The sequence below is a fragment of the Mesorhizobium shonense genome, from assembly GCF_040545255.1.
Classification (GTDB): domain Bacteria; phylum Pseudomonadota; class Alphaproteobacteria; order Rhizobiales; family Rhizobiaceae; genus Mesorhizobium; species Mesorhizobium shonense.
In genome coordinates, this window is sequence record NZ_JBEPLM010000001.1 from 489,805 (window position 1) to 545,658 (window position 55,854).

Here is a 55,854-nt window from a genome sequence, read left to right on the forward strand (position 1 = left end):
GCCCCAGATCAGCGTCACCAGCGGCTTCCACCACAGGCGCACGACGACGGAGCCGTCATTGCCTTCGTCGCCGAGCGACAGATAAAGCTGGCTCAAACCCAGCGTCCTGATGCCGGACTCAGTCGTCACCATCTGCCGCACCGGATAGAACCGCTTGGCGGAAGTGATCTCGCCGTCAACATTGCCATCCGCGCCTATGAGCAGGAAGCGGCCGCGATCCTCGGTGAAGTTCGGGCCTTTCCGCGGGACGAGCCCTTCGAAGCGCAGCGTGTGGCCCGACAGTTCCACCGTCTCGCCCAGGCGCATGGTGAGGATCTTCTCGGTGCCGAAGGACAGCGTGCCGACGATGCCGAGCAAGGTGAGCCCCAGCCCGAGATGGGCAAGTGCCGTGCCGAAAACCGACCGCGGCAGGCCGGCGAAGCGCCTCAGCATGACGGCCACCGCGACCGAGCCGACACCCGACTTGACGGCAAGGTCGGTGAGCGCGCCGGCGGCCAGCCAGACCGCGAGGCCGACGCCGAGTGCGGCAAAGACCGAAGCGCTGTCGATGAACAGGCCGGTGACCAGCATCGCGGCAAGCGCCAGCGCGAAGGCCGCCATCAGGCGCTGGGAAGCGGCGAACACGTCGCCGCGCTTCCAGGCGAGCAGCGGGCCGAAGGGCACGATGGCGAGCAGCGGCAGCATCAGCGGACCGAAGGTCAGATCGAAGAAGGGCGCGCCGACCGAGATCTTGCCGCCGGTGATGGCTTCGAGCGCCAGCGGGTAAAGCGTGCCGACAAGCACCGTCGCTGTCGCTGTGGTGAGGAAGAGGTTGTTGAGGACCAGCGCGCCCTCGCGCGAGATCGGGTGGAACAGGCCGCCGGCTGCCAGCCGCGACGCACGCAGAGCAAACAGCGCCAGCGAGCCGCCGATGAACAGCGTCAGGATGCAGAGGATGAAGACGCCGCGGGCCGGGTCTGTGGCGAAGGCATGCACGGACGTCAGTACGCCGGAGCGCACCAGGAAGGTGCCGAGCAGCGACAGTGAGAAGGTGAGGATCGCAAGCAGCAGCGTCCAGATCTTCAGCGCCGAGCGCTTTTCCATGACGATCGCAGAGTGGAGCAGCGCGGTGCCGGCGAGCCAGGGCATGAAGGAGGCGTTCTCGACCGGGTCCCAGAACCAGAAGCCGCCCCAGCCGAGCTCGTAATAGGCCCAGTAGGAGCCCATGGCGATGCCGCCGGTGAGGAACATCCAGGCGACCAGCGTCCAGGGCCGCACCCAGCGCGCCCAGGAGGCGTCGATGCGGCCTTCGATGAGGGCCGCGACCGAAAAGGAGAAGCAGATCGAGAAGCCGACATAGCCGAGATAGAGCAGCGGCGGATGGATGGCGAGGCCGAGATCCTGCAGGATCGGGTTGAGGTCGCGGCCTTCGATGGGGGCCGGGTTGAGCCGGATGAAGGGGTTGGACGTCGCCAGGATGAACAGGAAGAAGGCGGCGCCGATCATGCCCTGCACGGCGATCACGTTGGCCTTGAGCGTCGCCGGCAGATTGTTGCCGAAGACGGCGACAAGCGCGCCGAAGAAGGTCAGGATCAGCACCCAGAGCAGCATCGAGCCTTCGTGGTTTCCCCAGGTGCCGGTGATCTTGTAGATCATCGGCTGCAGCGAATGGGAGTTCTCCCAGACGCTCGCCACGGAGAAGTCGGAGCCGGCATAGGCGGTCGCAAGCGCCGCGAAGGAGAGCGCGGTGAGCGCGAAGCCGGTGACCGCCACCGGACCGCCGACCGCCATCAGCCGCTGATTGCCGGTGCGGGCGCCGACGAGCGGCACCAGCATCTGCACCAGCGACAGCGCGAAGGCGAGGACGAGGGCGAAATGTCCGGTCTCAACCATTGGCTACCCGTTTTCTCGCAGGTTCTGATCGCAAAACCGCCTTACACTTTTGCGGAACCTGCGACCTTCCTTTGCCGCAGGTTTCTGGTCGCAAAACCGCGTAGCACTTTTGCGGAACCTGCTCATTGGCTCTTGCTTTCCTGCCAGACGCCCTTGGCCTTCAGGCCGTCGGCGACTTCCTTGGGCATATAGCGCTCATCATGCTTGGCCAAAACGCTATCGGCGACGAAGACGCCGTTCGGGCCGAACGCGCCCTCGGTGATCACGCCCTGCTCCTCTCGAAAGAGATCGGGCAGGATGCCGGTATAGGTGACGTTGACCGACTTCTGCTTGTCGGTGACCGAGAAGGCGACGGTGGCGCCCTGGCCGCGCACGATCGTGCCTTTCTCGACCAAGCCGCCGAGGCGGATGCGCTGGCCGGGCTGGACCGTTGCGGTGGCGAGATCGGCGGGCATGTAGAAGTAGGAGGCCTTCTGGCCGAGAGCGTAGAAGGTGAGGCCCGCCGCGGCGCCGAGGAAGGCCAGCCCCGCCAGGATCACCGACAATCGTTTCTGCTTGCGCGTCATCTCTTACTCCGTCGCCATCACGCCGAGGGAGGCGGCGAAGGCGGTGAATTTCTTGGCTTGCTCGCTATCGGCGCCAAAGACAGCGACGGCGCGGCCGAGCGCGTCGCGCGCCTGGTCGGCCTTGCCGAGCACGACATAGGAACGAATGAGCCGCATCCATCCTTCCTCGTCGCGCGGATTTTGCTTCAGCCTGTCGTCAAGGCCGGCGACCATGGTCTCGATCATCGCCTGCCGGTCCTGCGGCGACATCTGTTGCGCCGCCTCGACAGCTCGAGCATCCGGGCCGTTGGCTGGTGCCGCTGCCGCGACCGAAGGCTCAGTTTCGGCGAGCGCCTGCTGGACGGCGTTGCGCCAGGGCGAATCCGGCGCCAACTGGCCGAGCATCTTTTGCCAGGCGGCGGCCGCTTCGGCCTTCTTGCCTTCCTGGGCGAGCCCCATCGCCAGATAGAAATTCGCCTTGGCGTTGGCGGGATCGAGCTTCAGCGCCGCCTCGAAGGCACCCTGAGCCTCGGCCGACACGATGCCGCCGGCGGCGTTGGCGATCGCCTCACCAAGACCGGCCTGGCGGACGGCGCTGTCGCCGTCGAGGCGGATGGCATTGCGATAGGCCGTTATCGCATCAGGGAAGCGCTGCAGGCGCAGATAGACCGGCGCCAGCACGTCCCAGCCCTTGCCGTCGGATGGATTGGCGGCAAGGTGCGCCTCGGCGCGGGCGACCAGCTCGTCGACCGAGGAATCCGACGGGTTCTTTGCAAGCCGCTCGGCCAGCGGCTGCGACGGCAGGTCGGGCGAGCCGAGCGCGCCGTAAAGCCCCCAGCTCACCAGCGGCACCGCCAGCACGGCGGCGGTGGCAACCAGCCTTGCCGCGCGCGAGGGGCGCGGCGCCTGCGTGCCCGACTGGCTGCTCGAGCCGAGACGCAGGATGCGGCGGCCGATCTCGGCACGCGCTTCCTCGGCCTCGCCCGGCTGGATCAGGCCGCGCGCCATGTCGCGATCGAGCTCCGAAAGCTGGTCGCGATAGACTTCGAGGTCGTGATCGCCGGCTGCAGACGCGCCTTTCGTGCCGCCGGCCAGCGGCAAAAGCACCGCCAGGCTGGCGCCGAGCGTAAGGATTGCGGCTATGACCCAGAACAGCATGGCTATTCCAATAACGGCAGAGCCCTGCCCTGCCAACACGACCTTCGTGCGACGCTTTGACGGCAGATGGGCCGGCCGACCTTGATCGATATCAAAATCGCGCCGGCTGCTGCCTAATCTAGGTCAGCGGCGTCCAGCTGCCGTCGGCATTGCGGCAGGCGGTGCCGCGCGCCGTGACTCCCGCCCCGCTGGTATAAACGGTGTGGGTATACTGGCGGCAATCCTGCGAGCCGACCCGATAGGGCTGGGCCGCGACGACCTCGCCGTAATGGGTCGAGCTGTCGCCCTTCCACGTCACCTTCTGGCCGCTGGCGGTGTATTCCAGCGCCTTGTATTCCGCCTCGAGACCCTTGCGCTTCTCGGCGTCGCTGAGACCCGAGCCGATCGATCCGCCGACCAGCCCGCCATTCATGGCCGCGACGATGCTGGTTCCCACCTTGCCGCCAGCCGGCGGCGTGGCGACAGGCGTGACCGGAGAGGCCGGACCGCCCTTGCCCAGCGTGGTGCAGCCCGAAACAGCCATCAGGGCGGAAACGAGCGCGACGCGAATCTTCATGCCAGCAACCGGTTCTCTTGAGCGGGACGGACTTGAGCGAGATAGATTGGCGGCCGCGCCATCGGGGAGGATGGCGAGCCCATAGTGTTGATATTTGTCGGAAATTTGGCCGCAGGCGACCGCACGATAATCGATAAAAAACATTACTGAAGGCTCCGCAATCTCACCACCGCCCTCAAGCCGCCCATGCCGGACCGGTCCAGCGCCAGGGCGCCTCCATACTCGTTCACGAGGTCGGCGACAATGGCAAGCCCAAGCCCCGTTCCCGGCTTCGTCTCGTCCAGTCTCTTGCCACGCTTCAACACTTCCCGCGCGCTGGCTTCGGGAATGCCGGGCCCGTCATCCTCTATAACGATTTCAAACAGGCCGGCGCTTTCCGGAACGAGCGCAACCGAAACCGCGACGGCGCTCTTCGCCCATTTCATGGCATTGTCGAGCAGATTGCCGAGCAATTCCTCCAGATCCTCGCGCTCGCCGGCAAAGACGATCTCGGCGGGCGGAGGCGACAGCGTCAGCTTCGTCCGCGGGTTGAGTTTTTGCAGCACCCGCACCATGCGTTCGACCAATGGCTTCACCGGCGTGCGGAAAACGACGCTGTCGCGCTGGGCGGCGACGCGGGCGCGCTGCAGATAATGATCGACCTGCTTCTGCATCGAGGCAGCCTGCTCGGCGATGAGCTGGCCCTTGGCGCCGCCGAGCGCGCGGCCCTCGTTGATCAGCACGGCAAGCGGCGTCTTCAGCGAGTGGGCGAGATTGCCGACCTGGGTTCGCGAGCGTTCGACGATGCGCTTGTTGTTCTCGATCAGCGCGTTGGTCTCGCTGGCCAGAGGCTCGATCTCGGCGGGAAAACTTCCGTCGAGCCGCTGCGCCGTGCCCTCGCGCACCATGGCGAGCGCATTGCGCACCCGGCGCAAGGGCTGCAGGCCGAGCAGGATGGCGATGGCGTTGATGGCGATCATGCCGACGCCGAACAGCGACAGATAAGTGAGCAGGCGGCGCTGGAAGCTCGCGATCTCCTGTTCCAGCTCGCTGTGATTGCCCATGACGCGGAAGCGCGCGGCGCGGTTCTTGGCATCGAGCACAAACTCGCTCTCGAAGACTTCGAGCTCCTCTCCCTTGATGCCTTCGGTCGCGTAACTGCGCTGGAAGTTCGCGTTGAAGGGCACCTCGGCGACGCTTGGCGACAGGATCGAGGTCGTCATCGAGGAGGAATGGATTTCGCCGTGAACGCCTTCGGAAGCCGGCTCCACGGACCAGTACCAGCCGGAATTCGGCTCCGAGAAGCGCAGATCGCCAAGGTCGGGCGAACCGGTGAGCGCGCCGTTGTCGGAGATGCCGACGGAACCGATCAGGTTGAACAGATGCGCCGAAAGCAGGCTGTCGAAGCCGCGCTCGCTGGCTTGGCGGTAGAGCGTGGTGATGAGGGTGAAGATGACGACCAGCGTCAGTATCGCCCAGATCGTCGAAAAGGCGATGACGCGGAAGGTCAGCGAGCGCGGCCAGAGCCGCAGCCCTGAAAGCCAAGTTCTCATCGTCGGCTTCAGTGGTTCCGCGTCACGCCTCCGGCTCTCGCATGCGATAGCCCATGCCACGCACTGTTTCGATCATATCGATGCCCATCTTCTTGCGAAGCCGCCCGACGAACACCTCGATGGTGTTGGAATCGCGGTCGAAATCCTGGTCGTAGAGATGCTCTACCAGCTCGGTGCGCGATACCACCTCGCCCATATGGTGCATCAGATAGGCGAGCAAACGGAACTCGTGCGAAGTGAGCTTAAGCGGCACGCCGTTGACATCGGCCTTGGAGGCCTTGGTGTCGAGCCTCAGCGGACCGCAGGTGAGTTCCGAAGAGGCATGGCCGGCGGCGCGGCGGATCAGCGCCCTCACCCTGGCCAGCACCTCCTCGATGTGGAAAGGCTTGGTGACATAGTCGTCGGCGCCGGCGTCGATGCCGGCCACCTTGTCGCTCCAGCGGTCGCGCGCGGTCAGGATCAGCACCGGCATCTTGCGCCCGCCGCGGCGCCAGCGCTCGACGACGCTGATGCCGTCCATCTGCGGCAGGCCGATGTCGAGGACGACAGCGTCGTAGGGCTCGGTGTCGCCGAGGAAATGCCCCTCCTCGCCATCATAGGCGCGGTCGACGACATAGCCGGCGTCGACGAGCGCATCCGCCAATTGGCGGTTGAGATCCTTGTCATCCTCGACGACGAGCACGCGCATGGGTTGAAGCCTGTTGTTGGGTAGACGTATAGGCCGATTCCGCCGGCCAGGGAAACTTAAGCCTGTTAAAGAGAATGAGCGTCAGTTGAGCGGCACCACGATCTCGGAACGACGCGGGCGCTGGCCCTCCTTGCCAGGCACCAGCACGACGATGACGCAGACCTGCTGGCCGCCGCGCGTCGCCTGCGAGGCCTTGGCGAGCGTGCCGCCGTTCTGCGCGGCGACCTGCTGCCCGATCGCGTAGCAATCGCTTGCGGCAAGCACGATCGGCTCATCGACCGACGGCGAGGTGACCGGCATGGCGACCGCCTGCGACGCAAAAGGGCCGGCTGCGGCAAGCGCCAGCATTGCTGCGCGGATATGGGAGCGGAACGTTTTCATGATCACGGTTCTAACGCATCTGTGCTGAACGTGAAATGAACGGTGAACGGCCGAAAATCCATGCCCGCAATGCCCCTTCGTATTTGTTTTGCGCGAGACGAATAAATGCGATCCTGCTTTCCGAGCCCCCATCAAGCTCGGCCTCGGAATCATAGCCGGAATATCACCGGCGCGGCTACGGTTTTCGCGGCCAGGATATGCTCTAGTTTGCGCGATGAAGCTGGGCTGATGATGGGGAGAGTGCCATGAGTGGAGAAGATCTTGCCGACCGCTACAAGGGCTACATCGCCTGCCTCAACGAACAGGACTGGGACAATCTCGGCCGCTTCGTCGGCGAAGAGGTGCAATATAACGGCGAGACGATCGGACTTGCGGGCTATCGCCGGATGCTGGAAGGCGATTTCCAGGCCATTCCGGATCTGCGTTTCAACATCGAGCTTCTGGTTTCAGAGCCGCCGCGCGTGGCGGCCCGCCTACACTTCGACTGCCGACCGAAAGGCATGTTGTTCGGCCTGCCGGTGAACGGCAAGCGCGTCTCCTTCGCCGAGAACGTCTTCTACGAATTCCAGGACGGGCGGATACGCGAGGTCTGGTCGGTCATCGACAAGGCCGCGATCCAGGCCCAACTTTAGGGGGAATTGGTCCGCTCAGGCACTATTCTGCGTCAGCGCGCGAAAGCGCAGCAGCCCGTGATAGACCGCCAGGTCCTCGTCATAGCGCGCCTCGGCGAATTCCAGCGACAGGCGTGTCTGGCCGCGCGGGCCGATGGAGAGCGCCGCGCCGTCGAGCCGTGCCCTGATGCTGTCCATGATGAGCCGCGTCTCCGCCTCGCCTTGCGCTTTCGACCAGACATGCAGCGTGATGAGCTGATCATTGTCGTTGTCGGCGCCGGTTTCGAGATCGAAGGCGCTGGTGCGGCCGTAGGTCACGTTGGGAAAGGCAGCCTTGTCGCTTGCCTGCTCGAGCAGCCCTGCTCCGCCGAGCAGCGCCGACAGGGACGCGTCGGTCTTCAGCCGCAGGAACAAGGCCTGCATCAAATCGCCAGGCGCCGTCATTTACCGTCCATCACAAAACAGCCTTCGGTTCGTTGCTAACCTGATCGGCAACGTAACCACGCTCGCGATCCGATACCAGATCGCGAATCGTTTTGACTGCAGCGTGAACGGCGAAGGTCTCGAAAATATTACGTTTTCGGACTCACGACACCGGCGCTGCGCCGCCCTCCTCGCTGCGTCGCGCGATGAACTCGTCGAGCACGCCGGCGGTGGCAGCGGCGGATTGCGGCGGCTGGAAGTCGGAAAGGATCCGCTTCCAGATGCCGGTGGCGCGCTCGGTGGCGGTCTTGCCGCCGGACTGGGTCCAATTGCCGAAATTCGACCAGTCGGCCACCAGCGGCTCGTAGAAGGCGGTGCGGTAGCGCGTCATGGTGTGGGCGGCCGAGAAGAAATGGCCGCCGGGCTGCACCTCGGCGATGGCCTCGAAGCCGATGGCGTCGGCATCGCCGGGCGTCTTCGCGCAAAGCTCGGCAACCGTCTGCAAGGCCTCGATGTCGGTGATCAGTTTCTCGAAGGAGACGCTCAAGCCGCCCTCCAGCCAGCCGGCGGCATGGATGCAGACGGTCGCGCCGGCAAGCACAGAGCCCCACAGCGCGAACTGTGTTTCGTGCGCAGCCTGCGCGTCCGAAATATTGGCGGCGCTGCCGCCGCCGGAGCGCCACGGCAGGCCGGTGAAGCGCGCGAGCTGGCCTGCGCCTAGCGTCGCCTTTATGTGTTCGGGCGTGCCGAAGGCCGGCGCGCCCGACTTCATGTCGACATTGGAGGAAAAGGAGCCATAGACCACCGGCGCGCCGGGGCGTGCGAGCTGGGCGAGGGTTAAGCCGGCCATCGCCTCGGCATGCTGCAGCGTCAGCGCGCCGGCGACCGTGATCGGCGCCATGGCGCCGGCCAGGCAGAAGGGCGTGATGATCGATATCTGGCCGGCCTTGGCGAAGTCGATGATGCCTTGCGCCATCGGGATATCGAGCTGGCGCGGCGAATTGGTGTTGATGACGGTGTAGCAATAGGCGCCGGCGCGGAACTCGCTCTCCGAGAGCCCGCGCGCCAGCCGCACCATCTCGAAGCTATCCTCGACCTGCGGCGTGCCGCGCGCGAAGACGAAGGGCAATTTGTCGGAGAGCGTCAGCTGCGCCCGGCCGGTGGCATAGTGGCGGAAGCGGGTATCGACATCCTGTGGCTCGATGCAGGGTCCAAGCATGTGCAGCACATCGAAATGCTGCAGCAGCTTCATGAATTCCTCGAATGCGGCGAGCGTGCCCGGCCGACGGCCGCGCTCGAGATCGGTGACGTTGGGTGCGCCGGAGCCGGCGAGGAACGTCATCGACCCGAGCTCGAGCGCAAGATCGCGGGAGCGGTCGCCGCCATGGGCCGGAATCGAGCGCGGCGCCGAGGCAAGGGCTGCCTCGACCATGTCGCGGCCGATCCTCACCATCTGGCTGTCCTCGTCGACCAGGGCGCCAGCCTCCGCAAGAATGGCGCGCGCTTCCGGCAGCAGCACCTTGATGCCGAGTTCTTCCAGGACGCGCAGCGCCGTGTCGTGGATCGCGGCGACCTGGTCGTCGGAAAGCACCGGCTGCGGCAGGAACGGGTTCTTCAGCGAACGGTAGTTCGGGCGGCGGCTCGATTCGCTGCCCGGCTCACCGTTGCGTCCACGCCGGCGTTCGCGCCTCAGATCGCGTGCGGCCTCGTCAATCATGCACGTTCCTCCCTATTGCCGCATTGCCTCGCCTTTGGGGTCATAAGGCGAGGCCGCGATGACGCGTGCCGGCCGTTCGACACCGACAATGTGGACGGAAAGCGCTGTCCCCTCCCCGGCGAAATCGTCATCCAGCAACGCCAGGGCGACGCTCTTGCGAACCGTGTAGCCGTAGCCGCCGGAGGTGACGAAACCGACGCGCCGGCCCTTGTGCCAGACCGGCTCGAAGCCGCTGGCGTCGGCGTCGACCGCATCGACTTCCAGCGTCACGATCCGCCGCGCGACGCGCGCCTTCTGTTCCTTAAGAGCTGCTTCGCGGCCGATGAAATCGCCCTTGTCGAAAGCGATGAAGCGGTCGAGCCCTGTCTGTCCTGGCGTGTAGCCTTGCGTGAACTCATGCGACCAGATGCCGAAGCTTTTTTCCAGCCGCAGCGCATTGAGCGCGTAGTAGCCGATCTCGGCAAGGCCGAGATCCTCGCCGGCGGCGAGCAGCGTCTCGCGCAAGGTCCCATGCAGGGTGGCTGGACAGTTGATCTCGAAGCCGAGCTCGCCGGCGATCGACAGCCGCGCGACGCGGGCGCGTACCATGCCGATGTCGAACTCGCCGCAGGCCATGAAGGGCAAGGCTTTGGCGGAAATGTCCTGATACGTCGTGCACTCGACGATCTTGCGCGCGTTCGGCCCGGTGATGAGAAAGCCGGACATCGCGTCCGAGATGTCGGTGACCGAGACGCCGTCGGTCAGATGCGCCTCGAACCAGCGCATGTGGAACTCGCGCAAATAGTAGGAGCCCATGATCCAGTACTCGCCGCCCCAGTTGAGCACGGTGAGATCGCCCTTCAGCCTGCCGTCGGACCCAAGCATCGGCGCGAGCTTCGCGCGGCCGGGCTTCGGCAGCCTGCAGGCGAGCAGCCGGTCGAGCCAGGCCTCGGCGCCGGGTCCCGACACTGCGTAGCGCGAGAAGGCCGTGGTATCGACGAGGCCGGCGGCGCGGCGGACCTGCAGCACCTCGTCGCCGACGATTTCGAAGGCGTTGGAACGCTTCAGCGTCGTCTCCTCGCGAAAACCTATCGGCGCGAAATAGGCCGGGATCTCCAAACCCCATGAGGCCGTCCACTCGGCGCCTGCGGCGCTCATGCCGTCATAGGCGCCCGGACGCTTCAGCGGCCGGCCGGCAGGCAGGCGCTCGTTCGGGAAGGTCATGACGAAGCGGCGGGCGTAGAACTGGCCCGTCGTCTGCTTGAGATATTCGCGGTTGGCGGCGAAGGCGCCGTAACGGGCGATGTCCATGCCGAAGATGTCGGCCTGCGGCTCTCCGTAGATCATCCATTCGGCCAGCGACTTGCCGACGCCGCCGCCCTGGCTGAAGCCGGCCATGACGCCGCAGGCGACCCAGTAGTTGCTGAGGCGCCTGACCGGACCGACCAGCGGGTTACCGTCCGGTGTGAAGGTGAAGGCGCCATTCACCCATTTGCGGATGCCGGCCTTCGCCAGGCAGGGAAAGCGCTGATAGGCCTTGGAAAGCTCAGGGCTGATGCGGTCGATATCCTCCGGGATCAGCTCGATGCCGTAGTCCCACGGAGCGCCGTCCATGTTCCAGTGTTTCGGGTTCTGCTCGTAGACGCCGAGCAGCACGCCCTTCCGCTCCTGCCGCAGATAGGAGAAGCCATCGAGGTCGACGGCAAGGCCGAGCTCCTTGTCGAGCGCGGCGACTTCCGGAATGTCCTCGGTGACGAAATAGTGATGCTCCATCGGCGTCACCGGCAGGTCGACGCCGGCCATCAGTCCGACCTGCTTGGCCCAGAGGCCGCCCGCGTTGACGACATGCTCGGCGACAATCGTGCCATTCTCGGTGACGACGTCCCAGCCGCGGTCGGCGCGCTGCTTCAGATCAACGACGCGGTTGCGCAGGATCACATCGGCGCCGCGCTTTTTCGCGGCGCCGGCATAGGCGTGCGTCGTGCCGTAGGGGTCGAGATGGCCCTCGTTGGAATCATAGAGGCCGCCCAGCACGTCGCTGACATCAACGATCGGGCAGATTTCCTTGATCTCCTCGGGCGTCACCAGCCGAGCCGTCTCGATGCCGACGGACTGGAACACAGCCCAGGCCGACTTCAGCCATTCCCAGCGCTGCGGGTCGCTCGCCATGTTGACGCCGCCGGTCATGTGCAGCCCGGCATTCTGGCCGGACTCGGCCTCGATCTCGCGATAGAGTTTGATCGTGTAATCCTGCAGCGCCGCGACGTTGGGATCGGCGTTGAGAGCGTGGAAGCCGGCGGCCGCATGCCAGGTCGAGCCCGCCGTCAGCTCGGCGCGCTCGATGAGCGCCACATCGCTCCAGCCGAAGCGTGTCAGGTGATAGAGCACCGAGGCGCCGACCACGCCTCCCCCGATGACGACTGCCCGGTAATGCGACTTCACGAGCTCTCTCCCTCTCGTTGAAGGCTCCAAGATATATGGCCTGGACATATATGTCTAGACACTACTGTCCAGAGCTTGCGAAGAGTTTGATGCCGTGCCTATTGTGCGGCCATGATCATGACCGCTCCCCAGGCCGAACCGACGCCCGGCAACATAAAGGTTACGCGCTCGGACTGGATCAATCTGGCGCTTGAAACGCTGATCTCGGACGGCGTCGGGAACGTGCGCGTGCTTACGCTCGGCCAGAAGCTCGGTGTGTCGCGCTCGAGCTTCTACTGGTATTTCGACAGCCGGCAGGACCTGCTCGACCAGTTGCTCAAGCATTGGCACGACACCAACACCACGGCGATCGTCGAGCGTGCCCGGCGGCCGGCCGAAACCATCATCATGGGCGTGATGAACGTCTTCGAATGCTGGGCCGACGAGCGCCTGTTCGACCCGAGGCTCGATTTCGCCGTGCGCGAATGGGCGAGGCGCGCGACCGATGTGCGGCGCATGATCGACCAGGCCGACGACGAGCGCCTCAGCGCCATCCGCGACATGTATCGCCGGCATGGCTACGACGACGAGGACGCCTTCATCCGGGCGCGGGTGCTCTACTACATGCAGATCGGTTACTACGTGCTCGACCTCAAGGAACCGGTCGAGGCCCGGGTCAGCCACCTTGCCGCCTATCTGCGCTCCTTCACCGGCCAGGAGCCGACCGATGCGGATGTGGCGCATTTCATGCGCTTCATCGCGGCGCGGTGATATCGCTGCGAGGATTTGGTTCTTACGCAATTCCGGCCGGAAAACCGTTACACACTTTTCCTGGAATTGCTCGACGCACAATCAGCCTCGGGTGTGGCTTCGCTGCCCTTGTGAGCGGTGCTAGAATGGTCGATTAGTCTTGCAGGGGTGGCGCCCGAAACCGACCGTGCGGTTTCGGGCGAAAGCGCGTTGGGGCGGAAGTCTGGAATGGCAAGTCCTTCGAAACCACGCAAGAGAAGAGGCCGGATCGCGTCTGCGGCTCTTGCCGTCGACGCGTGGCTCGATTCCTCCCTCTACGAGATCAGCTTCAAGGCGCGCGAATTCTGGGAAGCGGCAACCATCTTTTGCCGCCGATTCCGCCTTCACGGATGGCGGCGCGCCATCATCGAGGTGCTGAGCGAAGGCTTCACCATGGGCGCCGGCGGCATCGTGGTGCTGTTGGCGCTGGCGATGCCGGCCTTCGAGATCACCGGCGGCGACTGGCGCAACCAGGGCGACTTCGCCGTCACCTTCCTCGACCGCTACGGCAACGAGATCGGCCAGCGCGGCATCATCCAGCGCGATTCCGTGCCGGTCGACGAGATGCCCGACATCGTCATCAAGGCGGTGCTGGCGACCGAGGACCGGCGCTTCTTCGATCATTACGGCATCGACGTTCTCGGCCTGTCGCGCGCGATCTTCGAGAACGTGCGCGCCAATTCGGTCGTCCAAGGGGGCTCCAGCATCACGCAGCAGCTCGCCAAGAACCTGTTCCTGTCCAACGAGCGCACCCTGGAGCGCAAGATCAAGGAAGCTTTTCTCTCACTATGGCTGGAGGCGAACCTGTCCAAGAAGGAGATCCTGCAGCTCTATCTCGACCGCGCCTATATGGGCGGCGGCACGTTCGGCATCGAGGCGGCGGCGGATTTCTATTTCGGCAAGAGCGTCAAGGACCTGAACCTCGCCGAGGCGGCAATGCTCGCCGGCCTGTTCAAGGCGCCGACCAAATACGCCCCGCACATCAACCTGCCGGCCGCCCGCGCCCGCGCCAATGTGGTGCTTTCCAATCTCGTCGACGCGGGCTTCATGACCGAGGGTCAGGTGCTGCAGGCCAGGCTGCATCCGGCCGACGTCGTCGACCGCGGCGAGCAGAAGAGCCCCGACTATTTCCTCGACTGGGCCTTCGACGAGGTCAAGAAGATCGCCAAGCCCGGCCAGCACTCGCTGGTCGCCCATACCACTTTCGACGCCAACATCCAGAAGGCGGCGGAAGAGTCGGTCGAGTTCCACCTTCGCCAGTTCGGCAAGGAATACAACGTCACCGAGGGCGCGGTGGTGGTGATCGAGACCAATGGCGCGGTGCGCGCCATCGTCGGCGGCCGCGACTACGGCGCCAGCCAGTTCAATCGCGCCACCAAGGCGCTGCGCCAGACCGGGTCATCGTTCAAGCCTTATGTCTACGCCACCGCGATGGAGCATGGCTTCACGCCGGACTCGGTGGTTTCCGGCGGCGCGATCAGCTGGGGCAGCTGGTCGCCGCACAACTACAATGGCGGCTCGGCCGGCAAAGTCACGCTGATCACCGCGATCGCCAAGTCGATCAACACCGTGCCGGTGCGGCTCGCCAAGGAATATCTCGGCATCGGCCCGATCAAGGCGATGGCGGAATCGATGGGCGTCGAGTCGCCGCTGGAATCGCACAAGACCATGGTGCTGGGCACCTCCCTCATGACGGTGATGGACCAGGCGACGGGCTACAGCGTGTTTGCGCAGAACGGCTTCGTCGGCTCAAGGCACGGCATCACCCAGCTCGTCACCCGCACCGGCGACGTGGTCTATGACTGGACCAAGGACGCGCCGCCGCCGCACCGCGTGCTGTCGGAAAAAGCGCTGCATTATATGAACACGATGCTGGCGGCGGTGCCGGTGATCGGCACGGCCAGGCGCGCCCAGCTTCCCAACATCGTCGTCGCCGGCAAGACCGGCACCACCCAATCCTACCGCGACGCCTGGTTCGTCGGCTTCACCGGCAATTACGCGGCCGCCGTCTGGCTCGGCAATGACGACTTCACGCCGACCAACAAGATGACCGGCGGTTCGCTGCCGGCGATGGTGTGGCAGCGGCTGATGGTCTATGCGCATCAGAACATCGACCTGAAGCCGATCCCGGGCATCGATCATCCCTGGGTCGACCCCGAGGTCGCGGCCAAGGCCGAGGAAGCGGCGAAGAAGGAGGCCGCGGATGCCGAGTCGCAGGCCGAGGCCGAGCGCCCGCCGGTGCTGTCCAGCCGCACCACGCAGACGCTGAGGGACATGACCAAGGTGTTCCAGTCGGCGCCCGTGCTCGATGCGCCCACCCTGCCGGAGACGCTGTCGGCGCTTTAAGCCTTTGTTTTGATGCATGTCGTTTTCCCAAAACCGCTGCACACTTTTGGGCGACATGCATCAGGGTTTGATCCTGCGCATATCTTTGTCCCGAAACCGCTTCCCCTTTCGCGAGACATGCTTTTGGTGGAGGCATGCCTTAGTGGAGACTGGGCAATCTGAGACGGGCCCATTCGCCGGGTGGGATCTCAGCGCCGACACGGAAGCTGAACGACAGGACCCTCGTCGCATCGGCATCGACCTCGCACCGGAAGCCCAGGCGGTACCATGTGGTTGTCGTGCTGAAGGCGGCCTCCGGAGGGCTAAGAACATTGCCCACCTTCAGCGGAATGGATGGCAGCCATTTGGGAGAATAAGAGGCGTCCTGCAATTCCTGGTTCAAAACGCTGCCGCAAAGGTTGGCAACCCGCTGATCGCGAGGCACGCCGCTCATGGAGCTTGTGGCCAGCGCATCGCCGGTGGCGCCCTGCGAGTAAAGCTTTCGAACCCCCGGAAGGCCCGAATAGATCGGCGATCCAGCAACGGCGGCATTGGTGGAACCTGGCGTCCCAGCGCTCCTGCTTCGGGACTTCGAGCCCTTTGCAGGCCTGAACTTCAGCGTATTTACGGGTTTGGGCTTTGGTTTTTCGACCGCGGCCGGAAGCTCGACTTTACCGTCGCTCTCAGCGCCTGACGGCGTTGGCGCCACGGTTGTTTGCTTTTCGGCGGTTTGCGCTCCTGCCTCTTGTTTGTCTGCCTGCTGTTGATCCGTGTCCTGGGCTGCCTGCTTTTCCTCATTCTGCGTGGGCTTGGCGTCCGTCGCGGCGGTTACCGGCTTCTCGTCAGCCTTGCTTTGATCCGCCGGCTGATCGGCGTCTGCCGGCGCTGCAGATTGGTTCTCTGCAGGCTTCGGCACGGCAGGCGGCTTCGAATCATTATCCTTGGCCGGCGACGGCGTGTCGTCTCGATCGCCGCCTCCATCCAGGGATTTCCTCGGGCCGGTATCCTTGTCGCCGTACCGAAAAACGGGTTTTAGCACCGCGATTGGCTTCGGCGGCTGCTTTTCCGGCAAAGGCGGCTTTTCAACTTTCTGCTCGGGCGGTTTTTCAGTTTTAGGTTCCGGCGGCCTTTCGGCCTTGGGTTCCTTTGGCTGCGTTGTGGGCGGCTTCGGTTTCGGCTGCTCGGGCGGAGGCACTAGCGCGACATTGACCGGCTGTTCCTGATCGAGCTGTTGGGCAGGCCTCGGCAGGCTGTAGACCAGAAACGCTGCGATGAGCGCATGCAGGATCAGCGATGCGGGCAAGGCCCACGCTAAATTCCAGCGTCGTTCTTCTATCTCGGCCTTCATCCCGATCGATGTGGAACGAAATGGCGGCGGCTTCAAGCACAGGCATCGGATCGGTGCGGACTAGTACCTTTTTCACAGTGATAAAGACGCGGGCCGCCTTGTGCGACGCTAGCTTCTGACGGCCTCGTCAATGACCGCTATCGCGTCGATCTCTATGAGGTAGCCTGGGGACATTATCGCTACCCCGACCACCACATTCGCTGGCTTGTGATCTCCAAACAGCGAAATCTGCGCTTCTTCGATGATCGGAACGTGTTCATCGCGGTTGTAATCGACAATGTAGATTGTGATCTTGCAAACTTGCTCAGGCCGTGCACCTGCCGCACTGAGCGCCCGGCCGAGATTGCCGAATGCCAGGCGCGCTTGCGCCGCAAAATCACCATACCCAACGAGCTTGCCGTGTATGTCTTCGGGCTGCTGACCTGAGACGAATACCAGCTTGGATCCCGTCGCGACGACAACCTGTGTGTACATCTCTGGAACTGGCAGATCATCTGGGTTGATGAGTTCGAGCGCCATTGAATAATCTCCTGCTTCGTTCGACTGAAATCGACATTGGTGATCACCGCGTCGCTGGCACACGGGACGATGGCAAAGCATCGGCGCTGGTTCGTGGCGGTCCAGCAGCCTGCAGCGCCGCATGAGGCATCGATGATCAGGGGGTCGCAGGACGGAATCTCGTCCATGACAAGCCGGTCGTCAACACCGGGAATGCGGCGCTGCTTGTTCGATAGAAAGAGTTCATGGGTAGTGTGCCATGTGCATGAGCGCCGAAGCGCAGGACGGCGCCATTTGCAGGCCGCATCACCTGAATATCGCCACGCCTTGGAGCAAGCCGGCTTGCCACGAGGCCCCGCGCCGCGATATCCCGAACAACCTCCTCAGTTCCGGCCCTTCATGCTCAGAAACGCATTCCTCACGCTGCTTTCGCTTGCCATGGCCATCGGCCTGGGCGGCGGCAGCGTCTGGTACGCGCTCAACGCGCAGGACGGCGTCGGCGCGATCCGCATCGGCCAATGGACCGCGTTCCCCGAAATCGGTACCCAGGCGGCCGACCCCTATTCGAAGGCCCGTGTGGCGCGCGAGGGCGTGCTGGCGCTCGGCCGGGCGGAGGGGCTCTCCTTCGTCGCCGAGCGCGACGAGGCCGGCGAGCCGCTGAAACGGGAATGCGCCTATACGATCGAGGGCGGCTATCCGACGGCTCGGTTCTGGACGCTCTATGCCGCCGACCACTCGCTCGGCGTCATCGGCACCGGCAAGGCGAGACAGGCGGCGCTGCAATCCTACGAGGTGCTGCGCCAGCCGGACAATTCGGTCGTCATCTCCGTCGGCGACCGCCCTGCCCCCGGCAACTGGCTACTCACCAACGGCTTCGGCAAGATGTATTTCGTGCTGACCTTCTACGACACGCCGATCGCGTCGAGCACCGGGCTTTCCGACGTGACGCTGCCGCGCATCCTGAAGGCGGGCTGCCATGCGTAGCCTGCCGCACGCGCTCATCCTCGGCCTGCTCGGCGCCGGCATCGTGCATATCGTTGTGCTGTTCCTGGTGCCGGAATTTTCCGAGCGCGACGCCTGGTCGCGACTGGCGATGACCTCCGACCTCTACAAGATGACGCGGCTGGACGCGGAGGCCGGCGTCGCGCCGGTCGTGAAGTCGGTCGACCCGATGTTCTACGCCGCCGCCTGCCGCTTCGATCTCGCCGACGGGCTGGTGCGAATCCGGGCGCCGGGCGACGTGCCGTTCTGGTCGGCTTCGGTCTATGACCGCAACGGCCACAACATCTATTCCTTCAACGACCACAATGCGAACGGCGAGAAGCTCGATGCTGTAGTGCTCACACCGGCGCAGATGATCGACGTGCGGCGCGATCTTCCGGAGGAGCTTCAGGGCGCGATCTTCGTCGAGGCGCCGATCGAGGAAGGCATCCTCGTCGTCCGCGCCTTCGTTCCGGACGACAGCTGGAAGCCGATCGTTTCACGCTTCCTCGAGCAGAGCGCCTGCGAGCTGCAGGACTACTGAGAGGCAAAACGGATCAGTGGTGCGGGATGGTGGGTCGCGGCGAGCCTGGCTTGTCGGGACCGTCCGGGCGCACCGCTCCGACCTGCGGCTGCTGCTCGTAGCGGACGCCGGGGAAGATGATGACAGCTGCCGTATCGGTAGCGTGATTTACTCGATTGACCGGTGCCGTTCTCGGCACAAAAGACAGGACCATGCCCATGGTTCGCGCATTCCTCTCGGTTTGACCGGAGCACAACGCAACGCCTCCAAAGTTGATTAAGACGGGCAGAGGGTTAACGGAGCGCTAACGGATCGCGGCTAATTTGACCTTTGTTCCCTGGAGATGCGAAACCGGCCCGGCCGGATTGCGCAGGGCCGGGTCTGTGTCGAGTATCGGGCGTATCCTCCGTGTCATCTTCGGATTTCAGGCAAATCGCTATCCGGACCGAAGCTGGGAAAGCCGAAAGGCTGTTCCGCGCCGCCGTATCGGCCTTCTGCTCGCTGACACGTCCCTCTCGCCGCGAGATCGCCCAGCTCGAGGATCTGACGCTGCCGCTGTTCGACGAGGTGTCGGTCGAATCGCGCCGCTATGTCGCCGCCGCCCTTTCCGAATGCGAGTATGCGCCGGCCGCGCTGGTGCGGCGGCTGGCCGAAGAACCGGTCGAGATCGCGGCGCCGCTGCTTACCCGCTCGAACGCGCTGAGCGACATCGACCTCATCGCGCTGATCGGCCGCCATGGCCTGCCGCACGCGCGCGCGATCGCCCGCCGCAAGGCGCTCAATGCGACCATCGCCCAGCTGATCCGCGCGCTGGAGAGGCCGACGCTGGTCAAGACGCGGCCGCCGGAGACGGTCACCAAGCTCGCGTCGGTGAAGCCGGTGCCCGCCGACACCGCGGAAGACAAACAACCGGTTCCCGGCAAAGCCGAGGAGGATGCGCGGCGCCGCTTGCGCTCGATGATGCGGCCCACCGGCGACGGCGTCGCCGTCAACCTGTTCCTCGGCCAGCCAACCTATGTGAAGCTGCGCGAGACGGCGCTAACCGGCAATGCCGCCTTCTTCCAGACAGCGCTTGCCGATGCGCTCGACGTCGATTTCACAACGGCCCGCTCGGTGACCGAGCAGTCGAGCTACGCCGCGCTGCTTGCGGCGCTCAAGGCGCTCGACCTCAGCGAGGACAGGGCCTTCCTGATCGCGGTCGCCGTCTATCCGGCGGAGTTCCCGCATCCGCAGGCGATCCGGCTGTTCCTCGACCGCTACCGGCTGCTGCATCGGGAGGCGGCGCTCGACAAGGTGCGGGCCTGGAAGGCCGAGACACTGTCGCGGGCGATCCGCGGTAACGCCGCCGAGACGGCAGACGCCGAGCGCCAGGCGTCGAACAGCGACGGTTTAGCCACCAACCTCAAGGCGTCCTAGAGCGATTCGGCGCCCGGAAGAATCACCGGTCAGCTCGCGCGAAGCGAAGGTCCCAAATAAGCCGTGGGTGCTCGACGGTCCTGCGATATCTCACCGTTCTTCTCGCTTTTTGGGAATAGAGGGAGGCAGGGCTGCGTTGAGGACAATGAAGGGGTCATGACCCTTTCACTAAACGCGCCGCCCTTGCCCCTGCTGAAGCCTTCCGACCACCTCAAGGTTGGGCGTTGGGCGCGACGTTGAACATCCTCACAATGATTGGAGAACCCAATGATGCGAACACTTGTGTTCTTTGCGACGCTTTCGTTGCTTGCCGGCCCCGCGTCGGCATCCGATCATCTCTTCACTGCCGTAGGAGCAGGTGGCTTGACGACAGCGAGCCAACCCTTCCAGAACGGCACAGACAACCCTGGCCGACCGGGCACGTCCGTCGCTGGCGAGGGCAGTCCACTATCGGGAGACGAGCATACGGTACCTGCGACGGAAACGGCGACGGGCGCCACGTCCAAGACCCCACCGTCAGCTGATCAGGGCAAGACGGCGCCGTCGGGCCGCGCGCGCTGACAGCCGCGTCGCATTCCCAAATACTCCAGGGCAGCTCAGCGCTCGGTAGAATCGTTGAGCTGCTCCAAACATTTGTTTTCTGCAGCGATATCCCAAAGCAGGCCGGACCTATTCCGCTTTGACGGACAGAAGTTCGTCGACAGGAGCGGTTCCCGCCTCGATTTCGATCACCCAGATATCCGGATCGAACCTCTTTTCCTTTTCCAGCCGCGCATCGAATGCCGCGGCGTCGTCGCCGGAATCGAGCAAGGTGAAGAAGCGCTCGTCGGGCTTGGCGGAATCGTAACTCGTCTGCGGCGCCGGCCCATAGAGAGCGACCTCGCCCAGCCGCCCACGCGACAGCACGAAGACGGCGCCCGCCTCGGTCGCGCCGCGCTTGACCACGGCGGCAAAACCGCCGGCGCCGAACACGCGACGCACAAGGGCCGACACCCACAGATCGGTGGTCACGCGCATGGCAAGGTTCCGGATGGCATGCGACTGTTTAGCGAGTTTCCGGCGTGGCCGCGAGCGGGGGAGAGCAGCAAGCTTCGTTAAGTGCACAGGACAATGCTATATGGCGGCATGAAAACTGCGATCCGGCCCCTAACCGACCATCAACTGAACCAGCTCAAGCGCGCCTATGATGAAGGCATGGCCCGCGGTGAAGGCCAAAGCGTGGACCGCGATGCTTTCTTACGCGCTCTAAAGGCTGAGCGCGCGGCCCGAAACTAGATAAGATTGCGGACGGCTCAGTTCGTCAGGCCGATCTCGCGCATCTTGGCGTAGACCGCTTCGTCCGGCTCGCCGGTTTCGGGCAGGCCGAACAGCGCCTGGAACTCCTTGATCGCGGCCTTGGTGCGGGCGCCGACCTTGCCGTCGAGCTGCATATCGTTGTTGCCGAATGCCTTGAGGCCAGCCTGGATCTTGACGATGCGGGCGTCGGGCGTCTGGGTCGCACCATCGGCGGGTGCCGAGGCCAGGATCGGAGCCGGCACCGGTGCGGCCGCTGGAGCCGTGCCTGCCGGACGTGGCGCCGGATGCGGAATGGCCGACGTCGTCTGCCTGGCGCCGAGCTGATCGAGCAGCGCGCCGTCGATCTCGCCCGATCCGGGCAGCCCGACCTTCAACTGATAGGCCTGGATGGCCTTGCGCGTGGCGGGTCCCGTGAGGCCGTCGACCGTGCCATCGTAGAAATTGAGGTCCTTCAAGATGCCCTGCACCTGCTGGACGACCGGATCGGGCTTGGGAGCCGACTGCGCCGGCGCCTGCCGCACGATGTTGATTGTCGTCTCCGGCTCGTCGGAGACGGCGTGCGGGAAATTCTCGATGCTCCTGGTGGCGAAGAAGGCGCCTGTGTGCGGAAAAGGCTGGTACCAGAGCGCATTGGCCGAAACGTAGAAGAGCGTCACCAGGAAGGCGGTCGAACCCCCGACCAGAACCGGATTGCGCGAGATCATCTGGCCAACCGCGACCGCGCCCTCGGCAAGGACGCCGCGCTCGGGTTCGACCACCTTAGGCCGTCTTGCGGAGCGAGCCATTGCTGTCCCCATCTGCATCCCCCTTCGGCTTTGCAACCGGCATCGGCAGCACGCCGGCCGGCGTGCCCGAGCGCCGCTTCGGTCCGTTCACCGGCAGGCTGACCGTCACCGTCGTGCCCTCACCCGGGGCGCTCTCGATCGACATCGTGCCCTCATGCAGCGCCACAAGGCCCTTGACCAGCGACAGGCCGAGCCCGGTTCCCTCGAAACGGCGCGTATAGTCGTTCTGGATTTGCATGAACGGCTTGCCGAGATTGGCCATATCCTCCTCAGCGATGCCGATGCCGGTGTCGCTCACCCAGAAATGCAGCCGAGAGCCGACGCGCTTGGCGCCGATCACCACATTGCCGCCGTCGGGCGTGAACTTCACGGCGTTCGAAACGAGATTGATCAGGATCTGCTGCACGGCGCGGCGGTCGGCATTGATCTCGCCGGCGTCCGGCGCGACCTGCGCGGCGAGCGCGATGCTCTTGGCGTCGGCCAGCGGCCGCATCATCGACCGGCACATATCGACCGCCTCGACGAAGCGGAACGGTTCCAGCTCGGTCGCATAGGCGCCGGCTTCGATGCGCGAGACGTCGAGGATCGAGGTGACGACGGATAGGAGATGCTGGCCGGACTCCCTGACCAGGCCGACATATTCCTTCTGGCGAGGATCGCGGAAGGCACCGAACATCTCGTGCAGCAGCATGTCGGAGAAGCCGATGATGGCGTTGAGCGGCGTGCGCAGCTCGTGGCTGACCACCGCCAGGAAACGGCCCTTGGCCACTTCGGCGGCCGCGGCGGCTTCCTTCGCCGAGGCAAGCTCTTCGCGCAGGGAAGCGACGTCATCGTTCTCGCGCAGCACGAGGATGAAGACCTCCGGCTCGAGCCCGCCGGGCATCAATTCCAGGCGGAACGGGCGGAAATTGTCGGCCGAGCCGCCACCGTCGCGCGGCAGCCGGATGCGCAGGTCGAGCCGGCGCTTCGGCGCGCCCTCGCGCATGTCCGCGAGCGCGGTGAGATAGACAACGCGGTCCGAAAGATGGACGCGCTCGAACAGACCCGTGCCGAGCAAGAGCTCCGGCGCCAGCTTCAGAATGGAACGCGCCTTGGCCGAAGCGTCGAGCACGTCGCCCTGGCGGCCGACGCGCAGCACCACGGCGTCGATGATCTCCTCGAGGCGGTCGGCCGCGGGCTCAGCCTGGCGCCCGCTGGCCGGATTGGCGAAGGCCGCCGCGCGGGGCAGCAGCGTCAGCGCCCAGGCAAGCGGCAACAGCCAGTGCCAGCTGGCGATCCCGGCCGCGCCGAGCGGCAGGAACTGGTTCGCGAAAGGCTGCAGCAAAATGGCGGCCAGCGCCGCCAGCGCGGCCGGCAACACCGCGCGCCGCGATCCAGCGACCCACCAGGCCTCGATCGGCAACGCGACGGCAAGCAGCGCGACCGGCGAGGCCAAACCGCCCGCCGCGGCGATTGCCGCTGCAAGAGCGAGGCCACCCATGGCAACCGCCGCACGGCCGGCGAGCGCCATGCGGCCGGTGGCCGCGACCAGAAGCGCGGCGAACCAGCACAGACCGAAAGCGGCGAAGATCGCAGCCACGGTAACTGCCGCACCGAGGCTTGAGGTGACCATCGTCACCGCCGCGCCCGCGGCGAGAAACGGAGCAGCGAGCATGACGCCGATGAAGCGGCGCTGGCGCAGGCGCTCAGCCTCGCCCATGACGGTCGGATGAACCATGCGTTCGCAGCCGGCGGCCACAGCGCCGGGTAATTGAACGTATCTGGCCGTAATCGAACTCACCGCACGCGTACCCGGTCGTGAAAATGCCCTGCTTTGCAGGTGACTCTTAATTGGCTTGAAACTGGCATCCAGCGTTTAAGGAATGGATAAGGCAGACGAGGCGAGCGCCCTGCCCACGGCAAATATTGGGACGCCGGCACCGCAAAGCACGTCGATCTGCCGCCATGGTAAATGGAGCGTTATCCGCAGCCGGCGCGCCGGGCCGCCTGAAAACCTCGTGCCGATGTCGCTTATTTCCAGAATTTCCCTTTTAAAACAGCCATATAGATGGTTATCGTAAAGTTAATCCAATCGATGAGATTTGAATGAAATCAATCTCGAAAACCAATCCTTTCGAACTTGCCTAAAATTTGAAGAAAATTCGCGGCTTCGGCGCAAGCCGTCCTTTGCGCGCCCGTGCCACTATCCTGCCCATAAAAGAGGTCATGCCGATGGATGCATGATCCGTCACGGACGAGAGGCATTGAGATGGGTTTTCTGATCAGGATGGCTTTCTGGTTTTCGCTGGTGCTTCTGGCGCTGCCGCTCAGCGTCGGCCCCGACGAGGATGGCCGCGAGGCGGTCGGGCCGATCCAGGCGCTGTTTGCGGCGCGCGAGGCGGTCGGCGACATCGCCGGCATCTGCGAGCGCAAGCCGGACGTCTGCGAGACCGGCAAATCGGCCATGCACACCATCACCGTCCGCGCCCAGGAAACCGCCAAGATCGCCGCCGCCATGCTGGACGACAAACAGTCGGAAAAGGCGGCCCCGCCCGAGACGAAGATTGCAGAGACTTCCGTCGAGACCACCGGCAGCGTTGCCGAAGACGTCGTGCTGCCCGCCAAGGTCAACATCCCGGTGATGCTGACGGCAAAGAACTGAGATTCTTTTTCAGCCGTTCGCTCGGCTAACTGTATTTTTGTGCATGTCGTTTTCGCAAAACCGCTGCACACTTTTGCGCGGCATGCATTGGTTTTGGCGCAATTCCGGACGGAAAACCGCTACGCACTTTTCCTGGAATTGCTCTCTGTTTAGTTTTTTGGCGCAATTCCGGACGGAAAACCGCTACGCACTTTTCCTGGAATTGCTCTAACGCCGCGGGCCCGTCCGACCTCTCGACGCCCGCGGCGTCTTTCTTTTTCCGTGACGTGGCGGCGCCGGGTCACTATATGCGGGCAATGACGACCTCGATCGAAACGATCCGCGACGATTTCTCCCTGCTCGACGAGTGGGAAGACCGGTACCGCTATGTGATCGAGCTCGGCGAGGCGCTGCCGCCTTTTCCCGAGGCCGAACGCATCCCGGCCAACAAGGTGCCGGGCTGCGTCAGCCAGGTATGGCTGACGACCGAGCAAGGACCGGGCGTCGATCCGGTGATCAGCTTCCAGGGGGATTCGGACGCCCACATCGTACGCGGCCTCGTCGCCATCATGCTGGCGCTGTTCTCGGGTCGGCCGGCCAGCCAGATCCACGGCACCGACGCGGAAGTGACGCTGAAAGAGCTCGGCCTCGACGAGCATTTGTCGCCGCAGCGCGCCAACGGCCTGCGCTCGATGGTCAAGCGCATCAAGCGCGACGCCGAAGCTGCGCTGAAGCAAACCGCCTAAAGCGCGACGCGCCGAAACGGATTCAGACCAAGTGCTTTAAGTTTCTTGTTCTGATGCATGTCGTGTCCCAGAACCGCTGCAGAGTTTTGGGCGACACGCATTAACCTTTCCAACAGCCGCGCCGGAAAGCAAAACGGCGCCGCAAGGGCGCCGTCAAATTGCTTGTCCGATATCCGTTATCTGCGGCTCTTGGGCTTGCGGCCGAGGCCCATCTTCTTGGCAAGCTGCGAACGGGCGGCGGCGTAGTTGGGAGCGACCATCGGATAGTTGGCATCCAGGCCCCACTTCTCGCGGTATTCTTCCGGGGTGAGGTTGTAGTGGGTCATCAGGTGGCGCTTCAGCGACTTGAACTTCTTGCCGTCTTCGAGACAGACGATGTAGTCGTCATGCACGGAGCGCTTCGGGTTGACGGCCGGTTTCTGCTTCTCGGCCGATGGCTGCTCGCTCGTGCCGCCAACGCGGCCGAGCGCGGCATGGACATCGGCGATCAGGTTCGGCAGTTCGCCGACCGGCACCGGGTTGTTGCTGACATAGGCCGCGACGACATCGGCGGTCAGCTCGATCAGCGCGTCACTATTCCTTGAAGGTGTTTCGACGATATCCATTGTGTTCAGGCCCCAACGAGAGTTTGTTTCTAGACTGCGCCCTTTTTCTGGGATTGGGCATCGCGCGAATTTCATATAGGCAAGCCTCTGCGATTCGCGTCGCGTTATCTTAATGACGCTATGCTGCAAGTAAGTCAATTCGCCTATTGAATTATATTCGGCGATATTCATCAAATATTGCCGATTCAGCTTCAAAAATTCGTGCGTCGTGTAACTTAGCGAGATTTTTCTGGCCGGACCAGATCGGCCTGACGCAACGTCAAATACGCTTTACACCTCGGGCAGCGCCAAAGAAGGTCGTTAATGCTTGACAAATGCTTGGCCGCCAGCACGAGGAATCCTGCAGACCACAGGCTGCAAGAACACTCATCCTCGCGTGGAGCGGGCAACGCAGATGGGCTGCGACAGATCTCTCAATAGGGCGCGATGTATTTGCCGTAGACCCAGCCGGTGACGAAATGACCGTTCTGCGCCGGATCGTGCCAGACCTCGCACCAGCGGTAGCGGATCGCCTGCCGCTGCTTCCAGTGAGGTTGTCCGGTAATGTCGAGCAGATCTATCCCGCCCGTGCAGCGGCCGGTCATCTGCAAGACGGCGCCATTCGGATAGGCCGCCTGCTTTTGCGATGTGTTTGACGGATATTTGCGCGCGTTGAGCGTGTCGCCGAACGGCACGCCCGCCACTTGCCAGGCGGCGAATACGGTTGCATGAGACTGACCGGAAAAGGCCAGCACTGTCGAAGCGACAGCAAAAGCCGCGGCGGCGCGAACATAGGATTTCATCTTTCCCCCTTCAACTTACTTTCTGTAGACCACTTTGAACCCCGCCCCTTGAACCGTTGCTGAGCGGCGTGTTCATTTGCCATTCAAGCAAAATTTCAGGCAAATTCCACAGCGAGACGTAATGACCAGACCTTCCAGCTTCCTGGCCGCCTTCCCGACCGCCAACCCGCCACGGCCCGAGAAACGCCCTGTCTTCGATGTGCATCACGGCATCACTCGCACCGACGACTATGCCTGGATGCGCGCCGACAACTGGCAGGCGATGTTCAGGGACCCATCGCTCCTCGACGGCGCGATCCGCGTCCATCTCGAGGCCGAGAATACCTACCAGGCGGCGCTGATGGCCGACACGGCCGCACTGCGGGCCAAGCTGTTCGCCGAGATGAAGGGACGCATCAAGGAAGACGATTCCACCGTGCCGATGAAGGACGGTCCCTATGCCTATGGCTCGTCCTTCCGGCAGGGCGGCGAGCAGCCGCGCTACTTCCGCACGCCGCGCGACGGCGGCACTGAGGAGATCCTGCTCGACGGCGACGCGGAAGCCGAAGGCAAACCCTATTTCCGTCTCGGCGGCGTCGATCATTCGGCCGATCACAGGAAGCTGCTCTGGGCGTTCGACGACAAGGGCTCGGAATTCTTCACGCTGCGCGTGCGCGATGTCGCCAGCGGCGAGGAACTGGCCGACCGGATCCCTGATACGGGTGGCGGCGGTGTGTGGAACACTGGCGACGACGGCTTCTTCTACACCCGCCTCGACGACAACCACCGCCCGTCAAAAGTGTTCTTCCATGCACTTGGCGACAGGCTAGAAAACGACCGGCTGATCTATGAGGAGACCGACCCGGGTTTCTTCATGGATGTCAGCGGTACGCGCTCCAACGACTGGATCATGATCGGCATCAACGACCATGAGACATCGGAATACCGGCTTCTGCGGGCCGACGAACCGTTCGCCGAGCCGACGCTGGTAGCGGTCCGCGAAGCCGGCCTGCAATATGACCTGGAGGAAGGCGGCGACGTCTTCTTCGTCCTCACCAATGCCGACGGCGCCAAGGACTTCAAGATCATGACCGCGCCGGTCGAGGATCCGGTGCGCGCCAACTGGAAGGAACTGGTGCCGCATGAACCCGGCCGGCTGATCCTGTCAGTGCTCGGCTTCAAGCACCACATGGTCAGGCTGGAGCGCAAGGAGGGCCTGCCGCGCGTCGTCGTGCGCGACCGCTCGAACGGCGAAGAGCATTTCATTTCCTTCGACGAGGAGGCCTTCTCGCTCGGTCTCTCCGGCTCCTACGAATACGACACCGAGGTGATGCGCTTCACCTATTCGTCGATGACGACGCCGGCGCAGGTGTTCGACTACAACATGCGCACCCGCGAGCGTGTGCTTTTGAAGACGCAGGAAGTGCCTTCGGGCCACGATCCGGAGCGCTATGTCACACGTAGGCTGATGGCGCCTGCCGCCGACGGCGAACTGGTGCCGATCTCGCTTCTGCACCATCACGACACGCCGCTCGACGGCTCGGCCCCCTGCCTGCTCTACGGCTACGGCTCCTACGGCATCGCGGTGCCGGCAGCCTTCAACACCAACTGGTTCTCGCTCGTCGATCGCGGCTTCGTCTTCGCCATCGCGCATATACGCGGCGGCAAGGACAAGGGCTATGGCTGGTACGACGACGGCAAGCGGGCGCACAAGATGAACACCTTCACCGACTTCATCGCCTGCGCGCGCCATCTGGTGGCGGAGCGGTACACGCAACACGACCGCATCGTCGCCCAAGGCGGCTCGGCCGGCGGCATGCTGATGGGGGCGATCGCCAACATGGCGCCCGAGAGTTTCGGAGGCATCGTCGCCGAAGTACCGTTCGTCGACGTGCTCACCACCATGCTCGACGCCAGTCTGCCGCTGACGCCGCCGGAATGGCCGGAATGGGGCAACCCAATCGCTTCCGCCGACGACTACAACACGATCGCGGCCTATTCGCCCTACGACAATGTCGCGGCGCTCGACTATCCGCCGATCCTGGCACTGGCGGGGCTCACCGATCCGCGCGTCACCTATTGGGAGCCGGCCAAATGGGTGGCGCGGCTGCGCGAGCGCAAGGCGGGCGACAATCCGGTGCTGTTCAAGATCAACATGGAGTCCGGCCATGCCGGCGCGTCGGGCCGGTTCTCGCGGCTGGAGGAGATTGCATACATCTACGCCTATGCCTTGAAAGTGACCGGCAAGACCTGATTTTTGCTCGCAATTGCGACCGCCTCGCGTTACGCAATGCGCCGTCGTTTTTGGTCGCAGCCTTTCCGGCCGCGCCCACCATACATTCGCAAGGTTCGTCATGCTGCTCGTCGACGTCTTTCTCGACAAATCGCCCATCCAGGGCATCGGTGTCTTCGCCAAGCACCGCATCCCGCGCGGCACGTTGATCTGGAAGCTCGATCCCAGGTTTGACCGGCGCATCGCGGTGGAGACTTATGAGAACGAAACCGGTCCGGTGAAATCCTATCTCGACCGCTATTCCTATCCGGACCGACGCGATCCCAACTTCATCGTCTTCGAGGCCGATGACGCCCGCTACATGAACCACGCGGACGAGCCGAACTGCGACGTCTCGTCGCCCGAGGAAACCTACGCGCTGCGCGACATCGCGCCCGGCGAGGAACTGACCTGCGACTACAATCACTTCTTCGAGAACGGCTTCGATTTCCTCGGCGACCGTCACCCTTGAGTCAGGTTCTCAGGTCGCCGGCTTGCGCGCCGGATAGCCGTTGGGGTGCGGCGGGACGGCCTTGAGATAAGCGGCGATCGCGGCGCGGTCGTCGGCCGTCAACTGGGCCATGTTGCGCTGCACTTCGACCATGGCGCCGCCGACGGAATCGAAATCGGGCGTGAAGCCGGTTTCGAGGTAGTTGGCAATGTCGGATTCCGACCAGTCCTTCGTGCCGCCCTCCGGGGTAATGTTGGGCACAACGCCCTTGCCTTCCGCCGCCACGGCGCCGGCCAGCCACTCGGCCTTCTTGACGCCACCGGCGAAGTCGCGCGGCGAGTGGCATTCGCCGCAATGGCCGGGGCCCTCGACCAGATAGCGGCCGGCTAGCACCTTGTCCGGCGTGCCGTCAGGCAAGGCGATCACCGGCTCGGGGCTGAGATAGAGCCGCTTCCAGAGACCAATGCCGCGACGGATGTTGAAGGGGAAAGAGAGCTTGTGGCCGGGCGCCTTGCCGGCGACCGCCGGCAGTGTCTTCATGTAGGCGTAGAGGTCGGCGACATCGGCCGGCTTCATGCGCGCGTATGAGGCGTAAGGAAAGGCCGGATAAAAGTGCTCGCCGGAGGGCGAGACGCCCTTCAGCATCGCATTGGCGAAATCCGCCTCGTTCCAGGCGCCGATGCCGTCCTTTTGATCCTGCGAGATGTTGGGCGGCACGAAGGTGCCGAACGGCGTCTTCAGCTCCAGCCCGCCGGCAAGCTCCAGGCGAGCGTCACCCTTCGACCCCGGTCTGGCATGGCAGGACGTGCAGCCACCGGCATTGAAGATGCGCTTGCCCCTGGCGGCGTCGCCCCGCCCGAGTTGCGCGGTCGCCACGGCATCAAGCCTGGCGGGCGCGGACAGCGCCCAGCCGGCGATCGCGCCGGCGCCGCCCAGCACGATAACGGCGCCGACGAGCTTCTTCAGCCAGGCCATGGCAGGCGATCAGCCCTTCTTGATCCTGTAGCTCTGATGGCAGGTGCCGCAGTCGCCGCCGATCGTGTTGAGCTGCGCCTTCAGCGCATCGACATCGGCCGGCGGCGAGGCGACCGCGGCCTTGACGTCGGCCACCAGCTTGTCTCCCGCCGCCTTGAAGCCCGCCGTATCTGCCCAGATCTTCGGCGCAGCCGTGGTGTCGCCCTTGTCGCTGCCGGCCGGGAACAACGTGTCGGCATCGAATTTCTCGGCATTGGCCTGCAAGGCCTTGAGTGTGGTCAGCACCGCGGCCGCATCGAAACCGTCTTCGCCCTTGACGACCTTCGACAATTGGCCGGCGAGCTTGCCGCGCTCCTTCATCAGGGCCTGGCGATCCTTGATCGGATCGGCAAAGGCGACCGAACCGGCAAAGGCGAGCATAGAGATGGCGAGGACGAGCTTTCTCATTCAATTGGCTCCATGGTGAAGGAAAGAGAGTACGCGACCGAAGGTTAACGGACGCCACGGCGGAAATATTCCGTGCCGTCGCAACGATTTCCCGAACCAGGATCGGCCTCCTGTAGCCGACGAAAAAGAAAAGCCCCGGCTTGCCGGGGCTTTTCGTCGAATTGGTCAGCCTTTCGCCTTTTCGTAGAGCTCCAGGACATAGTCCCAGTTGATGAGGCTATCGACGAATGCTTCGAGATATTTCGGCCGCGCGTTGCGGTAGTCGATGTAATAGGAGTGCTCCCACACATCGACGCCGAGGACCGGCGAAGCGCCATGGACCAGCGGGTTCTCGCCATTGGGGGTCTTCGAGATCGCGAGCTTGCCATCCTTGACCGAGAGCCAGGCCCAGCCGGAGCCGAACTGGGTGGTGCCGGCGGCGATGAAGTCGGCCTTGAACTTGTCGTAGCCGCCGAGATCGGCATCGACGGCCTTCTGCAAAGCGCCCGGCAGCTTGTTGCCGCCGCCGCCCTTCTTCATCCATTTCCAGAAATGGATGTGGTTGTAGTGCTGGGCGGCATTGTTGAAGAGCCCGGCATTCTTGCCGAAGGACTGCTTCACGACCTCTTCGACCGAAAGATCGCCCATTCCAGCCTCGGCGGCCAGCTTGTTGCCGTTGTCGACATAGGCCTTGTGGTGCTTGTCGTGGTGATACTCCAGCGTCTCCTTCGACATGTAAGGCTGCAGGGCCTCATAGTCGTAAGGCAAAGCGGGCAACTCAAAAGCCATGGATGGTACTCCCTCGTGGAAAAAAATCCGGTGAAACTACCGAACTAAGATAGGTCTGGAATGGGTTGGGGCAACTCCAGTACGAAGCGCCGATCGCCTTTTTATCGGCTCAGGCGGCGGAAGTCGAATGCGCCCAATCCCAATAGAGCTCGCGCGCCTTCTTGGCCACCGGTCCGGGCTGAAGATCGCGGTCCTCGATGCGGGTGACCGGCACCACCTTCGAATGGTTGCCGGTCGAAAAGATCTCGTCCGCTTCGAGAAAGTCGCGGATCGACAATGCCTTCTCGGTGGTCCTGAAGCCGTAATCGCCGAGCAGGTTGATCGTGCGCGAACGGGTGATGCCGGAGAGGAACGTGCCGTTCGCCGCCGGCGTCATCACATGGCCGTCCTTGACCAGGAAAATATTGGAGGTGCCGGTCTCGGCGACATTGCCCAGCATGTCCAGCACCAGGGCATTGTCGAAGCCGCGCATCTTGGCCTCGAGGATGGCGCGGCCGTTGTTGGGATAGAGGCAGCCGGCCTTGGCGTTGGTCGGCATCGTCTCGATGGTCGGCCGCCGGAACGGCGAAACGCCGATCGAAAAGCCGGAAGGCGGAATCATCGGCGCTTCGTAGAGGCAAAGACAGAAGCGGGTCGAGGATGGATCGGCCGGAACGCCCATATAGCCGCCATGCTCGGCCCAGTACATCGGCCTGATGTAGACGGCGGTCTTGCCGTCGAATTTCTTCAGGCCATTCCAGGTCAGCCCGACGATCTCTTCCGTCGTCATGGAGGGCTTCAGGCCGAGCGCGATCGCCGAGGCGTTGACGCGCGCGGCGTGGCGATCGAGGTCGGGCGCCACGCCCTCGAACCAGCGGGCGCCGTCGAAGACGCTTGTGCCCAGCCACATGGCATGGCTGCGCGGTCCGAGAATGGCGATGTTGCCCTCGTACCAGTCGCCGTCCACATAGGTCCATGTCGCGGACTGCGCCGCCGCCGCCAGTGTCATGTTCGCCGTCCAAAATGAGTAATTTCAAGGCGCCATAGGACGATGCTTTGACGGCCTGCGTCAACCGACATCGGCAAAAATCGTTGAGGCCAGAGGCACTTGACCGCAATCATCGCTTGCGCTGCGCCCCGGCGCGCCGCAAAACTTCTGTCCATGCACCATGCGGCCTATGTCTTCGACGCCTACGGCACGTTGTTCGACGTGCACGCGGCCGTGCGCCGCCATGCCGGCGAGATCGGACCGGACGGCCAGCTTCTCTCCGAAATCTGGCGCGCCAAGCAGCTCGAATATTCCTGGGTGCGGACGCTGATGGGCGCCTATGCCGATTTCTGGCAGTTGACTGAGCAGGCGCTGGACTTCGCGCTGCGCAAGGTGCCCTCGGCCGATCCGGCGTTAAGGGCCAGGCTGCTGGAAGCCTATTGGAGGCTCGACTGCTATCCGGAAGTGCCGGCGGTGCTGAAAGCGCTGAAGGCATCGGGAGCGAAGCTCGCGATCCTGTCCAACGGCTCGCCGGAAATGCTGCGGGCGGCGGCGAAATCCGCCGCCCTCGACCAGATCCTCGACGACGTCTTTTCGGTCGACGAGATCAAGTGCTTCAAGACCGACCCGTCGGTCTACGACATGGTGGTCACCGGCTGGCGGCTCTACCCGGAAGCGGTGTCGTTCCAGTCCTCCAACCGCTGGGACGTCGCGGGCGCCACCAAGTTCGGCTTCCGGACAGTATGGATCAACCGCACCAACCAGCCGGACGAATACCGGGACTTTCCGCCGGGGCTGATCCTGCCCTCGCTCGAAGGCCTTTTGGCAGGCGCCTGATCTTGCTGTTGCTGCAGCGCAACAGATGTGTCGCGGTCACAGCTTCGCCTTTGTTTGTCCACCCTGAGGCCAGAATTGGAACCGCCTATCACCGCCGACTATTATTGGAGCTGCCGGCGGCCAGCCTGCGGATTCATGCTTTCTTGCGAATTAAAGACCTAGAAAAGGCACCCATGTCAGACGCTTCCTTCCGCATCAGCCGCCGTGGCTTCCTCAATCTCACAGCCCTTGGCGCTGCTTCGGCCGCGGTTTCCGCCTGCTCGACTACCGGCCCAGGCCCCGAACCCGTCCAGCCGCCACCGCCGGCCTATGTCGAGCCGCCGCTCGGCGACTATGAGACGATGTATGGGGCGACGTCGGACAACGGCTTCGACCTGCCGGCCATCCCGGTGAACAAAATCGATCACAGGTTCTTGCGCCAGATCGTTCCCGATCCGACCGGACAGCGGCCGGGCACCATCGTGGTCGATACCACCAACCACTTCCTCTATCTGGTGCGCGAGGGCGGCCAGTCGATCCGCTACGGCGTCGGCCTCGGCCGCGCGGGCTTCGAGTGGTCGGGCGATGCCGTGGTGCAATGGAAGCAGAAGTGGCCGAAATGGACACCGCCGGACGAGATGGTCGCCCGCCAGCCGGAACTGACGCAATTCAGCGCCAAGAATGGCGGCATGCAAGGCGGACTGAAGAACCCGCTCGGCGCCCGCGCGCTCTATCTGTTCCAGGGGAATCAAGACACGCTGTACCGCCTGCACGGCTCGCCGGAATGGTGGTCGATCGGCAAGTCGGTCTCGTCGGGCTGCGTGCGCCTGATCAATCAGGACATCATCGACCTCTATGATCGCGTGCCGAACAAGAGCCCTGTTGTCGTGACAGCGGATATCGGCGAGCCGGTGGCCGACATGCCGGAGCGCCGAGCCATCCCGATCGACAACGGCGTGCCGACCGGTTCGATCATGCTCGGTCCGGTAAGGCAGCTCACCAACGAGATCTTCTAAGGCGTCGATAGGTTAGAGCAGTTCAGCGTTTCGCTGAACTGCTCTAACTGTCTGTCTTTACGCAATTCCGAACGGAAAACCGCATCGCACTTTTCCTGAAATTGCTCTAGCGGCAGCACTGCACAGGGATTTTGACCGGTCGGCTCTGTTTGCGTTGGCAGGCGGCATGCCTTGGAGATTGGCCGAAACGCCCATCGCGATCGTCATTCTAGGGCGGAGCAAGGAGCGAAGCTCCGTCGCGAAGACCCTAGAATCCATGCCGTTACCTTCGCCAAGGAGTGCAACGGAGCAAAATTCTGCACCTTGGCGGCGCTTCCAAGTCACGGCATGGATTCTATGGTCTGCGCCGCGTCGCTTCGCTCCTTGCTCCGCCATAGAATGACGAGGTTGGGGCGGCTTCAGCCAATCTCCGGCGTCTGCGCTGATTTCGCGGAAATGAACGGAAAATCTTGCGCCAAGACAAACGACAGCCTTTCAAAATCCCTGTGTAGGGGGAACTAGCGCCGCTCGGCCAATAGCCTGGCCAGCACCGCAACGCCGCGTCGCAGCGCCTCCGTGTCGAGCCCGGCGTAACCCAGAATGAAGCCAGCCGTTGCAGGTCGCGGCGCGGTCGGGTCATAGAGCGGCGACACCGGATAGAGGCCGATCCCGACATCCCGCGCGGCCGCGATGATCTCCGGCTCGCGTTCGGCGGCGATGCCGTTCACCCAGGCAACGACATGCAATCCGGTGTCGGCCCCAGCGACCGCGACCTTCGGACCCAGATGATCGGCCAGCGCCTGCAGCAGGACTTCCCTGCGCTCGGCGTTCTTCCTGCGGATGCTGCGGACATGACGCTCGTAAGCGCCGCTCGCCAAAAGGTCGGCCAGCACGTCCTGTTCCAGCGTCGGGGCATGCCGATCGGTCAGGCGCTTCGCCTCGCTGAACGCCCGGCGCAGGCTGGCGGGCACGACGAGATAGCCGAGCCGCAAGGTGGGCGAGAGCGTCTTGGACAGCGTGCCGACATAGATGACGGAGTTTGCGTCGAGAGTCTGCATGGGCGGGATGGGGGTAATATCGTGACGGTATTCACCGTCATAGTCGTCCTCCACAACATAGGCCCCCGTGCCGGTGGCCCAAGCCAGAAGCGAACGCCGCCGCGTCGCCGAAAGCACGCCGCCGAGCGGAAACTGGTGCGACGGCGTGACATAGGCCAAACGGGCCGGCGGCAGCGCATCCGTTTTTAGCCCGTCCGCGTCGACCGCAACGGGCACGGCAACGCCTCCCGCCGCCACGAAGGCATGACGGGCGAGCAGATAGCCCGGGTTCTCGATCACGAACGGATCGCCGGGATCGAGCAGCAGCCGCGCGCAGAGGTCGAGCCCTTGCTGCGAGCCGTTGACGATGACGATCTGGTCAGGCGTGCAGCTGATGCTGCGGGCGCGCCAGAGATAGGTTTGAAGCGCACTCCGGAGAGCAAAGGATCCCTGCGGGTCGCCATAACGCAGCCGAGCGCCGCGCCGGAGAATGGCCTTGCTTGACGCCCGCCGCCAGGCCAGCACAGGGAAGTCCGCCCCTGACAGGTCGCCATAGCGGAAATCCGCGACCCTGGCCGGTTGCTGTTCCGCCGGCGGAGGCAGAGTGAGCAGACGCCGGGCGAACGCGGAAATGTTTCGGGCCGAAGCAGTCGTGACGGGCGACTCCACCGACGCTGTCTCCAGTCCCGGAGCCACGATCGCACGTGCCCCCTGCCGGATGATCAGATAGCCTTCGGCGTCGAGCTGGTTGTAGGCCGCCGTCACCGTGGTTCGAGACGCCCCCCATTCGACGGCGAAGGCCCGCGTCGACGGCAAACGGTCACCGGGCCGGTAGGCGCCGCTGTGGATCTGTGCCTTGATCGCCGCGATGATCCGGCGCGCCACACCATCCTGTTCCAACTGGACCACTGAAACCCTTCAAAACTGGATGTTCCAAGCAAGCCAGCTTTCGGGCATCTTTTCCTGCAACGCAAGGAGTTTCGCCATGTACATCCCGCCCGCCTTCCGCGATGACGATCATGAGAGCCTGAGCGCAACGATCCGCGCGGCGCGACTGGCGACTCTGGTCACCGCCACGGCGGAAGGACCGCTGGCGACGCCATTGCCGCTTTTCCTCGACGAGACAGAGGGCGAGCATGGCGTGATCTATGGCCATGTCGCGAAGGCAAATCCGCAGTGGCGCGCTCCGCCGCTTGGCGAAGGCCTGGCGATCTTCATGGGGCCGGACGCCTATGTGACGCCGGCCTGGTACCAGACCAAGCAGGAAACCGGAAAGGTCGTGCCGACCTGGAACTATGTCGCCGTCCACGCCTATGGACCGGTCGAGTTCTTCGAGGATGCCGACAGGCTGCTCGACGTGGTCACACGCCTGACCAATCTGCATGAAGGCGGGCTTGCCTCGTCCTGGGCCGTATCGGATGCGCCAATGGATTTCATCCAGGCGCAATTAAAGGGGATAGTCGGCCTGCGCATGCCGATCACGAGGCTCGAAGGCAAGCGTAAGATGAGCCAAAACCGCAACGCGGCCGACCGCGCCGGTGTCGCATCTGGTCTCGCGGCGAGCGATCGGCCTTCCGACCGTGAGGTCGCCCCTCTCATCCCGTCGTGAGCCCGCCCGCTCCAACTCTGCAGTCCTGAGCCCATCATGCCGGATTTGACCCAGTTCGCCTTGTACTTCGCCGCGGCGTTGCTGCTCGCCATCACGCCTGGTCCAGGCATCTTCTACGTCGCCGCGCGCACACTCGCCGGCGGACGCGCGGAAGGCATCGCCTCCAGTTTCGGGACGGGCCTGGGCGGCATGGTCCATGTGCTGGCCGGCAGCCTGGGTGTCTCCGCCCTCGTGCTCGCAAGCGCGCAACTGTTCGCGTTACTGAAGTTGATCGGCGCCGCCTACCTCGTCTGGCTTGGCTTTCGCACCTTTCAGGCCGCCCGCCGCGAGGCAGAGACAATGCTGGACGGCGGCACTCCGGCGCCCGCGGTCGGCGCCCGGCGCGCGTTTCGCGAAGGGGTGCTGGTCGAGGCGTTGAACCCGAAGACAGCGGCCTTCTTCCTGGCCTTCATTCCGCAGTTCGTGAACCTCAGCGCCGGCCACGTCGCCCTGCAGTTCATGGCCCTTGGCTTCGTATCGGTAACGCTCAACACCCTCGCCGATGTCGTCGTCGCTTTTGCGGCGGGCCGCATCAGGGAAGGCGCGGCCGGGCGTGGCGGTGTGATACGCCGCCTGCGAGAGGCCTCAGGCGGCGCGATGATCGCGCTCGGCATCGGCCTCGCCATAGCCAAGCGCCCTGCCCTCTGATTTTGCCCTGCCGAGATAAAGTCGCCAGCACCGTCTGGAACTTTGCAGAATCTGCTGCGTTCTCACCGAAGCCTGTGTCGAGGCACAGGCCATAGCCGACCGCAAAAATCAGAAAGACGGTCATCGCCCCTGGCCCGGAGACGAACCTCCGACCAAACACCGGGTGCAAAGTCCGGCCGGATTCCGGAAGTTCGCTTCCATAAAGATCCGCACACGAAAACCGCCGAGTTCCGGAGCGCGTGCATATGCTGAGTAGCGAACAGGGCAGAAACACATTTCGCGCGAGAAGTCTCCTTGTCCCAACGATCATCATTTTTCTTGCTGCGTACCTGATGCTTTCCTCAAGCGTCGGCCTCGGTGACGTCATGGCCAGCATGGCCGCGATCGACTTGCGCGTCCTGGCCATCGTTCTCGCACTGTCCCTGGTGAACTATGCGCTCAGGTTCTGGCGCTGGTCGCTGATGCTTTCATCTTCTTCGAACGCGCTGCCGGCATCGCGGCATTTCCTGATCTACTTGGCGGGATTTGCGCTGACGACGACGCCGGGGAAAGTCGGCGAAGCCCTGCGAACCTTGTATCTCAGGCCGTTCGGCATCAGCCCCAGGCGTTGCCTGGCCGCCCTTTACAACGAGCGCCTGCTCGACCTGGTCGCGATCGGCGTGCTCGCGATGTTCATCGTTGCCTCTTCCGGCACTGTCACCCGCTCGTTCGGCCTTCTCGGCGCAGCGCTGGTGACGGCGCTGATCGTCGCCCAGCATCCCGCTACGATTGCGCGTCTCGAGCGGCTTTCCGGATTCCTGCCCGGACGGCTCATTCAGTCCCTGACCAATGCCGCAACGACATTCCTTCGCGACGTGCGATCCATGATGACGTTCCGGCTTGCCATCATCGGAACGCTTCTGGGCCTCCTGGCCTGGGGCGCGGAAGGCTTCGGCACATACATCGTGGCCAGGGAACTGGGCCTCAATATCGGACCGCTGGCCGCAATCGGAATCTATGCTGTGGCCATGCTTGCCGGTGCGTTGTCCTTCCTGCCCGGCGGGCTGGGCAGCACCGAAATCGTCATGATTTCTTTTCTTGCTTACGCCGGTGCAACGGCGCCTGAGGCCGTTGCAACGACCACCATCGTTCGACTCGCCACGCTCTGGTTCGCGGTGGCGCTCGGATTGGGCGCCTGGTCAGCTATCGAAGCCTTTCCCGGGCCGATAGCGGCAGGTTCGGGGCACACGTCAGAGAGAAAGAGCCCTTATGCAGCGTCTCCAAGCGATCCCAAAGGCCGATGAACCACCGCATGCCACGAAATCGTCGGTCCCCCTTGTCGTCGACCTCGACGGTACGTTGATCCACAGCAACCTTTTGGTGGAGTCCGTCATCGCGCTGGTGAAGCGGTCGTTCCTGTCGATCTTGCTGCTGCCCTTGTGGCTCATGGGCGGCAAGGCCGCCTTCAAGGCGCAAGTCACAAAAAGGGTGGCACTTGACCTCTCCGCCCTGCCTTTCAACCGGCCGCTCGTCGAACATCTGAAACGGGAGAAGGCCCGCGGCCGCAGGCTCGTTCTCGCCACCGGCGCGCACGAATCCCTTGCTCATGAGATCGCGCATCAGCTCGGCCTGTTCGAGGAGGTTTTTGCCAGCGACGGAAAGCGCAACCTGACGAGCCATGACAAGCTCGCCGCCCTGCGCGACCGCTTTGGCGCCGATGGGTTCGACTATGCCGGGAATGCGGCGGCGGACTTTCCGATCTGGCGCGCCGCGCGATTTGCGACGGTGGTGAATGCATCGCCTCGCACGGTCAACTGGGCATTTGCCCACGCTCATGTGGATGAGGTGTTTCCGCGCAGGAAGCCGACGCTTGCCGTTTATGTTCAAGCCTTGCGCCTGCATCAATGGCTGAAGAACCTGCTTCTCTTCACGCCGTTGATCGCCGCCTTGAGATTTACCGACACCGAGGCGCTTGTTGCGCTCCTGACCGGCTTCTTCGCCTTCAGCCTTTGCGCCTCGAGCGTCTATCTGCTCAACGATATCGTCGATATCGAGGACGATCGCCGCCATCCCGAGAAGCGCCGCCGGCCCTTTGCCTCCGGCCGTCTCCCGATCGCGCATGGGTTCGTGCTTATCCCGGCTTTGCTGGCGGGATCGGCGGTGCTGAGCTCATTCCTGCCCTGGAAGTTCGGCGCAGTGCTGGCGGTCTACTATGCGGTCACGCTCGCCTATACGTTTTTCCTGAAGCGCCTGGAGGCGGTCGACGTCGTGACGCTCGCCCTGCTCTACACGACAAGGATTTTCGCCGGCGGCGCGGCGGCAAGTATCCCGCTTTCCCAGTGGCTGCTGACCTTCTCCATCTTCATCTTCCTCAGCCTGGCATTCGCCAAACGCTGCGCCGAACTGCTGCTGATGCAGGAGCACGGCAAAAAGGCGAGCTTGGGCCGGGGCTATCTGCTTGCCGACCTGCAGATGCTCAACAGCATGGGGGTGGGCGCGGGCTACGTCGCGGCCCTCGTGCTTGCCCTCTATCTCAGCACTCCACAGGTCCTCATTTCCTATGCGCGCCCCGGCCTGCTTTGGGTTTTCGTGCCTCTTCTCATCTTTTGGGTGACGCGGATCTGGCTCAAGACCTGCCGCGGCGAGATGCGCAGCGACCCGCTGGTCTTCGCAGCGCGCGACCGTGTCAGCCTGGCGTTCGCCGTCCTGGGCGGCGGCGTTATCTGGCTGGCGATGTGATGGGACGCGACGGTCGATACCGGTCGTGGGGGCGGCCGCCTGCACCGGGCACGCAGGGCGCGGTCCGGCTGCATTGGCGCGACGAACAACTTCAGGAAGGCGGCGGTCCATTCCTGCCCTATGGCAACGGACGCAGCTACGGCGACAGCTGCCTGAACAGCGGCGGCACGCTCGTCGATCTTCGCGGCCTCGACCGCTTCATCTCCTTCGACGCCGACACGGGTGTCCTGCGCTGCGAAACCGGCGTTCTCCTGTCCGACATCCTTGGCCGTTTCGTCCCGAAGGGCTGGTTTCTCCCTGTGACGCCGGGCACCCAGCAGGTGACGGTCGGCGGAGCCATCGCCAATGACGTTCACGGCAAGAACCATCATTGGGCCGGAAGCTTCGGCCATCATGTGCGGCGCTTCGAGCTCCTGCGTTCCGACGGCAGCCGGCTCCTGTGCTCACCGCGCGAGAATGCCGACTGGTTCGGGGCGACCATCGGCGGGCTCGGACTCACCGGCGTCATTCTTTGGGCCGAGATTGCGCTCAAGCGGATCGATGGGCCAGCGATTGAGGTGGAGAGCCTGCGCTTCTCGCGCGTCGAGGAATTCCTGGAGCTCAGCAGCGCCTCGCACAACGCCTATGAATATACGGTCGCGTGGATCGATTCCCTCGCACCCGGGCCGGGCGGCGCCCGCGGGCTGTTCTTCCGCGGCAACCACGCAGCCGGGCATCATGCCGCCGCGCCTTCCCGCCGCAAGCCGGGATTGCCGTTCACGCCCCCGGTCTCGCTGCTGCCGAGGGCCGCGGTCGGCCTGTTCAACACGGCCGTCTACCGACGGCCGCGCCGCAAGCGCGCCATCGTCCATTACGAGCCGTTCTTCTATCCGCTCGATGCCGTGCCGAACTGGAACCGGCTGTTCGGCCGCAAGGGTTTCTACCAGTATCAGTGCGTCATCCCGCAGGATCAGGCGGAGGTCGCGATCGGCGAGATCATCGCCCGGGTGGCGCGGGCCAGGGAAGGATCGTTCCTCTCCGTGCTGAAGGTCTTCGGCAACCGCAGGCCGCCGGGCTGGCTGTCCTTCTCGAGACCGGGAACGACGCTTGCCTTCGATTTTCCGGATCGCGGCCGCTCGACGCTCGCCCTGCTCGATACGCTGGACGAGATCACCGACGAGGCGGGCGGCGCCGTCTACCCGGCCAAGGATGCCCGCATGAAGGCAAGGATCTTCGAGCGCGGGTATCCGGCGCTGCATCGCTTCGAGCGCTATCGCGATCCCGCTTTCACGTCCGACTTCTGGCGACGCGTGACTTCCGGCGACACGCGACAGGGGGCAGCCAATGCATAGGGTTCTGATCATCGGAGCGACCTCGGCGATCGCCGAGGCGACGGCCCGTCTCTTTGCGGATGACGGCGACAGGTTGTTCCTCGTCGCAAGGCGCAAGGCCAGGCTCGAGGCGGCGGCCGACGACCTCGCCGTGCGCGGCGCCGAGATCGCGGGATGCGAGGTCCTCGACATCAACGAGCTCGACCGGCACCGCGCGGTGCTGACACAGGCGGAGCAGGCTCTGGGTGGCATCGACGTGGCGCTGGTGGCGCACGGCACCTTGCCCGACCAGCAGCTTTGCCAGGCATCGGCCAGGCTGACGGTACAGGAGATCCAGACGAACGCCGTCAGCACCGTGGCATTGCTCACCCGCCTGTCGGAGCTGATGGAACGCAAGGGATCCGGCCGGATCGCCGTCGTCACCTCGGTGGCTGCCGATCGCGGACGGCAGAGCAATTACGTTTACGGGGCGGCCAAGGCGGCGGTCGACACGTTCCTGGAGGGCTTGCGGCAGCGGCTCTACAAGGCGGGTGTCGGCGTGACCACGATCAGGCCGGGCTTTGTCGACACCCCGATGACGGCGGCGTTCGAGAAGGGCCTGCTCTGGTCCCAGCCCGACACCGTCGCCAGGCGCATCCATCACGCCATCCTCAGGGGCAAGGACGTCGTCTATGTGCCGTCATTCTGGCGCTGGATCATGCTGGCGATCCGCCTGATGCCTCGCCGCGTCTTCAAGGCGTTGAAGCTGTGACGACCTTAGCGTGATGCCTGGCGCGGTTCCTCTTCGAGCGTTTTGCGAAACGCGGGCTCGAACATCGCGGGATCGATCCGCTCGCCGCCGTTGACGATCGGAATAAGCTCGTCCTGGAGGCCTCGACGGATCGGATTGACGAACTCCCAGACGAGATCACCCGCGGGTGTCACTTCGAAAATGCGGCCGCCGTCGGATTCGGTGATCAGCGTGTTGCCATTGCCAAGGCGCTGGGCATCGGAGCGCAGCGCGCTGGAGAACGGATGCTGGGCGCTGCCAGCATAGCTCCATTTCACGCTCGATGTGCGCGGGTCGTACTCGATCACCCTTGAATTGTTGCCGTGCCTGATGCCGCCGAGATTGTCGAAAAGCAGAATATCGCCGTTCGGCAGGATCCTCGGGTCGTGCTGTCCGAGCCACGGGCCGCGCGTCGCCCATGTGATCTCGCCGGTCTTCATGGAAAGGACCGCGATGAGCGACATGTCGCGGAAGGAAACCAGCACGTCGCCCTGCTCGGCGAACGGAAAGTTCTTCGCCTTGTCGGCGTCGACATATTCGACCGTGTTGGGATGGAGCGGATCGGCGAGAGCGAAATAGGGAAGGATCGCCATAAGCGAGAAATAGGGTGAGCGCAGGAAGGCGTCCGTCAGCGATACTTTCCGGATCTCCTTTCCGTCCGGCGAGAGAACGACCACGAAATCCTTGAGGTGGGGGCGGTCGAGCTGCGGTGCTGCTCCAACTGGGTTGAAGTCGAATTCGTTGGCGAGCGTGTAGATGCGATTGTCCGGCGCGACGGCAAGGTCGTGATGGACGGGAGCAAGGTAGCTCCAGATCACATTGGAATCCTTGTCGAGCTTGACCATGCCGTAGCCCCAGGGGGTATCGGCGGACGAAATATAGATGACCAGAAGATCGCCGTTCGGAAAGACGACGGCCCTGTCCATATAGACGAGCGAATCGGGCTGCGCCTTCCTGCCGAATGCGCCGTTCTTGGCGACGTCGCTGAACGGGCGTCGCCACTCGTGCACCACGCGCCCGTCCATCGCGATGAGACGCGCCACATTGTCGTCTCCGGACGTGTAGAGCGTGTATCCAGGTGCGGCACGCTTCGGGTCATAGATGGTGACGCCGCGGGCCGGGGTGCGGGCCGGCTGGTAAAGATTGGCCAGAACGGGATTTTCGATGATTTGCCGCTGCAGGACCAGGGCTTCGCCAGCCCGATAGGCGTCGCGAAGAAATTCCGACGGATATACCCGGCCGAAGACCGCCATCGCCCCCGCCACGAAGGCGAGGAAGGCGATCATCAACACGAAGAGTGTGGATCCGATTTTCTCCATCGGCATTCCCTTGCGCTTATCCATATCCGAAGCGCCCAGCCACTGCCGCCGTGCGGCTGCGGATCTCGTTGCGCTCGGCTTGTGTGAACGATGGTTCGTAATAGGCCGGGAAGCTGACGGTCGCTCGCGCCGCCTGCGCAAGCCCGCGGTCATCAAGCTCGCAGTGGTCGAGTATCGTCGAGAGCGTTGCGGCGGGATCGCTGCAAAGATCCTCGTAGCGGACGACGAGAATGCTCCCGGCCATGGCCGGATCATCCAGCACCGCCGCCACATAGCCGTAGACCGAGGCCCAGTAGGCCGCCCATCCCGCGACATCCCTGCCGCTTTTCCAGAGCCTGACGATCTCGCCGGACGTCCTGCTGCCATCGACATTGACCGGTACACGGTTCAATCCGAACTCGAAATGTCCGCTGCGCCGCATGTGGCTGACAACCCGCCGGTCCTTGCCCTCCGCGTCGGAAAAAAGCCTGTGCTGCTTCATCAGCGATGCGATGTGCCAGGTCGGGTCGCGGATGGGCACGATGAAGCGGGCGTCGGGAAACAGTTTCCTCAGATAGCGCAAGCGCGTGACATTGTAGTTGCCCTTGGCGAGATAGCGGCTGGCGTCGCGCAGCAGGAGCAGCTTGCGGATATGATCCCGGTAAAAGGCTTCGAAGCAGGGATGGCGCGCAGCTTCGTCCAGGACCGCATTCGTCGACGGATCGTGCAGCTTCGAGAAGAACGCCATCCAGACGATCTCCTCCAAGGCCTCGGGGCTCTCCGGCGTCACCTTGATGCGGTCGCGATGCGCACGCTCGACGGCAAGCTGCTCCGTGCGCCCGGCGCGGTCGACGAACCAGTTCCACGCCATAAGCGCAGGCACCAGGGGAAAATCGCGATAGCGATGGCTCGCCGTGTCGGGATGGCTGGCAAGCAATTCGAGCAGGATGGTGCTGCCCGATCGGGCAAGGCCGGCAATATAGATCGGCCGGCTCACGCTGGTATGATCGAGCTGCTCGGCAAGCAGCCGCGTTTCCCAGTTCCCCACCTTGATCCAGAAACGCGGAAAGCGCTCCAGGAGCCGGCCGATCGCGTCCGTCCAGGCATCGACTTCCAGGCTCGCCGCCCGGCCGCGTCGCTTGGTCGTGCGCCTGGTCCCGGTCATGCGATGCCGCGCACGCTCTTGAGCATCAGGGCAACGAGGATCGTCGCCGCGAAGAAGATGCCTTCCCAGCCGCGCAGCCAGGCAGGACCGACGCCAAGAACCTGCTGCCGCGGCAGCCCCAGATCGATCCTGTCGAACGGCAAGTCGTCCGGCAGATAGCCGGCGGGATTGCCGATCAGCACGTTCCACCAGCGCCATTTCTGGATGACCGAAACCGCCTGTGTCACCGGCACGTCGGCGATTGCCGAGCCTGCCCGGTCGACGATCTGCGCGTGCGGCACGCCATTGCTGCCGTTCACCCAGCGTCCCTTGAAGTCGCCGGACACCTTGACGCCAACCGAGGCGTCCGGCGGCGGGTAGACGTCACCGTAGCGGCTGTCGAGCCAGACGACGATGAGCAGCAAAGGCAGCGAAGCGGCGATGGTTGCCGGAAACACCAGCGCCACGCGTCGCAGCGCCAGCGCCAGCATCCGGCGAAGAAGGGGCCAGGCTTCCTGGAACTCGCCTTCGAAGTCGGCGACGCTCTGCTGTGTCCGCGCATAAGCCAGCTTGATCTCCGCAATACGCTTTTGCGGCGAGAGAACCCGATATAGCTCCATGCAAAGAAAAGCCCCAAGCGCTGCCCAGAGCACCAGCCTGGCCGATGACGGCAGGAAGGGCGTCAGCCAATTGTCCAGCGCCGAGAGGACCGGCGAGGGCATGTTCAGGAGACCCATCGGACCGCCTCAGCGACCGGTTTCGTCGCGCGAGCCTTCGCGTTCATTCCGGTGAGCGGGCCGGTGGGCGGGATCGGCGCGCTTTTCAGCCGGCTCCATCCCGCGCGATGCACGCCTGCGCTTCAACGCCTTGCGAAACGGCCAGGCGACGATGAACGAAAGAGCCGTGGCCAGCGCGGCGATGAGCGCCCAGAGGGCGCCTAGCAGACCCAGGCCTGCTCCCGGTCCGACATAGGCGAAAGCAACTGTCGGAACGGTCAGTGCCAACACGAAGCAGATCGAGGCGATGAACCTCCTCATACCTTGGCCTCCTTAATTTGAGGATGGCTTGACCAGGGAGAGCGCAAGGACGGTTCGTCCGTTTACGATGTCTCCTGGATCGTCCACAGCGATCCTCGCTGCCCCCCGATCCCAAGAGCTTGACAATCCGGCGTGGACAACAAGCGACGATACTGAATGCCGCCCGCCGCGGTCCGGTTCCGGCTTTACATCTAGCGCCCGGTCATCGGCCGACCACCCAAGCCTGGGCGCGCCCCATGGTTCAGGCCGGAAAAGTTATCGATTTTAATAAGTTGATATGCTCTGTTACCGAGGATCCACACGCCGCGCTGCCCGTCCTAACACATTCGTGAACCGGACAGACTTCACCGTGCGAAGAAGGTCACGCGGCCAGGAACCTTACCGCCGCACCGTCCGCGTCGCGCGCAAAAGTCCACAAGGAGCGGGCACACCGGTCAGTTCGCTGAACTGACCGGTGTCACCGGGGCGCCCACCGGCGCGACCGGACCGTCGTCCGAGACGACAGCCGGGGCGGCCGGCTCGAGGCTCGTGTGCATCAGGAAGACGTTATAGGGCCCCCATTGGGACATCGTGTAGTAGAGATCGCCATCGATCTCCGTTCCCGGCACGATGTAGGGCGCATAGAGGCCCGGATATTGATCCGCCGTCACCACCGCCTGGGCGTCGCTCCAGGGGCCGGTCAGCGCCGGGGCGGTGCGCAGCACCACGGCTCGCCGGGTTTCATCGAGATACATCATCAGCCAGCGGCGATGAGGCTCGCTCCAGGCGACGGAGAGCTCGCCCGCCGGGGCGGGCACGACCATGGCCGCGGATTTGGCATCGGCCCCCCACTTGGTGCCGTCCCAGTATTCATAGGCATCGGGCGTGAGGATATGCTCGCGCGCGACCCGGCGCAGCCGCACGCCGCCGAAGCGCCCTTCAGGGATGCCGAAGCTGTAGAGAAAGCCGTCCGCCATGACGAAGGCAACCTGCTCGAAACCGCAGGGCTCGCGCCATGTCGCGCCTGCCGGCGCCGCCCATGTCTGTCCGTCGTCATCGGAATAGGCGAGGCCCGAATGGCCGACCGTCCAGTTGCCGCCCGTCAAACCCCAATGCCTGACGGACATGTAGTGGAGATATATGCGCCCCCCAAGCGAGATGCCCTGGGTCGGGATGACGGTTTTCTCGTCGCCGTCGATCTTGCGGGAGCGGATCAGCTCTTTCGCTGCGCCGTCCGGCCCAGTGACCATGGATTCGAACGGAAAGCCGTGGCGCGGGTCCGGATCGGCAATCCGGGCCATGACGTTGCTGCGCCAATTGCTGCCGCCGAAGCCACCTCGCCCGAAAGTGTCGCCGAAGACCATATAGAGCTGGTCCCGGTGCCAGAACATGTGACCGAGGTCGGTCCCGTAGACGCCCCAGCGCGCAGCCGTATCGTTCCGGGAATTCTTGCCGGTCACCTGATTCATCATCTCGGTGCCGAGCACGCGCAAAGGCATGACGTCCTCTTTGGCCGAACCGACTGCGGCGGGAGCTTTCGAGGCCTCTTCCGGCGACGTAGCCGGCGGCTGAATCGGCCCGGCAGACGCCGCTAGCGTGGGGCCACGCGGATCAGCTGGAGGAAGATTTAATAGAATGCCCAGACACGACAGATTCAAGAAAACGAGCCAAAAAACCCGCCCCACGCAACGCCCCTTTGTTGGTCACGACCCAAGTCGGATTGTCACATATTGTGATCAGATGGCGGAATTGCGACAGCATCGAGTGAGACCACTTCAATCCTGAATTTTAGGTGGCAATAGTACATAAATCATTGATTATTATCGATTTTTTTCTGCGTGGAAGCTGTGAGCAACTGTGGAACGAAGCACATGCGAGAGATAATCGGCAGGCCGCCTCGGCGCTGCCTTGAGAAATTGTGCGGGGCCCTAGCTCCTTCAGTTTCGTACAGCGGCCTCTTCTCCCTCACAGAATGCGACTCTTGGTCCAGATGAGTGATTGAACCCACCCTCGCGATAGGGGTTGGTGAAAATCGGGCTGATTTCCGTGGGCGGGCCAAACAATCGACAAATCCCGGAGGTGCCCGTGGTCCTGGCAGTCTCAACAAACGCGTCGATCGGCACCAGTACCCGCGTCATGCGGCTGGCGTGGTTCGTAGCGTTGCTGTGCTATGCGGTCCTGCTCACCACGTTCCACTATGCTTCGACGACCGTCTGGTGGATCGCCAGTCCGGCTCTAATGGCCGACTTCATCGCCGCGGCGCCATTTCAAGGCCGGGTGCTGCTGCCGCTTATCGTCCACGCAATCATGCGGGTCACGCCCTGGTTCGACGTGGACCTCTTGTTCGCCGCCGCCGAAGTCGCCGCCTGGATGCTGCTGGTCGTCGTGGCGCGTCAAGCGCTTCGGGTGCTCCGCATCGAGACATCGGATCTCGTCAGCGGGATTCTGGCGCTGACGATCACGGTTCCGGTCGCGCTGCATCTGATCGTGCCCGACCTTGAAGTCCACTCGATATTGGGGGTCGACGCCGGCGTCCTTGAATTGGGGAAATGGCAGACGGTGCCGTTTTTCCGCTATGTCTACGACCTGCCGGCGGCGGTCTTCACGCTGGCGCTCGTGCTCTGTCTCGCACGCTTCGTCCAGGCACCCGAAACGGGCAGGTTGATGGCCTATCTCGGCCTGTTCGCGCTTGCCACCGTGAACCGCGAGACCACCATGTTCTTGCTGCCGGCCTTCCTTGCCGTGTGCTGGGGGGTGCTCGAGCGCCGCACAATTGCGACCGTGCTGGCGGCGCAGCTGATCATTTTCGTCGTGATCCAGGCCGCCATCAGATGGTTCGTTCCGGGTCTCCCCAATCCCTATGCCAGCATCCCGGGGACCAATTACGAGATCCATCTGACGGACAATCTCTGGCTGTTCACCAATCCCCTCTATCTGTTGACCTATCTCGCCCGTTTCGGCGCCGGTCTCTACCTGCCCATTCTGCTGCTGCACCGGTATCTCGACCCGGTGCTGAAACGGACGCTGCTGTGGTTCGGCATACCGTTTCTCTTGTCCACCGTGCTGTTCGGGCGCCTGGTGGAGCATCGGGTGGTCATCGAAATCGTGCCTTTGCTGTGGCTGGGCGCCGTCCAGTCGATCAGCGCCTGGAGCGCGGATCAAGCGCGGCAGTCGCAGGCGCGAGAGCGGCTGCCTTGAACGATCCCCTCAGACGGATCTATCGGGGCGGATGGGCGTCCGTTGTCAGGTGCAGACCCATTCGCGGATCTTGCACTGCTTCCCCTCGCCTCCGCATTGCGCCGTGGCCTTGTCCTCTGCTTCCCGGCGGGTCGTGGCCGACGCGGCGCCCCAGAACGGGGTTGCCGCGCCATGGCTCTTGCCGACCGATAGGGCCGCGCAATGCTCATAGGGAAAGCCGCTGCCATCATCATCGTCCCAATGGCGATGGTTTCGGAACACCTCGACCACCCTGCAGCCGGCGCCATCGGCATTCTCGCAATGCTTGAGCGCGATGTCCTCCGCTTCCTGTCGCTTGTCAGCGCCCCAGAAGAAGCCGTGCCGACCGTCGCCCGGCGAATAGGCGATCGCGCCCCAGATGCCCTTTTCCTCGCCTGTCGGCGCCGGCTGCGGCGCCACCAAGTCCGCCGCATGGCCCGCAATCGTAAGCCCAACCAAGGCCGCAAGCAGCGGAAACGAAAGGCGGTGATTGATCAGCATTTTCGTGCTCCAGGTTGTAGCTATTCGACAATCCACCGCGGCTCTAGCCGCCCATGCGGGCGACCGAGACCACGATGCAGGTGTTGCCGGTGGGGACCAAAAGGGCCTGGCCGCCATTGTTGGCCAGGTTGAAGAGCATCGTGTTCGAAAGATTGTCCGCCAGGACGCTGCCCTTCGGGAGCGTTCCAGCGACTTCCTGGCAAGACTTCTGGAAAGGCGCCACCCGCACGAAGCCGCCCTCGCAGGTCTGGCCGACGGGCGAGGCAAAGACGACGCCGGCTGCCTGCGTCTTATAGTCCGGCAGGTCATAGCTCATCCCGGCGACTGCCTGCACGGCATGCGTATCGGGCGACGTGTTGTCCCACTGCGTCTGCACCGCATAGGTCGATCCCGCGGTCAGAGCCTGTCCGAGCGTGGCAAAGAGATTGGCGCAGGTGCGGACGCCTGCCTGGCTCACATGCGCCTGAAACGGGTTCTTGCTCGCCGCGCCATCCGCCGGCGCGGGCTTGGCTTCTGTGGGCTTGCCTTGGGCGGCAGGCGCTTGCGCCTGTGCCGATGCCGTGCCAGCGACGAGCGTCCCGAGCGCGGGTGAGAAGCGGAACGACAGGACGACCGCCGCCGCGACCAGCACGGCGAACGCGCCGAGCAGCGCCGTGTTTCGCACCAGCCGACCGATGGACGAACGCCCCGGCGGCGGGCTTGCCGGCGGCTCCGGCAGCGGAACGGGCTGGGAGCGCGTCAGGATTCTGTCCTCGATGGATTGGCGTGTCATCTCTCAAGTCTTTCTAGTTGATGGCCGACAGCGCGGTCTTGAGCCCCTTGAACGGCGCATCGAGACTGACGGTCGCTCCCGACGGCAGGGAATAGGAAACCTGGACGGTGGTCTCTTTGCCGATCTCTCCGCGCAGCACGGGACCCACGGGCACATAGCCGACACAGACCGACGCGTCGCAGCCCTGCAGCTGAACGTCCACCGGCTGTTTGCGGCCGGCAAATTTCAGCGAAAGCTTGCTGCCCGCGCCAGTCTGGCTGGGGGTTCGCAATATCATGAAGGGCTTGCCCTTCTCGTCGGCCGCCAGCGACCAGCTGAAGATCAGCGCCTGGCCCTGGTCGATGAAGGACTGGCTGATGTTGCACACTTTCTTCCTGGCCTGCAGGTTCTCATCGCAGATCAGCGTCCAGTTCTCGAACGGACGCGTGGTCCGTTGATATTGGCCAAGCTTCACGTTCGCAGGCACCGCGACTTCCGGAGGCTTTATCCTATAGGCAGACGGGACCGCCTCCTGTCCAACCGCGCGCGGGCCGGACAGGAGCAGGCAGGTCAAGGTCATCGCGATGGCAGAGACCACGTACCTGGTCATGAACGGACTTCTTGTTTGCGCATGATCTTTCCGCAAACCGCTACACACTTTCCGGGATCATGCTCTAGTTGATGGTAAAGCTGACGCCCGCGCCGACGCCCCAGTGGCCACCCGCCGTCGTGCCGGACACATTTGCCCGGGCTCTGCCGTCCTCGCTGGTGTAGCCGGCGCCGAACGCGACGGCTCCCTCGCCGCGCCAATAGCCGCCGCCGGCCGCGACGCTGAGCTTGCCCGGACGGTCGTCGTAGCGCAGCGAAGCGGCGGCCAGGCCGATCGCGGCCGCCTGGCGCGCCTCGCCCCGAACCTCGCCCATGTCCATGTTGAGCTGGCTGAGCTTGGAGTCGGCATAGGCATTGGCCTGCTGGAGCGTCGTGGCCGCCACCTGGTTGGTGTAGGTCTTGGAGTCCGTCAGGTTGAGCGCCAGCCCGTCATTGAGCTGCTTGACGTTGACCGCATCGGTGTCGGCGGTGCCGGCGCCGACATTGTGGATGACGACAGGCGCATTCACGTCGCCGCCGACAAGCGTCACCGAGTTCGACTTCGAGCCGTCCCCATTCTTGTCATACTGGATCGCGAACTCGTTGAGATCGCCGACGCTCCCCTGCATGGCTTCGACGGCCTGGTTGGTCGCATAGAGCTGGCTGCCGTTGATGGCGTCCGTCGAGGTGTCGCTGATCCGGCCCGCCGCGACATTGGTGACGGTGCGCTCGTTGCCGGCGCTGCCGACGCTCACCGTGCTCGTCGGAGTTGTTCCGGCAAACGTGTAGGCGACGCCGTTAATCGTCGTGCCGGTGGTGGCGACCGCAGCCGCCGTCGTCGAGCCCGCGCCGAGCGCGACGCTGCCCGGCTCGTTGGCGGTGGCGCCGGCGCCGAGCGCCATGGATTGAGCACCGTTGGCGGTCGAGTTGGTGCCGAGGGCGATGCTGTCGGCCTGGTTGACGGTCGCCGTCTGGCCGATGGCGATGCCGCCGGGCGCGGTCTGCTGGACGATGGCGCCGTTGCCCATGCCGATGCCGTTGTCGCCGTTGACCGTGGTGCGCGGCCCGATCGCGACCGACTCTGCGCCGACCGCCAGCGAGTCCGAGGCCGTCGAATTGGCGTGGAAGTACATGGTCCCAGTCACCGCGAAGGAGCTCAGCGCGCCCTTCAGCTGGCGAAGCGTGACGGCGTCCTGATCCTGCGTGCCGTCGGCCACATTGATGATCTGGCGGTAGGCGGTGGGGGTGCCCACCGAGACGGCGCCGAGGAGCGTCATGTCAGTGGTGTTGTAAGGAATGAGGCCGGTGCCGGAGAGGATCGATCCTGATACCGGTGCTACCGCGCGATCCGAGACCGAGCCGGCGCCGAGCGCAACGCCGCCAAGGATCGTGGCCTGGGTGCCCCGGCCGAGCGCCAGCGAATCGCCGGCGGACGCCGTTGCCTGATAGCCGAGCGCGGAGGAGCCCACCCCTTGCGCGAAGGCGTCGGTGACCGGCAGCGTGCTGTCGTTGGTGCGCACGTAGCGGATGCCGTCGCCGTTGGCGTCGGTGTAGGCGGTCGAAGTGTCGCCGGCAAAATTGTTGATCGTGTTGCCAAGAGTGGTGATGTCGGCGGTGTTGGCGGCGATGTCGGTCGTGTTCTGCGTCACCTGCTGGTTGGTGGCGAAGAGCTGCGAGCCGTTCACCGCGTCGGTCGAGGAACCGCTCAACTGCCCGGCCGCGACGTTCTGTATCTGGCGCTCCGCGCCCAGCGAGCCGACCGAGAAGGCACCGGCCGGGGTGGTTCCGGCGAAGGTGTAGTTCACGCCGCCGATCGTCGTGCCGCCGACCGCGGTCGTAGTGCCCGACACCGAATTCAGGCCGATCGCAACGTCGCCTGCATTGTTGGCGACGGCATTCGGGCCGATCGCGACCGAATCGGTGCCGAGCGCCTGAGAATCCGCCAGCGCCGAATTTGCGTGAAAATACTTGATGCCCGCGCCGCTGTTGATGTTGGTGACGGTGTTTCCGAGGTTGGCGATGTCGGTTGTGTTCTGCGTCACCTGCTGACTGGTCGCATAGAGCTGCGAGCCGTTGACGGCGTCGGTCGAGGCGTTGCTGAGCCGGCCTGCCGCGAGGTTGGTAAGGGTCCGCTCCGCACCCGGCGCGCCGATGCTGACGGTCGACGTCGGCGTCGTGCCCGCGAACGTATAGGCGACGCCGCCGATCGTCGTGCCGCCGGTGCCGACGGCCACGTCGGTCACCGAGCCCGAGCCCAGCGCGACATCGCCGGAGCTTGCCGTCGCGGTCGCGCCATTGCCCAGCGCGACATTGCCGACGAAGCCGGCAGCGCCCGCGGTGGAGCCGTTGCCCAGCGCCACGGAGCCCTGTCCGATCGCCTTGTTGTTGTTGCCGATCGCGACAGCACCTGCTGCCTGGTTGGCGGCGGTGGCGCTCGCCGTGCCGTCGCTGTTGGCGATGTTGTTGGCGCGCCGCCGGTGAAGGCGCCGGTGCCGCTGGCATAGCTCGGATCGCCGATGGAGACCGCGCCGTCGCCATAGGCCGTGTTGTTCGCGCCGATGGAGACCGCCTGGCCGCCGGTCGCCACCGCGTTGGTGCCCATGGCGACCGCATTGGCGGAACTGGCCTTGGCATTGTTGCCGACGGCGATGGCGCTCGCCGCCGACGCATTGGCGCCGATGCCGAGTGCGGTACTGGCGATTCCGCTGGCGCTGGCGCTGACGCCGGCAGCAAGGGAATTGTCTGCCGTCGCATTCGCTCCAGACCCGAACGAAGAGGAGTTTGCACCGCTGGCAACGGCCGTGTTGCCAATCGCCGTGCTGGCGGCGCCGCTCGCAACTGAGGTGGCGCCCATCGCGACGGCGAAAGCGCCGGAAGAGAGCGAATTGGTGCCGATCGCGATGCTGTTGGGCAAGGCCGTGTTCGCCTGAACGCCTGCCTGCGCGCCGACGCCGAATGCGATGGACTGATTACCCCAGGCGCTGGCGGTGTTGCCCATCGCCGTGGCGCTCGTGCCGGTTGCTTTGGTTAGGATGCCTATGGCAACGGTGTTTTGTTGAGATGCCATCACATCCGTGCCAAGGGCGATGGCGCCCTGGGCAAGGGCACCCGTTCCCGCGACAGTGCGTGCGCCGATATTGATGGAATTGATATCGGACGCGACCGACTGGAAGCCGATCGCGATGGCATTCTGGTTACTCGCGTTGGCGGAAGTGCCTTGGGCAATGGAATCCACCCCCGACGAAACCACTGAAGTTCCAAGTGCGAGGCTGCGCAGCCCGCTGGCTTTGGACGCCCAGCCTCCGGCGAATGCATAGTTGTTGCTCGCCGTGGAACTGACGCCGACCGCGGTGGCGTTTCCTCCTGAAGCAACTGAGAAGGTGCCCAGGGCGCTGGCGCCGGCGCCGGTGGCACTGGCGTCGACGCCGAGCGCGACCGAATTGACTCCGCTCGAGACCGTGCCCATGCCCAGCGCCATCGCCCCGCCAGTGCCCGTGGCCGACGCGTTCAGGCCGATGGCGACCGAGTATTGGGCCGAGGAAACGGTCTGGGTGCCGAGCGCTATCGACCAGACATTGGTGGCGGAGGCGCTATTTCCGATCGCTATGGAGTTAGAAACTGTCGCCGACCCGCCGCCCGCGGCATATTGCGCATGCGCCGGCGTCGTGAATACTAATGCCGCCGATACGAGGCTGGCGAGGCTTGCGCCGGCGCCGAGCATCCCGTGCCCCAGCCGGTTGCGCTTCAGGCCGAGCACGCGATGCGCGTTGCGCAGCGCCGCCATGAGGCGGCGACGGAGCGAGCGGCTGCCGGCAGCGCCGGAAACCCAGTTTTCAGCGAAGCGGGCCGCCCCGAGCCGGATGGTTCGTCCTTGCCTGAAGTTCATTGCGGGAGTGCCTCCTTTGGTAGGTCGCGCTCGATCGCGACAGGTTCCGCCGACCCTGCCGCCGAAGCGTGTCTGCTCGAAAATGGAATAACGACATCGATGCCGCGCGCCAGCAGCGCGTGGCCCTGCTTTTCACCGATCGCCTCGACGCGATCGAGTGTATTTTCAAGCCAGGAGTCCCCCTCCTCCGGCACAGACTGGAGCGCTCTTGCGACCCGTTCGTCCGGAATGAGCCGGCCGAGATAGGACCGCACCGCCGCCAGATGGACGGCAGGCGCATCGCCCGCGCGAACCACGGCGGTGAGGCCGTAGAGGTAGTGAGCGAGCAGGATGTCCTGCTTGGCGAGCGGCACGCCATTGCCGTAGCGTTTCTCGAGCGTCCTCGAGGCCGACTCCAGCCAGTAGCCGATTTCCTCGGAAAGGCTTCGACCGATGGCCGTATCGTCGCTCATGTCCCCTCAGCCGCCTCAGAATCCGGATTAGCCGGACTTGCTGGAGAAAGACATGTTTTCAGAATCGCGTATTTCAACAAATTGCTGTTTATCTGAAAATATACAGCAGTCTATCCATGGGTTAACGCAAAATTACTTTAGTTATACCTTTTATAAGCCGACCCATAAATAAACCTGCCGATAAATTAGGCAATTAGCCATCGCCTTACTCACTAGCCCGCGATCGAACCTGCCTCGCCCGCACCTGCTGCGGGGTCACGTTGCGATATTTCTTCATCGTGGTGGTGAAGTGGCTCTGGCTCGAGAACCCGCTCAGATCGGCAATGTCCGTGATCGACATGCGCCTGTCGGCAAGTAGCTTTTCGGCAAAGTCCAGGCGAAGATTGAGGACGTATTGATGCGGCGACACTCCGAACGTCTTGGAAAAAGCGCGGGCGAAATGATAGGGGGACAGCTCGCATATCGCCGCCATCTCCGCCAGCGAAAGCTTTCGCGAAAAGTTCTTGCTCAAGAATTGCTGCACCAGCCGGGTGCAACTGATCGACAGCCCGCCTTTCGCGTTCAGTTGGGGCCGTCTCTCAGCAGGGATTTCCGAAACCCAGGCC

Annotated in this window: 53 protein-coding genes and 1 pseudogene (2 of these 54 cut by a window edge); 19 read left to right on the forward strand and 35 right to left on the reverse strand. The window is 64.0% G+C overall.

What is annotated here, in order from left to right; translation table 11 throughout:
* The 7 genes from ABID26_RS02680 to ABID26_RS02710 form a co-directional block, all read right to left on the reverse strand.
* A protein-coding gene (locus ABID26_RS02680; protein WP_354413684.1) for a heme lyase CcmF/NrfE family subunit crosses the window boundary here: on the reverse strand, positions 1-1,872 show its 5' portion. 120 nt of this gene lie to the left of the window's left edge; 1,872 of the gene's 1,992 nt are visible here — the first part of the coding sequence; its start codon is at positions 1,870-1,872; its stop codon lies beyond the left edge, outside the window.
* A gap of 122 nt (positions 1,873-1,994) precedes the next feature.
* Positions 1,995-2,438 (reverse strand): cytochrome c maturation protein CcmE, encoded by a 444-nt coding sequence (ccmE, locus tag ABID26_RS02685; RefSeq protein ID WP_354413685.1) that lies wholly within the window; start codon positions 2,436-2,438, stop codon positions 1,995-1,997.
* A gap of 3 nt (positions 2,439-2,441) precedes the next feature.
* Entirely contained in the window at positions 2,442-3,575 is a 1,134-nt protein-coding gene (gene ccmI / locus ABID26_RS02690; protein WP_354413687.1) for a c-type cytochrome biogenesis protein CcmI, read from the reverse strand.
* A gap of 118 nt (positions 3,576-3,693) precedes the next feature.
* A complete protein-coding gene (locus tag ABID26_RS02695) occupies positions 3,694-4,131 on the reverse strand; it encodes a hypothetical protein (RefSeq protein WP_292339282.1) in 438 nt (145 codons plus the stop codon).
* 143 nt (positions 4,132-4,274) lie between these two features.
* A complete protein-coding gene (locus ABID26_RS02700) occupies positions 4,275-5,663 on the reverse strand; it encodes an ATP-binding protein (protein ID WP_354413689.1) in 1,389 nt (462 codons plus the stop codon).
* A gap of 22 nt (positions 5,664-5,685) precedes the next feature.
* Positions 5,686-6,351 carry a response regulator transcription factor gene (locus tag ABID26_RS02705; RefSeq protein WP_041002188.1) on the reverse strand — a complete coding sequence of 222 codons (666 nt, stop codon included), beginning with the start codon at positions 6,349-6,351 and terminating at the stop codon, positions 5,686-5,688.
* 81 nt (positions 6,352-6,432) lie between these two features.
* Complete coding sequence (locus ABID26_RS02710) at positions 6,433-6,732, reverse strand: hypothetical protein (RefSeq protein WP_126101269.1); 300 nt, start codon at positions 6,730-6,732, stop codon at positions 6,433-6,435.
* 245 nt (positions 6,733-6,977) lie between these two features.
* Between ABID26_RS02710 and ABID26_RS02715 the strand changes: the two genes are divergently transcribed.
* Entirely contained in the window at positions 6,978-7,364 is a 387-nt protein-coding gene (locus tag ABID26_RS02715) for an ester cyclase (protein WP_292298157.1), read from the forward strand.
* Between the two features lie 15 nt (positions 7,365-7,379).
* Here ABID26_RS02715 and ABID26_RS02720 read toward each other — a convergent pair whose 3' ends face one another.
* The 3 genes from ABID26_RS02720 to ABID26_RS02730 all read right to left on the reverse strand — a co-directional run bounded on the left by ABID26_RS02720 (position 7,380) and on the right by ABID26_RS02730 (position 11,904).
* The gene (locus ABID26_RS02720; RefSeq protein ID WP_292298156.1) at positions 7,380-7,787 is read right to left on the reverse strand and encodes a DUF3168 domain-containing protein; all 408 of its coding nucleotides are present in this window, start codon (positions 7,785-7,787) and stop codon (positions 7,380-7,382) included.
* Between the two features lie 142 nt (positions 7,788-7,929).
* Positions 7,930-9,483 carry a trimethylamine methyltransferase family protein gene (locus ABID26_RS02725; RefSeq protein ID WP_292298155.1) on the reverse strand — a complete coding sequence of 518 codons (1,554 nt, stop codon included), beginning with the start codon at positions 9,481-9,483 and terminating at the stop codon, positions 7,930-7,932.
* A 12-nt stretch (positions 9,484-9,495) separates the two neighbouring features.
* Positions 9,496-11,904: a GcvT family protein gene (locus ABID26_RS02730; RefSeq protein WP_292298154.1), complete on the reverse strand. Its 2,409-nt coding sequence runs from the start codon at positions 11,902-11,904 to the stop codon at positions 9,496-9,498.
* 111 nt (positions 11,905-12,015) lie between these two features.
* On the opposite strand from ABID26_RS02730, the gene ABID26_RS02735 reads away from it, so the two are divergent.
* Together ABID26_RS02735 and ABID26_RS02740 are read left to right on the forward strand one after the other, a co-directional pair.
* Complete coding sequence (locus tag ABID26_RS02735) at positions 12,016-12,654, forward strand: TetR/AcrR family transcriptional regulator (RefSeq protein ID WP_292298153.1); 639 nt, start codon at positions 12,016-12,018, stop codon at positions 12,652-12,654.
* 207 nt (positions 12,655-12,861) lie between these two features.
* Positions 12,862-15,018: a transglycosylase domain-containing protein gene (locus ABID26_RS02740; RefSeq protein ID WP_126101276.1), complete on the forward strand. Its 2,157-nt coding sequence runs from the start codon at positions 12,862-12,864 to the stop codon at positions 15,016-15,018.
* A gap of 139 nt (positions 15,019-15,157) precedes the next feature.
* Here the strand turns inward: ABID26_RS02740 and ABID26_RS02745 are convergent, their stop codons facing one another.
* On the reverse strand, positions 15,158-16,345 hold the full coding sequence (locus ABID26_RS02745) for a DUF930 domain-containing protein (RefSeq protein WP_292298171.1): 1,188 nt from the start codon (positions 16,343-16,345) through the stop codon (positions 15,158-15,160).
* Positions 16,346-16,453: 108 nt separating this feature from the next.
* Entirely contained in the window at positions 16,454-16,864 is a 411-nt protein-coding gene (locus tag ABID26_RS02750) for a RidA family protein (RefSeq protein WP_126101277.1), read from the reverse strand.
* 378 nt (positions 16,865-17,242) lie between these two features.
* On the opposite strand from ABID26_RS02750, the gene ABID26_RS02755 reads away from it, so the two are divergent.
* Both ABID26_RS02755 and ABID26_RS02760 read left to right on the forward strand, forming a co-directional pair.
* Entirely contained in the window at positions 17,243-17,827 is a 585-nt protein-coding gene (locus ABID26_RS02755) for a DUF1214 domain-containing protein (RefSeq protein ID WP_292298151.1), read from the forward strand.
* Complete coding sequence (locus tag ABID26_RS02760) at positions 17,820-18,368, forward strand: DUF1254 domain-containing protein (RefSeq protein WP_126101279.1); 549 nt, start codon at positions 17,820-17,822, stop codon at positions 18,366-18,368. The genes ABID26_RS02755 and ABID26_RS02760 overlap by 8 nt, the downstream gene beginning before the upstream one ends.
* A gap of 13 nt (positions 18,369-18,381) precedes the next feature.
* On the opposite strand, the gene ABID26_RS02765 is transcribed toward ABID26_RS02760, so the two are convergent.
* Positions 18,382-18,561, reverse strand: a complete 180-nt coding sequence (locus tag ABID26_RS02765; RefSeq protein WP_292339291.1) for a hypothetical protein — start codon at positions 18,559-18,561, stop codon at positions 18,382-18,384.
* 194 nt (positions 18,562-18,755) lie between these two features.
* Here ABID26_RS02765 and ABID26_RS02770 point away from each other — a divergent pair, with 194 nt between their 5' ends.
* Entirely contained in the window at positions 18,756-19,763 is a 1,008-nt protein-coding gene (locus ABID26_RS02770) for a DUF2336 domain-containing protein (RefSeq protein WP_292298149.1), read from the forward strand.
* 669 nt (positions 19,764-20,432) lie between these two features.
* On the opposite strand, the gene ABID26_RS02775 is transcribed toward ABID26_RS02770, so the two are convergent.
* The 3 genes from ABID26_RS02775 to ABID26_RS02785 form a co-directional block, all read right to left on the reverse strand.
* Positions 20,433-20,780, reverse strand: a complete 348-nt coding sequence (locus tag ABID26_RS02775) for a DUF1491 family protein (protein WP_126101282.1) — start codon at positions 20,778-20,780, stop codon at positions 20,433-20,435.
* Positions 20,781-21,055: 275 nt separating this feature from the next.
* Positions 21,056-21,844 carry a peptidoglycan-binding domain-containing protein gene (locus ABID26_RS02780; protein WP_292343229.1) on the reverse strand — a complete coding sequence of 263 codons (789 nt, stop codon included), beginning with the start codon at positions 21,842-21,844 and terminating at the stop codon, positions 21,056-21,058.
* The gene (locus ABID26_RS02785; protein ID WP_292298147.1) at positions 21,819-23,561 is read right to left on the reverse strand and encodes a sensor histidine kinase; all 1,743 of its coding nucleotides are present in this window, start codon (positions 23,559-23,561) and stop codon (positions 21,819-21,821) included. Before ABID26_RS02785 ends, ABID26_RS02780 begins: the two co-directional genes overlap by 26 nt.
* A gap of 531 nt (positions 23,562-24,092) precedes the next feature.
* Here ABID26_RS02785 and ABID26_RS02790 point away from each other — a divergent pair.
* On the forward strand, positions 24,093-24,485 hold the full coding sequence (locus ABID26_RS02790) for a DUF5330 domain-containing protein (RefSeq protein WP_292298146.1): 393 nt from the start codon (positions 24,093-24,095) through the stop codon (positions 24,483-24,485).
* Positions 24,486-24,781: 296 nt separating this feature from the next.
* Positions 24,782-25,210 (forward strand): SufE family protein, encoded by a 429-nt coding sequence (locus ABID26_RS02795; RefSeq protein ID WP_126102794.1) that lies wholly within the window; start codon positions 24,782-24,784, stop codon positions 25,208-25,210.
* 176 nt (positions 25,211-25,386) lie between these two features.
* Here the strand turns inward: ABID26_RS02795 and ABID26_RS02800 are convergent, their stop codons facing one another.
* Entirely contained in the window at positions 25,387-25,815 is a 429-nt protein-coding gene (locus ABID26_RS02800; RefSeq protein WP_126101286.1) for a Ros/MucR family transcriptional regulator, read from the reverse strand.
* A gap of 413 nt (positions 25,816-26,228) precedes the next feature.
* Positions 26,229-26,597 carry an SH3 domain-containing protein gene (locus tag ABID26_RS02805; protein WP_292298145.1) on the reverse strand — a complete coding sequence of 123 codons (369 nt, stop codon included), beginning with the start codon at positions 26,595-26,597 and terminating at the stop codon, positions 26,229-26,231.
* A 121-nt stretch (positions 26,598-26,718) separates the two neighbouring features.
* Between ABID26_RS02805 and ABID26_RS02810 the strand changes: the two genes are divergently transcribed.
* Positions 26,719-28,830 (forward strand): S9 family peptidase, encoded by a 2,112-nt coding sequence (locus tag ABID26_RS02810; RefSeq protein ID WP_292298144.1) that lies wholly within the window; start codon positions 26,719-26,721, stop codon positions 28,828-28,830.
* Positions 28,831-28,930: 100 nt separating this feature from the next.
* Positions 28,931-29,320 carry an SET domain-containing protein gene (locus tag ABID26_RS02815; protein ID WP_126101289.1) on the forward strand — a complete coding sequence of 130 codons (390 nt, stop codon included), beginning with the start codon at positions 28,931-28,933 and terminating at the stop codon, positions 29,318-29,320.
* A 9-nt stretch (positions 29,321-29,329) separates the two neighbouring features.
* Here ABID26_RS02815 and ABID26_RS02820 read toward each other — a convergent pair whose 3' ends face one another.
* The 4 genes from ABID26_RS02820 to ABID26_RS02835 all read right to left on the reverse strand — a co-directional run bounded on the left by ABID26_RS02820 (position 29,330) and on the right by ABID26_RS02835 (position 32,477).
* Positions 29,330-30,274, reverse strand: coding sequence for a cytochrome c (locus tag ABID26_RS02820; RefSeq protein WP_292298143.1), 945 nt, complete (start codon positions 30,272-30,274; stop codon positions 29,330-29,332).
* 9 nt (positions 30,275-30,283) lie between these two features.
* Positions 30,284-30,721: a c-type cytochrome gene (locus ABID26_RS02825; protein ID WP_292298142.1), complete on the reverse strand. Its 438-nt coding sequence runs from the start codon at positions 30,719-30,721 to the stop codon at positions 30,284-30,286.
* Positions 30,722-30,886: 165 nt separating this feature from the next.
* Positions 30,887-31,489 (reverse strand): superoxide dismutase, encoded by a 603-nt coding sequence (locus ABID26_RS02830; RefSeq protein ID WP_126101292.1) that lies wholly within the window; start codon positions 31,487-31,489, stop codon positions 30,887-30,889.
* Positions 31,490-31,598: 109 nt separating this feature from the next.
* Complete coding sequence (locus ABID26_RS02835; protein ID WP_292298141.1) at positions 31,599-32,477, reverse strand: branched-chain amino acid aminotransferase; 879 nt, start codon at positions 32,475-32,477, stop codon at positions 31,599-31,601.
* A gap of 153 nt (positions 32,478-32,630) precedes the next feature.
* On the opposite strand from ABID26_RS02835, the gene ABID26_RS02840 reads away from it, so the two are divergent.
* Together ABID26_RS02840 and ABID26_RS02845 are read left to right on the forward strand one after the other, a co-directional pair.
* The gene (locus ABID26_RS02840; protein ID WP_292298170.1) at positions 32,631-33,293 is read left to right on the forward strand and encodes a haloacid dehalogenase type II; all 663 of its coding nucleotides are present in this window, start codon (positions 32,631-32,633) and stop codon (positions 33,291-33,293) included.
* Between the two features lie 173 nt (positions 33,294-33,466).
* Positions 33,467-34,288 carry a L,D-transpeptidase gene (locus ABID26_RS02845; RefSeq protein ID WP_292298140.1) on the forward strand — a complete coding sequence of 274 codons (822 nt, stop codon included), beginning with the start codon at positions 33,467-33,469 and terminating at the stop codon, positions 34,286-34,288.
* A 497-nt stretch (positions 34,289-34,785) separates the two neighbouring features.
* Here the strand turns inward: ABID26_RS02845 and pdxR are convergent, their stop codons facing one another.
* Positions 34,786-36,189 (reverse strand): MocR-like pyridoxine biosynthesis transcription factor PdxR, encoded by a 1,404-nt coding sequence (gene pdxR, locus ABID26_RS02850; protein WP_292371592.1) that lies wholly within the window; start codon positions 36,187-36,189, stop codon positions 34,786-34,788.
* 100 nt (positions 36,190-36,289) lie between these two features.
* Here pdxR and ABID26_RS02855 point away from each other — a divergent pair, with 100 nt between their 5' ends.
* The 6 genes from ABID26_RS02855 to ABID26_RS02880 all read left to right on the forward strand — a co-directional run bounded on the left by ABID26_RS02855 (position 36,290) and on the right by ABID26_RS02880 (position 42,379).
* Positions 36,290-36,913 (forward strand): FMN-binding negative transcriptional regulator, encoded by a 624-nt coding sequence (locus ABID26_RS02855; RefSeq protein WP_126101297.1) that lies wholly within the window; start codon positions 36,290-36,292, stop codon positions 36,911-36,913.
* A 36-nt stretch (positions 36,914-36,949) separates the two neighbouring features.
* Positions 36,950-37,600 carry a LysE family translocator gene (locus tag ABID26_RS02860; protein ID WP_292343234.1) on the forward strand — a complete coding sequence of 217 codons (651 nt, stop codon included), beginning with the start codon at positions 36,950-36,952 and terminating at the stop codon, positions 37,598-37,600.
* 245 nt (positions 37,601-37,845) lie between these two features.
* A complete protein-coding gene (locus ABID26_RS02865) occupies positions 37,846-38,883 on the forward strand; it encodes a lysylphosphatidylglycerol synthase transmembrane domain-containing protein (protein ID WP_292298137.1) in 1,038 nt (345 codons plus the stop codon).
* Complete coding sequence (locus ABID26_RS02870; protein WP_292298136.1) at positions 38,849-40,318, forward strand: UbiA family prenyltransferase; 1,470 nt, start codon at positions 38,849-38,851, stop codon at positions 40,316-40,318. The genes ABID26_RS02865 and ABID26_RS02870 overlap by 35 nt, the downstream gene beginning before the upstream one ends.
* Positions 40,318-41,649, forward strand: coding sequence for an FAD-binding oxidoreductase (locus tag ABID26_RS02875; RefSeq protein WP_292298135.1), 1,332 nt, complete (start codon positions 40,318-40,320; stop codon positions 41,647-41,649). Before ABID26_RS02870 ends, ABID26_RS02875 begins: the two co-directional genes overlap by 1 nt.
* Positions 41,642-42,379, forward strand: a complete 738-nt coding sequence (locus tag ABID26_RS02880; RefSeq protein WP_126101302.1) for an SDR family oxidoreductase — start codon at positions 41,642-41,644, stop codon at positions 42,377-42,379. The genes ABID26_RS02875 and ABID26_RS02880 overlap by 8 nt, the downstream gene beginning before the upstream one ends.
* A 5-nt stretch (positions 42,380-42,384) precedes the next feature.
* Here ABID26_RS02880 and ABID26_RS02885 read toward each other — a convergent pair whose 3' ends face one another.
* The 5 genes from ABID26_RS02885 to ABID26_RS02905 all read right to left on the reverse strand — a co-directional run bounded on the left by ABID26_RS02885 (position 42,385) and on the right by ABID26_RS02905 (position 47,354).
* The gene (locus ABID26_RS02885) at positions 42,385-43,716 is read right to left on the reverse strand and encodes an arylsulfotransferase family protein (protein WP_189521301.1); all 1,332 of its coding nucleotides are present in this window, start codon (positions 43,714-43,716) and stop codon (positions 42,385-42,387) included.
* A 16-nt stretch (positions 43,717-43,732) separates the two neighbouring features.
* On the reverse strand, positions 43,733-44,860 hold the full coding sequence (locus tag ABID26_RS02890; protein WP_126101304.1) for a sulfotransferase family protein: 1,128 nt from the start codon (positions 44,858-44,860) through the stop codon (positions 43,733-43,735).
* Positions 44,857-45,576 carry a hypothetical protein gene (locus ABID26_RS02895; RefSeq protein WP_292298133.1) on the reverse strand — a complete coding sequence of 240 codons (720 nt, stop codon included), beginning with the start codon at positions 45,574-45,576 and terminating at the stop codon, positions 44,857-44,859. The genes ABID26_RS02890 and ABID26_RS02895 overlap by 4 nt, the downstream gene beginning before the upstream one ends.
* Positions 45,577-45,585: 9 nt before the next feature.
* Positions 45,586-45,876 carry a hypothetical protein gene (locus tag ABID26_RS02900; RefSeq protein WP_292298132.1) on the reverse strand — a complete coding sequence of 97 codons (291 nt, stop codon included), beginning with the start codon at positions 45,874-45,876 and terminating at the stop codon, positions 45,586-45,588.
* 434 nt (positions 45,877-46,310) lie between these two features.
* Complete coding sequence (locus ABID26_RS02905) at positions 46,311-47,354, reverse strand: DUF4185 domain-containing protein (protein WP_292298131.1); 1,044 nt, start codon at positions 47,352-47,354, stop codon at positions 46,311-46,313.
* Positions 47,355-47,940: 586 nt separating this feature from the next.
* On the opposite strand from ABID26_RS02905, the gene ABID26_RS02910 reads away from it, so the two are divergent.
* Positions 47,941-49,053, forward strand: coding sequence for a hypothetical protein (locus ABID26_RS02910; protein WP_292298130.1), 1,113 nt, complete (start codon positions 47,941-47,943; stop codon positions 49,051-49,053).
* Positions 49,054-49,098: 45 nt separating this feature from the next.
* Here ABID26_RS02910 and ABID26_RS02915 read toward each other — a convergent pair whose 3' ends face one another.
* From ABID26_RS02915 to ABID26_RS02940, 7 genes and pseudogenes are all read right to left on the reverse strand, one after another.
* Positions 49,099-49,572, reverse strand: a complete 474-nt coding sequence (locus ABID26_RS02915; RefSeq protein WP_292298129.1) for a DUF4189 domain-containing protein — start codon at positions 49,570-49,572, stop codon at positions 49,099-49,101.
* Positions 49,573-49,615: 43 nt separating this feature from the next.
* Entirely contained in the window at positions 49,616-50,344 is a 729-nt protein-coding gene (locus ABID26_RS02920) for a hypothetical protein (protein WP_292298128.1), read from the reverse strand.
* Between the two features lie 13 nt (positions 50,345-50,357).
* Entirely contained in the window at positions 50,358-50,933 is a 576-nt protein-coding gene (locus ABID26_RS02925) for an invasion associated locus B family protein (protein WP_292298127.1), read from the reverse strand.
* A 64-nt stretch (positions 50,934-50,997) separates the two neighbouring features.
* On the reverse strand, positions 50,998-51,186 hold the full coding sequence (locus tag ABID26_RS37060) for a YadA-like family protein (protein ID WP_435528543.1): 189 nt from the start codon (positions 51,184-51,186) through the stop codon (positions 50,998-51,000).
* Positions 51,160-54,797: pseudogene (locus ABID26_RS02930) on the reverse strand (beta strand repeat-containing protein); the annotation flags it as partial. The gene ABID26_RS37060 and the pseudogene ABID26_RS02930, both read right to left, overlap by 27 nt.
* Positions 54,794-55,249, reverse strand: a complete 456-nt coding sequence (locus ABID26_RS02935) for a hypothetical protein (RefSeq protein WP_354413704.1) — start codon at positions 55,247-55,249, stop codon at positions 54,794-54,796. The gene ABID26_RS02935 and the pseudogene ABID26_RS02930, both read right to left, overlap by 4 nt.
* Before the next feature lie 205 nt (positions 55,250-55,454).
* A protein-coding gene (locus tag ABID26_RS02940) for an AraC family transcriptional regulator (protein WP_292298124.1) crosses the window boundary here: on the reverse strand, positions 55,455-55,854 show its 3' portion. Its footprint extends 179 nt past the window's final position; 400 of the gene's 579 nt are visible here — the last part of the coding sequence; its start codon lies beyond the right edge, outside the window; its stop codon occupies positions 55,455-55,457.

Bases quoted from the DNA above. Each gene is read 5' to 3' on its own strand.
- ABID26_RS02800 (WP_126101286.1), bottom strand. From the start codon at position 25,815: ATGGATATCGTCGAAACACCTTCAAGGAATAGTGACGCGCTGATCGAG.
- ABID26_RS02920 (WP_292298128.1), bottom strand. From the start codon at position 50,344: ATGACACGCCAATCCATCGAGGACAGAATCCTGACGCGCTCCCAGCCC.
- ABID26_RS02840 (WP_292298170.1), top strand. From the start codon at position 32,631: ATGCACCATGCGGCCTATGTCTTCGACGCCTACGGCACGTTGTTCGAC.
- ABID26_RS02815 (WP_126101289.1), top strand. From the start codon at position 28,931: ATGCTGCTCGTCGACGTCTTTCTCGACAAATCGCCCATCCAGGGCATC.
- ABID26_RS02755 (WP_292298151.1), top strand. From the start codon at position 17,243: ATGCTCAGAAACGCATTCCTCACGCTGCTTTCGCTTGCCATGGCCATC.
- ABID26_RS02745 (WP_292298171.1), bottom strand. From the start codon at position 16,345: ATGAAGGCCGAGATAGAAGAACGACGCTGGAATTTAGCGTGGGCCTTG.
- ABID26_RS02830 (WP_126101292.1), bottom strand. From the start codon at position 31,489: ATGGCTTTTGAGTTGCCCGCTTTGCCTTACGACTATGAGGCCCTGCAG.
- ABID26_RS02765 (WP_292339291.1), bottom strand. From the start codon at position 18,561: ATGGTCCTGTCTTTTGTGCCGAGAACGGCACCGGTCAATCGAGTAAAT.
- ABID26_RS02740 (WP_126101276.1), top strand. From the start codon at position 12,862: ATGGCAAGTCCTTCGAAACCACGCAAGAGAAGAGGCCGGATCGCGTCT.
- ccmE (WP_354413685.1), bottom strand. From the start codon at position 2,438: ATGACGCGCAAGCAGAAACGATTGTCGGTGATCCTGGCGGGGCTGGCC.
- ABID26_RS02750 (WP_126101277.1), bottom strand. From the start codon at position 16,864: ATGGCGCTCGAACTCATCAACCCAGATGATCTGCCAGTTCCAGAGATG.
- ABID26_RS02865 (WP_292298137.1), top strand. From the start codon at position 37,846: ATGCTGAGTAGCGAACAGGGCAGAAACACATTTCGCGCGAGAAGTCTC.
- ABID26_RS02700 (WP_354413689.1), bottom strand. From the start codon at position 5,663: ATGAGAACTTGGCTTTCAGGGCTGCGGCTCTGGCCGCGCTCGCTGACC.
- ABID26_RS02835 (WP_292298141.1), bottom strand. From the start codon at position 32,477: ATGACACTGGCGGCGGCGGCGCAGTCCGCGACATGGACCTATGTGGAC.
- ABID26_RS02820 (WP_292298143.1), bottom strand. From the start codon at position 30,274: ATGGCCTGGCTGAAGAAGCTCGTCGGCGCCGTTATCGTGCTGGGCGGC.
- ABID26_RS02705 (WP_041002188.1), bottom strand. From the start codon at position 6,351: ATGCGCGTGCTCGTCGTCGAGGATGACAAGGATCTCAACCGCCAATTG.
- ABID26_RS02780 (WP_292343229.1), bottom strand. From the start codon at position 21,844: ATGGCTCGCTCCGCAAGACGGCCTAAGGTGGTCGAACCCGAGCGCGGC.
- ABID26_RS02890 (WP_126101304.1), bottom strand. From the start codon at position 44,860: ATGACCGGGACCAGGCGCACGACCAAGCGACGCGGCCGGGCGGCGAGC.
- ABID26_RS02725 (WP_292298155.1), bottom strand. From the start codon at position 9,483: ATGATTGACGAGGCCGCACGCGATCTGAGGCGCGAACGCCGGCGTGGA.
- ccmI (WP_354413687.1), bottom strand. From the start codon at position 3,575: ATGCTGTTCTGGGTCATAGCCGCAATCCTTACGCTCGGCGCCAGCCTG.
- ABID26_RS02885 (WP_189521301.1), bottom strand. From the start codon at position 43,716: ATGGAGAAAATCGGATCCACACTCTTCGTGTTGATGATCGCCTTCCTC.
- ABID26_RS02715 (WP_292298157.1), top strand. From the start codon at position 6,978: ATGAGTGGAGAAGATCTTGCCGACCGCTACAAGGGCTACATCGCCTGC.
- ABID26_RS02805 (WP_292298145.1), bottom strand. From the start codon at position 26,597: ATGAAATCCTATGTTCGCGCCGCCGCGGCTTTTGCTGTCGCTTCGACA.
- ABID26_RS02925 (WP_292298127.1), bottom strand. From the start codon at position 50,933: ATGACCAGGTACGTGGTCTCTGCCATCGCGATGACCTTGACCTGCCTG.
- ABID26_RS02900 (WP_292298132.1), bottom strand. From the start codon at position 45,876: ATGAGGAGGTTCATCGCCTCGATCTGCTTCGTGTTGGCACTGACCGTT.
- ABID26_RS02895 (WP_292298133.1), bottom strand. From the start codon at position 45,576: ATGGGTCTCCTGAACATGCCCTCGCCGGTCCTCTCGGCGCTGGACAAT.
- ABID26_RS02880 (WP_126101302.1), top strand. From the start codon at position 41,642: ATGCATAGGGTTCTGATCATCGGAGCGACCTCGGCGATCGCCGAGGCG.
- ABID26_RS02915 (WP_292298129.1), bottom strand. From the start codon at position 49,572: ATGCTGATCAATCACCGCCTTTCGTTTCCGCTGCTTGCGGCCTTGGTT.
- ABID26_RS02845 (WP_292298140.1), top strand. From the start codon at position 33,467: ATGTCAGACGCTTCCTTCCGCATCAGCCGCCGTGGCTTCCTCAATCTC.
- ABID26_RS02935 (WP_354413704.1), bottom strand. From the start codon at position 55,249: ATGAGCGACGATACGGCCATCGGTCGAAGCCTTTCCGAGGAAATCGGC.
- ABID26_RS02735 (WP_292298153.1), top strand. From the start codon at position 12,016: ATGATCATGACCGCTCCCCAGGCCGAACCGACGCCCGGCAACATAAAG.
- ABID26_RS02860 (WP_292343234.1), top strand. From the start codon at position 36,950: ATGCCGGATTTGACCCAGTTCGCCTTGTACTTCGCCGCGGCGTTGCTG.
- ABID26_RS02760 (WP_126101279.1), top strand. From the start codon at position 17,820: ATGCGTAGCCTGCCGCACGCGCTCATCCTCGGCCTGCTCGGCGCCGGC.
- ABID26_RS02720 (WP_292298156.1), bottom strand. From the start codon at position 7,787: ATGACGGCGCCTGGCGATTTGATGCAGGCCTTGTTCCTGCGGCTGAAG.
- ABID26_RS02710 (WP_126101269.1), bottom strand. From the start codon at position 6,732: ATGAAAACGTTCCGCTCCCATATCCGCGCAGCAATGCTGGCGCTTGCC.
- ABID26_RS02795 (WP_126102794.1), top strand. From the start codon at position 24,782: ATGACGACCTCGATCGAAACGATCCGCGACGATTTCTCCCTGCTCGAC.
- ABID26_RS02905 (WP_292298131.1), bottom strand. From the start codon at position 47,354: ATGCCTTTGCGCGTGCTCGGCACCGAGATGATGAATCAGGTGACCGGC.
- ABID26_RS02855 (WP_126101297.1), top strand. From the start codon at position 36,290: ATGTACATCCCGCCCGCCTTCCGCGATGACGATCATGAGAGCCTGAGC.
- ABID26_RS02810 (WP_292298144.1), top strand. From the start codon at position 26,719: ATGACCAGACCTTCCAGCTTCCTGGCCGCCTTCCCGACCGCCAACCCG.
- ABID26_RS02775 (WP_126101282.1), bottom strand. From the start codon at position 20,780: ATGCGCGTGACCACCGATCTGTGGGTGTCGGCCCTTGTGCGTCGCGTG.
- ABID26_RS02695 (WP_292339282.1), bottom strand. From the start codon at position 4,131: ATGAAGATTCGCGTCGCGCTCGTTTCCGCCCTGATGGCTGTTTCGGGC.
- ABID26_RS02870 (WP_292298136.1), top strand. From the start codon at position 38,849: ATGCAGCGTCTCCAAGCGATCCCAAAGGCCGATGAACCACCGCATGCC.
- ABID26_RS02785 (WP_292298147.1), bottom strand. From the start codon at position 23,561: ATGGTTCATCCGACCGTCATGGGCGAGGCTGAGCGCCTGCGCCAGCGC.
- ABID26_RS02825 (WP_292298142.1), bottom strand. From the start codon at position 30,721: ATGAGAAAGCTCGTCCTCGCCATCTCTATGCTCGCCTTTGCCGGTTCG.
- ABID26_RS02875 (WP_292298135.1), top strand. From the start codon at position 40,318: ATGGGACGCGACGGTCGATACCGGTCGTGGGGGCGGCCGCCTGCACCG.
- ABID26_RS02790 (WP_292298146.1), top strand. From the start codon at position 24,093: ATGGGTTTTCTGATCAGGATGGCTTTCTGGTTTTCGCTGGTGCTTCTG.